45 protein-coding genes, 1 tRNA gene and 4 pseudogenes (1 of these 50 running past the window's edge) are annotated in these 57,671 nt (G+C 68.3%); 28 read left to right on the forward strand and 22 right to left on the reverse strand.

The features are described from left to right. On the forward strand, positions 1–260 hold a 260-nt coding region (locus GA0070216_RS00005), incomplete at its 5' end, for a transposase (RefSeq protein WP_141722980.1). A 184-nt stretch (positions 261–444) separates the two neighbouring features. Here the strand turns inward: GA0070216_RS00005 and GA0070216_RS33540 are convergent. The 3 genes from GA0070216_RS33540 to GA0070216_RS00015 form a co-directional block, all read right to left on the reverse strand. Further along, on the reverse strand, positions 445–1,554 hold the full coding sequence (locus GA0070216_RS33540) for a hypothetical protein (RefSeq protein WP_141722981.1): 1,110 nt from the start codon (positions 1,552–1,554) through the stop codon (positions 445–447). Between the two features lie 236 nt (positions 1,555–1,790). Then, complete coding sequence (locus tag GA0070216_RS36520; RefSeq protein ID WP_425413117.1) at positions 1,791–2,453, reverse strand: endonuclease domain-containing protein; 663 nt, start codon at positions 2,451–2,453, stop codon at positions 1,791–1,793. 781 nt (positions 2,454–3,234) lie between these two features. Further along, on the reverse strand, positions 3,235–4,023 hold the full coding sequence (locus GA0070216_RS00015) for an AbiTii domain-containing protein (protein ID WP_091237188.1): 789 nt from the start codon (positions 4,021–4,023) through the stop codon (positions 3,235–3,237). A 406-nt stretch (positions 4,024–4,429) separates the two neighbouring features. Here GA0070216_RS00015 and GA0070216_RS00020 point away from each other — a divergent pair, with 406 nt between their 5' ends. The 12 genes from GA0070216_RS00020 (at position 4,430) to GA0070216_RS00075 (ending at position 17,153) form a co-directional block, all read left to right on the forward strand. Beyond that, a complete protein-coding gene (locus tag GA0070216_RS00020; RefSeq protein ID WP_091237189.1) occupies positions 4,430–4,726 on the forward strand; it encodes a pilin in 297 nt (98 codons plus the stop codon). Between the two features lie 26 nt (positions 4,727–4,752). Next, the gene (locus tag GA0070216_RS00025; RefSeq protein ID WP_245722223.1) at positions 4,753–5,643 is read left to right on the forward strand and encodes a hypothetical protein; all 891 of its coding nucleotides are present in this window, start codon (positions 4,753–4,755) and stop codon (positions 5,641–5,643) included. Positions 5,644–5,788: 145 nt separating this feature from the next. Then, positions 5,789–7,492, forward strand: coding sequence for a VirB4 family type IV secretion system protein (locus GA0070216_RS00030; protein ID WP_091237191.1), 1,704 nt, complete (start codon positions 5,789–5,791; stop codon positions 7,490–7,492). After that, positions 7,489–9,960, forward strand: a complete 2,472-nt coding sequence (locus GA0070216_RS00035) for a type IV secretory system conjugative DNA transfer family protein (RefSeq protein WP_091237192.1) — start codon at positions 7,489–7,491, stop codon at positions 9,958–9,960. Before GA0070216_RS00030 ends, GA0070216_RS00035 begins: the two co-directional genes overlap by 4 nt. A gap of 204 nt (positions 9,961–10,164) precedes the next feature. Next, positions 10,165–11,022 (forward strand): replication-relaxation family protein, encoded by an 858-nt coding sequence (locus tag GA0070216_RS00040; RefSeq protein ID WP_091237193.1) that lies wholly within the window; start codon positions 10,165–10,167, stop codon positions 11,020–11,022. 305 nt (positions 11,023–11,327) lie between these two features. Then, positions 11,328–12,026, forward strand: a complete 699-nt coding sequence (locus tag GA0070216_RS00045) for a hypothetical protein (RefSeq protein ID WP_091237194.1) — start codon at positions 11,328–11,330, stop codon at positions 12,024–12,026. Positions 12,027–12,120: 94 nt separating this feature from the next. Further along, positions 12,121–12,822 (forward strand): hypothetical protein, encoded by a 702-nt coding sequence (locus tag GA0070216_RS00050; protein ID WP_091237195.1) that lies wholly within the window; start codon positions 12,121–12,123, stop codon positions 12,820–12,822. Between the two features lie 8 nt (positions 12,823–12,830). Beyond that, positions 12,831–13,427, forward strand: coding sequence for a hypothetical protein (locus GA0070216_RS00055; protein WP_091237196.1), 597 nt, complete (start codon positions 12,831–12,833; stop codon positions 13,425–13,427). A gap of 176 nt (positions 13,428–13,603) precedes the next feature. Then, entirely contained in the window at positions 13,604–14,881 is a 1,278-nt protein-coding gene (locus GA0070216_RS00060) for a helix-turn-helix domain-containing protein (protein ID WP_141722982.1), read from the forward strand. A 62-nt stretch (positions 14,882–14,943) separates the two neighbouring features. After that, on the forward strand, positions 14,944–15,402 hold the full coding sequence (locus GA0070216_RS00065) for a hypothetical protein (protein WP_091237198.1): 459 nt from the start codon (positions 14,944–14,946) through the stop codon (positions 15,400–15,402). A 252-nt stretch (positions 15,403–15,654) separates the two neighbouring features. Continuing rightward, positions 15,655–16,644 (forward strand): DUF932 domain-containing protein, encoded by a 990-nt coding sequence (locus GA0070216_RS00070; RefSeq protein ID WP_091237199.1) that lies wholly within the window; start codon positions 15,655–15,657, stop codon positions 16,642–16,644. A gap of 110 nt (positions 16,645–16,754) precedes the next feature. Beyond that, on the forward strand, positions 16,755–17,153 hold the full coding sequence (locus GA0070216_RS00075; protein WP_091238702.1) for a hypothetical protein: 399 nt from the start codon (positions 16,755–16,757) through the stop codon (positions 17,151–17,153). Between the two features lie 302 nt (positions 17,154–17,455). Here the strand turns inward: GA0070216_RS00075 and GA0070216_RS00080 are convergent, their stop codons facing one another. Then, positions 17,456–17,659: a hypothetical protein gene (locus GA0070216_RS00080; protein WP_091237200.1), complete on the reverse strand. Its 204-nt coding sequence runs from the start codon at positions 17,657–17,659 to the stop codon at positions 17,456–17,458. Positions 17,660–17,984: 325 nt separating this feature from the next. Between GA0070216_RS00080 and GA0070216_RS00085 the strand changes: the two genes are divergently transcribed. From GA0070216_RS00085 to GA0070216_RS33550, 3 genes and pseudogenes are all read left to right on the forward strand, one after another. Then, complete coding sequence (locus GA0070216_RS00085) at positions 17,985–19,004, forward strand: C40 family peptidase (protein ID WP_091237201.1); 1,020 nt, start codon at positions 17,985–17,987, stop codon at positions 19,002–19,004. Between the two features lie 123 nt (positions 19,005–19,127). Next, a pseudogene (locus GA0070216_RS00090) lies at positions 19,128–19,577 on the forward strand (transposase family protein). A gap of 98 nt (positions 19,578–19,675) precedes the next feature. Next, positions 19,676–20,563 (forward strand): hypothetical protein, encoded by an 888-nt coding sequence (locus tag GA0070216_RS33550; protein ID WP_141722983.1) that lies wholly within the window; start codon positions 19,676–19,678, stop codon positions 20,561–20,563. Between the two features lie 84 nt (positions 20,564–20,647). Here the strand turns inward: GA0070216_RS33550 and GA0070216_RS35170 are convergent. Continuing rightward, a pseudogene (locus tag GA0070216_RS35170) lies at positions 20,648–21,383 on the reverse strand (transposase family protein); the annotation flags it as partial. A gap of 226 nt (positions 21,384–21,609) precedes the next feature. Beyond that, on the reverse strand, positions 21,610–21,861 hold the full coding sequence (locus tag GA0070216_RS34280) for a hypothetical protein (protein WP_091237204.1): 252 nt from the start codon (positions 21,859–21,861) through the stop codon (positions 21,610–21,612). 1,009 nt (positions 21,862–22,870) lie between these two features. Here GA0070216_RS34280 and GA0070216_RS00115 point away from each other — a divergent pair. The 5 genes and pseudogenes from GA0070216_RS00115 to GA0070216_RS00135 all read left to right on the forward strand — a co-directional run bounded on the left by GA0070216_RS00115 (position 22,871) and on the right by GA0070216_RS00135 (position 33,368). Beyond that, positions 22,871–29,746 (forward strand): laminin G domain-containing protein, encoded by a 6,876-nt coding sequence (locus GA0070216_RS00115; RefSeq protein ID WP_141722985.1) that lies wholly within the window; start codon positions 22,871–22,873, stop codon positions 29,744–29,746. A 348-nt stretch (positions 29,747–30,094) separates the two neighbouring features. Then, on the forward strand, positions 30,095–30,502 hold the full coding sequence (locus GA0070216_RS33560) for a hypothetical protein (RefSeq protein ID WP_141722986.1): 408 nt from the start codon (positions 30,095–30,097) through the stop codon (positions 30,500–30,502). 210 nt (positions 30,503–30,712) lie between these two features. Beyond that, entirely contained in the window at positions 30,713–32,092 is a 1,380-nt protein-coding gene (locus GA0070216_RS00125) for a calcium-binding protein (protein WP_176738773.1), read from the forward strand. Between the two features lie 143 nt (positions 32,093–32,235). Then, a pseudogene (locus GA0070216_RS00130) lies at positions 32,236–32,412 on the forward strand (transposase); the annotation flags it as partial. Positions 32,413–32,687: 275 nt separating this feature from the next. After that, positions 32,688–33,368, forward strand: coding sequence for a hypothetical protein (locus tag GA0070216_RS00135; protein WP_141722987.1), 681 nt, complete (start codon positions 32,688–32,690; stop codon positions 33,366–33,368). On the opposite strand, the gene GA0070216_RS00140 is transcribed toward GA0070216_RS00135, so the two are convergent. The 14 genes from GA0070216_RS00140 to GA0070216_RS00205 all read right to left on the reverse strand — a co-directional run bounded on the left by GA0070216_RS00140 (position 33,260) and on the right by GA0070216_RS00205 (position 45,352). Beyond that, positions 33,260–34,123, reverse strand: a complete 864-nt coding sequence (locus tag GA0070216_RS00140; protein ID WP_091237209.1) for a hypothetical protein — start codon at positions 34,121–34,123, stop codon at positions 33,260–33,262. The genes GA0070216_RS00135 and GA0070216_RS00140 overlap by 109 nt on opposite strands. Positions 34,124–34,330: 207 nt before the next feature. Next, positions 34,331–34,501, reverse strand: coding sequence for a hypothetical protein (locus GA0070216_RS35175; protein ID WP_245722224.1), 171 nt, complete (start codon positions 34,499–34,501; stop codon positions 34,331–34,333). 160 nt (positions 34,502–34,661) lie between these two features. Continuing rightward, complete coding sequence (locus GA0070216_RS00150; RefSeq protein WP_091237210.1) at positions 34,662–36,044, reverse strand: hypothetical protein; 1,383 nt, start codon at positions 36,042–36,044, stop codon at positions 34,662–34,664. A 40-nt stretch (positions 36,045–36,084) separates the two neighbouring features. Further along, positions 36,085–36,798 (reverse strand): prepilin peptidase, encoded by a 714-nt coding sequence (locus GA0070216_RS00155; RefSeq protein ID WP_091237211.1) that lies wholly within the window; start codon positions 36,796–36,798, stop codon positions 36,085–36,087. Next, on the reverse strand, positions 36,795–39,506 hold the full coding sequence (locus GA0070216_RS00160) for an AfsR/SARP family transcriptional regulator (RefSeq protein WP_091237212.1): 2,712 nt from the start codon (positions 39,504–39,506) through the stop codon (positions 36,795–36,797). The genes GA0070216_RS00155 and GA0070216_RS00160 overlap by 4 nt, the downstream gene beginning before the upstream one ends. 15 nt (positions 39,507–39,521) lie before the next feature. Continuing rightward, positions 39,522–39,959, reverse strand: a complete 438-nt coding sequence (locus GA0070216_RS00165; RefSeq protein ID WP_091237213.1) for a pilus assembly protein TadG-related protein — start codon at positions 39,957–39,959, stop codon at positions 39,522–39,524. Then, entirely contained in the window at positions 39,956–40,408 is a 453-nt protein-coding gene (locus tag GA0070216_RS00170; protein ID WP_091237214.1) for a hypothetical protein, read from the reverse strand. Before GA0070216_RS00170 ends, GA0070216_RS00165 begins: the two co-directional genes overlap by 4 nt. A gap of 63 nt (positions 40,409–40,471) precedes the next feature. After that, positions 40,472–40,858, reverse strand: coding sequence for a TadE family protein (locus tag GA0070216_RS00175; protein ID WP_091237215.1), 387 nt, complete (start codon positions 40,856–40,858; stop codon positions 40,472–40,474). After that, positions 40,855–41,052, reverse strand: a complete 198-nt coding sequence (locus tag GA0070216_RS00180) for a hypothetical protein (RefSeq protein ID WP_091237216.1) — start codon at positions 41,050–41,052, stop codon at positions 40,855–40,857. The genes GA0070216_RS00175 and GA0070216_RS00180 overlap by 4 nt, the downstream gene beginning before the upstream one ends. Positions 41,053–41,103: 51 nt before the next feature. Continuing rightward, entirely contained in the window at positions 41,104–42,012 is a 909-nt protein-coding gene (locus GA0070216_RS00185; protein WP_091237217.1) for a type II secretion system F family protein, read from the reverse strand. Next, positions 42,009–42,833, reverse strand: a complete 825-nt coding sequence (locus GA0070216_RS00190) for a type II secretion system F family protein (protein WP_141722988.1) — start codon at positions 42,831–42,833, stop codon at positions 42,009–42,011. Before GA0070216_RS00190 ends, GA0070216_RS00185 begins: the two co-directional genes overlap by 4 nt. Before the next feature lie 2 nt (positions 42,834–42,835). Continuing rightward, a complete protein-coding gene (locus GA0070216_RS00195; RefSeq protein WP_091237219.1) occupies positions 42,836–44,164 on the reverse strand; it encodes a TadA family conjugal transfer-associated ATPase in 1,329 nt (442 codons plus the stop codon). Beyond that, the gene (locus GA0070216_RS00200; RefSeq protein ID WP_091237220.1) at positions 44,161–44,859 is read right to left on the reverse strand and encodes a MinD/ParA family ATP-binding protein; all 699 of its coding nucleotides are present in this window, start codon (positions 44,857–44,859) and stop codon (positions 44,161–44,163) included. Before GA0070216_RS00200 ends, GA0070216_RS00195 begins: the two co-directional genes overlap by 4 nt. A gap of 1 nt (position 44,860) precedes the next feature. Continuing rightward, positions 44,861–45,352 carry an SAF domain-containing protein gene (locus GA0070216_RS00205; RefSeq protein ID WP_245722225.1) on the reverse strand — a complete coding sequence of 164 codons (492 nt, stop codon included), beginning with the start codon at positions 45,350–45,352 and terminating at the stop codon, positions 44,861–44,863. Positions 45,353–45,970: 618 nt separating this feature from the next. Here GA0070216_RS00205 and GA0070216_RS36330 point away from each other — a divergent pair. The 3 genes from GA0070216_RS36330 (at position 45,971) to GA0070216_RS35180 (ending at position 47,747) form a co-directional block, all read left to right on the forward strand. Then, complete coding sequence (locus GA0070216_RS36330; protein ID WP_342670702.1) at positions 45,971–46,213, forward strand: hypothetical protein; 243 nt, start codon at positions 45,971–45,973, stop codon at positions 46,211–46,213. A 95-nt stretch (positions 46,214–46,308) separates the two neighbouring features. Next, positions 46,309–46,893, forward strand: a complete 585-nt coding sequence (locus GA0070216_RS00215) for a hypothetical protein (protein ID WP_091238707.1) — start codon at positions 46,309–46,311, stop codon at positions 46,891–46,893. Next, a complete protein-coding gene (locus tag GA0070216_RS35180) occupies positions 46,881–47,747 on the forward strand; it encodes a hypothetical protein (RefSeq protein WP_245722226.1) in 867 nt (288 codons plus the stop codon). The genes GA0070216_RS00215 and GA0070216_RS35180 overlap by 13 nt, the downstream gene beginning before the upstream one ends. 29 nt (positions 47,748–47,776) lie before the next feature. Here the strand turns inward: GA0070216_RS35180 and GA0070216_RS33565 are convergent, their stop codons facing one another. After that, positions 47,777–48,964: a hypothetical protein gene (locus GA0070216_RS33565; RefSeq protein ID WP_141722989.1), complete on the reverse strand. Its 1,188-nt coding sequence runs from the start codon at positions 48,962–48,964 to the stop codon at positions 47,777–47,779. Positions 48,965–50,437: 1,473 nt separating this feature from the next. Here GA0070216_RS33565 and GA0070216_RS00225 point away from each other — a divergent pair. After that, positions 50,438–52,147: a recombinase family protein gene (locus GA0070216_RS00225; protein ID WP_091237223.1), complete on the forward strand. Its 1,710-nt coding sequence runs from the start codon at positions 50,438–50,440 to the stop codon at positions 52,145–52,147. Here the strand turns inward: GA0070216_RS00225 and GA0070216_RS00230 are convergent. Further along, positions 52,129–52,212 (reverse strand) — tRNA-Leu (locus tag GA0070216_RS00230). The genes GA0070216_RS00225 and GA0070216_RS00230 overlap by 19 nt on opposite strands. Before the next feature lie 219 nt (positions 52,213–52,431). Between GA0070216_RS00230 and GA0070216_RS35990 the strand changes: the two are divergent. The 3 genes and pseudogenes from GA0070216_RS35990 to GA0070216_RS00245 all read left to right on the forward strand — a co-directional run. Continuing rightward, positions 52,432–52,653: pseudogene (locus GA0070216_RS35990) on the forward strand (tetratricopeptide repeat protein); the annotation flags it as partial. Between the two features lie 2,238 nt (positions 52,654–54,891). Next, entirely contained in the window at positions 54,892–55,398 is a 507-nt protein-coding gene (locus GA0070216_RS34285; protein ID WP_091237225.1) for a fibronectin type III domain-containing protein, read from the forward strand. 186 nt (positions 55,399–55,584) lie between these two features. Continuing rightward, positions 55,585–57,671, forward strand: the 5' portion of a protein-coding gene (locus GA0070216_RS00245) for a fibronectin type III domain-containing protein (protein WP_091237226.1). It continues 538 nt past the right edge of the window; the window shows 2,087 of its 2,625 coding nt (coding positions 1–2,087); the start codon lies at positions 55,585–55,587; the stop codon falls past the right edge of the window.

Raw genomic sequence — 57,671 nt, forward strand, 5'->3', positions numbered from 1 at the left:
TCGGCGTCGACGTCGAGATCGTCACCAAAGACCCACAGATCAAGGGCTTCAGCGTCGTCAAACGCCGATGGGTCGTCGAACGCACCATCGGCTGGCTCATGCACCACCGCCGACTCGTCCGCGACTACGAAACCCGACCCCACAACTCCGCCAGCATGATCACCCTCGCCATGATCGACAACCTCGCCAAACGCCTCACCACCGAAACCACCCCAACCTGGCGAGAACCCCCACAACCACAACACACACAAAATACGTGAATCAGACGTCCTCTGAGAGGTCTGCCGCTCCGGCTCCGTCGGCCCCCTGCTGACCCAGCGACCTCCACCTTCCGCTCACGCTGAGTTACTCGGCAAGGTGAGGCCGGCGCCCGGATCGCGGCAGATGAGGGCGGTTCAACTCAATTCCGAGCAGTATGTTCAGGTGTTCAAGTTCCTGCTTTAATTAGTCGTTCGCCGCAGCATTAGTGTTGCCCTCAGCGCCTTCTTCGCTCAATCTGCGATTAGCACTCTCTTCGCGAAGCCACTTCATCCGCTGCTTTTTCATATAGAGAGCAGACAACTCTTCTCTGTCGCCTTTCAGTCTAGCTGCGATCTCCTCGGATGAATCCGGATAGTTCCGCAAGAACTCCAAGTGTACGTCGAAATAGCTGTTCGGCTTGAAGATGGCATAAACGCCTTCCGGCACGACTCGACTCAACGGTGTTCCCGCAGTGCGGATCTTCACTCCACACTCAGGTTCATCGAAATCTGCCGGGAAGAAAGAGAGGTAGGCCTCGCAGGATTCTCTCTCTTCTTCTCCTCTTCTGATTATCTCAACCCAGTCGTCCACCTGCTTTCTCGCGATAACCTGGAAGAGTGCAGATTGGCCCGAGTAGAGGATCCTCTCGCCGTGAATAGTTGTAGCCGGTTCTTTGACTTCGTCTCCCGTGAAGGGATGGGTGCCGGCGTAGAACTGCACGCTCTGCGAAATCACGCGAGCCGGCTCGTTCCCAAAGTTGAACAGCAGCCCATGCGAAACGAAGAAGGCGTCCCAAGCCCAGTGCGGGGTTGAGTCTACCGAACCCTCGGTCGACCAGTGATCGAGCTTCACTGATCCAGTCATCGAGATGGAGGGTAGAGGGGTTGGCAATGCGTAGCTGTTCTCCGCCAATCCAGCATAATCATTCTTCCTAAAAATCACTGCCGAGATGCGAGGCAATGAGGCGTCGATCCTCGCTTTTGCGCCTTCCAATGCTGAGATTTCCGATGCTTGAATGGCCGTGGACACCTCTGAACTCGCCGAATGCGCCTGCTCTGAGGCTGCGACGGCTTGACGTTCCGCAGCTTCAGCCTGACTCGCGGCATGGCGTGCTTGGACCTCAGCAGCTCTGGCGCTTCTTTCGCTAGCCCTCATGCTTCGGCGAGATATTAGGGCTGCCCATACGGAGATAAGCACGGCAAGGCCAGCGAGGGTAATCGGCAGGTTTTCTTCATCAACGAGGTTCTGTAGCGTTCGCAGGGCATTTTGCATTTCGCCGGGAAGGGTGATGGCCAGCATGGCTCCCAACTGCATCTTCCAACCCTAGGGGAAATGACAGGTTGACGTCCAGAGCCGAGTAGAGAGCAAGGGCGAGCCGCATCCTGACCTTGCGCCCTCGACGTAATCTCATCGGCACGTCCGGACGCCTCGCCCGGCATCCGGGGCTACAGCTCCTCGGTCGGCACCGCCTGCGTCTGCCGACTGTTCGATCAGGATCAGCAATGCCGCGAGCAGGTGCCTGCCGGAGCCCGGCGGTCGAGACGCAGGGTTCAGCGGGAAATCTCGGATCGGTCATACGGCTCGGCTCGCGCGGCCAAAACGTACGCTCTGGCCGCGGCGAGCGTTTCGGGATTGTCGTCGAAGAGGCCCAATGCGCTGTTGCAGCGTTTACACAAGAGCCCCCGGATGCATTGCCCACAAGTCTTCTGCCCCGAGCAGCAGCCGTGGTCGTGGTCGACTGCCAGCCTCTCTCCGTCCGGTGGCGGGTTTCCACAGATGCGACAGACCCCGTTCTGCTCGTCGACCATGCGGAGGTACTGCCGATAGGTGAATCCGAACTTCGAGCGCATGTGCTTGTCCAAGGTGCAGTCAGAGCATATTGATGCGAGCCCATCGAGGTACTTTACGTCTTGGCCAAATGAGCCGACTGGGAACCAATCGCGACAGGCTCGGCACTGTTTGCGGCCGCTATCATCGCGAGCCGTCGAGGGCCGAGGCTTCTGAAACTTGAGCAACGGGCGCAGCACCGCTCCAGCCCGCTTCTGGCGAGCATGGCTACTGCAAAATCCCAAGTCCCGTACCTTATATTCGCAGCCGGGGAAAGGGCACGGCGGCGCGGCAGCTCGGCGGCAATCCTTCGAGCAAAAGTATGAACTACTGAACTTCGGAATCGGATTGACTTTGCAGTGCTTGCATGTAGGGGCCTCAGGCATGACCTGAGGTAGAGCTAGTTGCGCCTGATACCGCTCCCTGGCCTTGATCAATCGACGACGCAGCTTGTAGTGGGTGTTGCACCAAACAACCTTCCACTCTCCGGTACAAACATTCCGGTCGCATGGCGGAGGATCGTCTTCAGTTGGTGGACGCCTGTTGATGTTGACGGATCCGTAAGTGGTCCAACGCCAGTAGTGGGTATGACAGAAGCCCAGCGATTTCTTGGGCCGGACGCAATCTGGCACGAGGCAGCGAAGTTGGCTGATGTCGACTCCTCGGCATGGGTTAGAAGGCTAGGACCAGGGCGTGGGACGCCGCCGGTTTCCGCGCTCGCCACGATACGAGTCGGGTGCGACATTTTGCCTTTGACGAGCTGGCGGCGAGGTTAACCCGATCACCTAGACCCCTGCGGTGACGGCCGCATCGCCCAAGAGACATTCACGCATGATGCCGCCAGCATTGACCGTTCGACTTAGGTGCCACATCAACGGAGAGTGGCAGGCAGACTTGACTCAACTCAGCTCTGGCTTGCGTGATTAATAGTTGGCACCCGTCCGAACGCACTCACATCGGCAGATCCGGATGCCGCTGGGTCGCCCGTACCGTCACATCGCGTAGATGGTGAGCTTCGAACGCGGGCCGCCGCCTCGACTGCCAGCCGCCTGCGCACACTTGCCGATGCCGATGGCTGCTATGTACGTGCTGGCGTACCGGGCTATGCACTGGGACTCGTACCCCGACACCGGAGATCCCGAACCTGGCTGGCCGGCTTGCGTCGGGCTAACCGCGCCACTGCCGGTAGGTAAAGTATGCGGAGACGATCGCCACCACGACCCCGGCCACAGTCCAAATGGTGGCAGCCTTCGAACCCCCAGGTTCCTTCCCGTCTGTGGGCGTAGCCATGACGGTGGCGTTGCTGCCGTCTCTTGCCTGGGCGGTGTTGATGTTGACGACATTGCGTGTGCCGCCATGCAGAACGACATGGACCGCCTCCGTGGCGGCCTCGTGCGACGGCATTGCCGTCCCGGCAGGCTGGGCTGCCCGCATCTCGCTGGCCAGGCGGACGAGCGTCGTGCGGATCTGGTCGAGGGTTCCTGCGATCTGGCCGATGCTTACACCCCAGTAGATGCGCTCGATCCCCCCGCCCTGCTGGCTGTTCATGAAGGTCACCAGATCAGCCGCACCAGGTGGTTGAAGGCGGACGACGGTTTCCCCGTTGCGCGCTGCGTTGCTCAGCACCGCTTCGCCGACCCCACGGGCCAGACGCACCTCATTGGTGATGTGCTCTCGGGCGAAATCCGGTAGGTCCCAGCTGCTGATCTGCTGCCCGGTGATCTGGTGGGTGAAGGTCCGGCCGTCAGCGAGGATCGGTGCGTGCACAATCCGGTACTCCGGAATCTTGGTGTCGTCGCGATAGCCGTTGAGTTCATCGCTGGCCCAGTCACGCAGTTCCGCGCTGCGGGTGGCACCGCCGAGCGCGACACACTTGCGAAGGAGCGAGGCGAGCGATACGGCGTCGTTCAGTGCGCCGCGCTCGATCTGAGCGAGGAGGTCGGGGTCTTTGGCCACCGCCTCATTGTGCGCTGCACCTGCGACAGACCTCCGGCGGCCCCGCCGGTCGCTCGGCCGTGGGTGGACACGCAGCCTGGCGGAGGTGCCGCCTCTGGACGGTGGCAGAGCGGGCATCCACTACGCGGCACAGGGCCCGCTGACCGGTCTTGTCAGACCGTGACAGATGCGAGACGAGTTCATCTGGTCTGACAGTCGAGATCTGGGCGGTGCATGTCATCCACGACATGCCCGCCCGGTGGGGACCACTCACGGGCGAGGCCCCCTGGGTCCGGCACGGCTGGCGCGGCGTACTGACACCGCGATCCCTTCGCACCACGCAAGGGAGGAGCGCCCCCACCGGACTACCGAGAGCCTTCGCCCGGTCCCCGCCGCGGCGGCCCCACATTCCTGTGGAGTGCCGCAAATGCACACGACTCTCTCCTACCTGGCCGACCTTGCCGCTGCCGCGCCGCAGCCGCTGGCGGCTCCGAAAACCCTTCCCGAGGTTATCGACGGCATCCGCCTTTGGATCATGGGCATCATCGCGGCCGTCGCCACGATGTTCCTCGTGATCGGTGGCCTGCGCTACATGGCGGCCGGAGGCGATCCGGCCCAGGTCGAGCAGGCCAAGGGCAACTTCAAGTCCGCGCTGATCGGCTACGCCCTCGCCGTGCTGGCCCCGGTCGTGCTGACCGTCCTGCAGGGCATCCTGGGCGGCTGAGGACACCCATCATGGTCAACTGGCTGATGAATGGGCTGGTTGAGTGGCTCGCCGAGCGGTTGTTGGAACTGCTCGGCGGGCTGCTGACCTACCTGACCTCGTCAATGTTCTTGTCACCGGACGTCACCGTTCTACCGCAGGTGCAGGCGATCGCAGACAAGGGTGCCTTGGTCGTCAACTCCTGCTTCGTCCTGGCGATCATCGCCGTGGGCATCGCCACGATGGTCGGCGGCTCGGTCGAGATGCGCTACGGCATCAAGGAGCTGGTACCCCGGCTGATCGTCGGGCTGGTTGCGAGCAACTTCGCCGTCCCGCTGTGCGCGGCGCTCATCGAGGTTGCCAACGCGCTGACGGTCTCCATGGTCGGCACGGCCGCGCCGACGACGGAGGCGGTCAGCATGGCGCGTACTCACGTCGCCGCTGCGCTGTCCGACCCGGCCAATGCCCTGGTCGCCCTGATCGTCGGCCTGCTCATCGTCGGGCTGACGTTCACCCTCGTCACCGGTTGGATCGTGCGCATTGGGGTCCTGGTGATCCTGGCCGGGATCGCCCCGGTCGCGCTGGCCTGCTACGCCACGCCGTGGACCCAGGGGACCGCGCAGCTGTGGTGGCGGACCCTGCTGGGCTGCCTCGGCGTGGCCACCTTGCAGGCCGTCGCGTTCTCGACCGGTGTCCAGCTGCTGATCGACCCGAACGCCAGTCTGCTGGTCCTGCTGGGCCTGCCCGGCTCGGACATCCCGAACCTGCTGCTCGTCGCGGTGCTGCTCTGGGTCACAATCAAGATTCCGGGAATGATGAGCCGGTTCGTGACCCGCAAGGGTGGGGCGAACATGGGCGGGGTTCTGCTGCGGGCGGTGCTGATCCAGACCGTCACCCGCAAGCTGCCGTTCGGCCGCGCGGTGCGAGGTGGGCGATGACCCACGACGACACCACACCCCGGGCTGTGGTACCGGCCAACGTCAACGAGCCCGACCGCATCGCGTTCGGGCTCACGTTCCGGCAGCTGGGCATCGTCGGCGGCGTGGGCCTCGGCGGGTTCGGCCTGTTGCGGCCGGTGAGGGGATGCCCTCACCGGCCGCTTTGTCGGTCACGCCGTGGCACGTGCAGGTCGGTGACGGCTACGCCGCGACCTACGCCGTGTGCGGGTATCCGGCCGAGGTCGGGCCTGCGTGGTTGGACCCACTGTTGTCCTATCCCGGCCGCGTGGATGTCGCCGTGCACATCGACCCCGTCGCGCCGCAGATGGCCGCGCCGATGCTCAAGCGCCAGCGAGCCCGGCTGGAGTCGTCGCGGCGGCTGGACTCCGATCAGGGCAAGCTCGGTGACCCGATGGTGGATGCGGCGGCGGCCGACGCCGCCGACCTCGCCGAGCGGGTCGCCCGCGGCGCGGCAAAGCTGTTCGACACCGGCATCTACGTCACCCTTCACGCCCGCGACCTTGATGAGTTGCGAACCCTCACCGCAGGCGTGAAGTCCGCCGCCGCCTCGGTGCTCCTGGATCTGCAGCCCGCGACGTTTCGCCACCAGCAAGGCTGGATCTCGACCCTGCCGATCGGGGTGGACCCGCTGCGGATGCGCCGCATCCTCGACACCACGGCGTTGGCCGCCGCGTTCCCACTCGCCTCGGCCGACCTCGCCGCCCCCGCACCCGGTGTCATCGCCCCGCCCGAGGGCGTGCTCTACGGCGTGAACACCACCTCCAACGGGGTGCTGATCTGGAACCGGTGGGCGCAGGACAACCACAACAGCGTGGTCCTGGCTCGCAGTGGCGCGGGCAAGAGCTACTTCGTCAAGCTTGAAGTGCTGCGCAACCTGTACCAGGGCACGGCGGTGTCGGTCATCGACCCCGAGGACGAGTACGCGCCTCTGGCCGAGCACGTCGGCGGGACCGTCGTGCAGCTCGGTGTGCCCGGCGTGCGGGTCAACCCGCTCGACCTGCCCACCGATAACCGGGCCGACACCCTGACCCGGCGGGGTCTGTACCTGCACACGCTGATCGCGGTCATGCTCGGCGCACCGCCGCCACCCACCGAACGTGCTGCTCTCGACCGGGCGATCACCGCCACCTACGCGGCGGCGGGTATCAACGGCGACCCGGCCACCTGGACCCTGCCCGCGCCCCTGCTACGTGACCTGGCCGAAACCCTGGCCGCTGACGACGACCCGGCCGCAGAGCAGCTCGCCGCCCGGCTCGCTCCATGGGCGTCCGGGAACTTCAGCTCCCTGTTCGACGGCCCGACCACGACCACCCCGCGCGGGCACCTGGTGGTCTGGAGCTTGCGGCACCTGCCCGACGAGCTGCGTACGGTCGGCACGCTGCTGGCGCTGGACTCGATCTGGTCGGGCATCGATACTCCGAACACCGGCGCCCGCCGGCGGCGGCAGCTCGTCGTCGTCGACGAAGCGTGGCTACTCATGCGCGATGGCGAAGGCGCGAGGTTTTTGTTCCGGATGGCCAAGGCCGCCCGGAAGCGTTCGGCCGGGCTGTGCGTCATCACCCAGGACGCCGCCGACGTGCTGTCCACCGACCTCGGCCTCGCAGTGGTGTCCAACGCGGCCACACAGGTGCTGATGCGCCAGAGCACCCAGTCCATCGACGCGGTGTCCGAGGCGTTCAGCCTCACCGCTGGGGAGTCGCGGCTGCTGCTGTCGGCACCCAGGGGCGAGGGCCTGCTCGTCGCGGGCCGCTCACGGATTCCCTTCCGCAGCGTTGGGTCGGCGGCCGAGCACCGGATCGCCGTCACGGGGATCGGTGAGGCCGAATGAACACCCTACCGACCTGGCCCGGCGAGGTTTGGCAGTGGATCGTCGCGCGGCCGTGGCTGGGCTTCCTCGGAGCCGCCGCGATCGTCGGCTACGTCTTCGGCCACGATCAGGTGCTCGCCTGGCGGCACAAGCGGTATGCGACCGGCGCGCGCTGGCTGACCATCGCCGCACCGCCGGAGGTCACGCCGGAATCGGCGGCGGCATTCTGGACGACGCTCGTCGGGGTCCTGACGCCCTCGGTGTGGCGGCGGCGGGTGTACGGCATCCCGCATGTGGGCTGGGAGTACACCTGGACCGGCCGAGCCCTGACGATCAGGGTGTGGGTGCCGGGCACAGTGCCACCCGGCGCGGTCGAGGCCGCCGTCCGCGCGGCCTGGCCCGCCTCGACGTTGACGACCGAGGACGCCGCCGCGCCGATCCCGGCCAGCGTGGGCGAGCAGGTCGGTGGGGCGCATTGGCCGCAGTCGACCGACGTGCTGCCACTGCGCACCGAGCACGACGCCGACCCGCTGCGGGCGCTGCTGTCGGCCGGGGCCGAGGTTCGTCACCGCGAGCACGCGTGCGTGCAGATCCTCGCCCGGCCCGCCACGGCCCGCCGCGTGCGGGCGGCCAGACGGGCGGCTGCGACCAGCGGCACCCATCCCCACGGGCGGCCCGATATGGCCGCTCGTGCCGTCTCCGGGATGGCGCGGCTGGCCATCGAACCGCTGCTGTGGATGCTGGATGTGTTCACGCCCGGCCCGTCCCGTTCACGAACCCCCACCCACGCGGGGGCGACTGGGCGAACGGCCGAACGTGATCCGGTGGCCACCGCCGACGCCCGCACGATCGTGGAGAAGGCCGTGCGGGTGCCGCACTACGAGATCGCGGTCCGGTTCGCCGTCGCGGCCGACCTGGACAAGTCGCAGCCGGACAAGGAGCGGGTCAAACAGATCCGCGAACGCCTTGTCGGCTTGGGCCACACCATCGCCTCGGCCGCCGCGGCGTACACCGGCCCGAATCGGCTGCGGCGGATGAAGATGCCCGCTCCGGTGGCCACGGTCGCGGGGCGCAGGCTTCGGCGCGGGTTCCTCGCGTCGGTGCCGGAGCTTGCGGCGATGGCGGCGCTGCCGCAAGACCTGGCCGTGCCGGGCCTGGACCGGGCTCGGGCCAAGGCGGTGCCGGCGCCGGTGGCGGTGCCCTCCGGCGGACGGGGCGTGAAGGTGCTGGGCCGCTCGCAGATCGGCCACCACTCGGTGGGCCTGACCGTTACCGACGCCCGCCAGCACATCCACGTTGTCGGCAAGACCGGTGTCGGCAAGTCCACGCTGCTGCTGAACATGATCCTGGGCGACATCCGGGCCGGTCGCGGGACGGTGGTCATCGACCCGCGCGGGGACCTGATCACCGACATCCTCGACCGGCTCCCCGCCTCGTACGCCAAGAAGATCGTCATCATCGACCCCGACCAGGAGAACCCCGGCTGCTTCAACCCCCTGGATGACCGGGGCGATCCACATCTGGCTGTGGATAACCTTGTGGGTATTTTCGCGAAGATCTTCCAGGGGCAGTGGGGGCCCCGTATGGACGACACGATGCGGGTCGCCTGCCTGACGCTGATGCGGCACGCGAAGCCGACGCTGAGCCTGGTGCCTTCGTTGTTGCAGGACAAGGAGTTCCGGGCCAGGTTCACCCATGGCCTGGACGATCCGGATGGGCTCGGCGGGTTCTGGGTCTGGTACGACGGCATCAACGAGTCGTTCCGTGGCCAGGTCATCGCGCCGGTCCTGGCGCGGTTGCGGGCGTTCCTGTTGCGGGACTTCGTGAAGTCGGTGATCGGCAACGCCCGATCGTCGTTCGACATGGGCAAGGTGCTCGACGGCGAGGTGCTGCTATGCCGGCTGCCCAAGGGCATCCTCGGTGAGGAGACGGCCCGCATCCTGGGGTCGCTGATCGTCGCCCGGGTCTGGCAGGCCGCCATCGCGCGGGCCAGCATCCCCGAAGCCGAGCGCAAAGACGCCAATCTATACATTGACGAGTGTCAGAACTTCCTGACCCTGCCAGGCAGCGTCGGGGACATGCTGGCCGAGGCGCGTGGCTTCCGACTCGGATTGGTGCTGGCCCACCAGGACCTGGCGCAACTACCCAAGGATGTCGGGGCGGCGATCTCGGCCAACGCCCGGTCGAAGCTGTTCTTCAACGTCGACCCGGCCGACGCCCGCGAGCTGTCCCGGCACACCAAGCCGGAGCTGGACGAGCACGACCTCGCCCACCTCGACGTCTACACCGCCGCCGCCCGTCTGCTGGTCGGCAACCGGGAACTGCCCGCGTTCACGTTCGTCACCAACCCGCCGGTTGAGCTGGTAGGCGAGGCGACCGCGATCCGTCAGAAGGTCGCCGCCGCGCACAGCCGCGACACGGACGATCCGCCGATGGAGCGGTTGGCCCGGACGGCGATGAAGCGGCGAATGGCCGCCCGCGAGCGCTGATCAAGGCCGCTCGTTTCGGGTCTCGGCCGGATACGGCATCGGGGGCTCGCTTGGGGGTGTCTGCGACACGAGACCCCATGCGAGCCCTCTTCGCCTGACCTGTCAGGTGCCTGAACTGCCCAAACCTGGCCAGCCGTCGACCCGACAGCAAGATCAACCTATCCAGACTCCCTACCGGGACTCTCTCTCCAGGGGTATCCACCTATGCCACCAACTCTCTCTGATGGCCTGCTGGCCATCTATCCCCACATCACCAGCCGTGACCGTCAGCTTCTCCAGCTCCTCGACGACCACCAGGTCCTCACCACCGACCAGCTCCACCGGCTGTTCTTCCTCGCCCGGCGTACCTGCCAGATCCGCCTCAACGAGCTACGAGCCCTGGGCCTGCTCGATCGGTTCCGGTTCGCCCGCGACGGCGGAGGCAGCCAGCCGTGGCACTGGACCCTCGGCCACAACGGGCACCGGTTCCAGGCCGCCGCTCACAACCGGACCGAGCCCACCGCCCGCGCGAGCCGCCAGACCATGCAGCGGTTGTCGGCCAACCCGAATCTCACACACCAGGTCATCGCCAACGAGTTCTTCGTGCGGCTGTCCGCGTACGCCCGTCGCCATCCCGAGGCGCAGCTGACCCGGTGGTGGTCGGAAGCAACGGCTGCCAGGCAGTTCCGCCGAACCATCACACCCGACGGCCACGGCCTGTGGAGCGTCACCGGCGCCACGGTCGGCTTCTACCTGGAGGCGGACACCGGCAGCGAATCGCTGACGAAGGTCAGGGGCAAGCTCGACAAGTACGCCGAGTTGATCCGCCGCGCCAGCGTGCGGTATCCGGTGCTGTTCTGGCTCGGTAGCCAGCAGCGCGAGGAGCACCTACACCGGCTTCTGCGCGGCCGGCGCGGTGAAGTCCCGGTCGCGACCGCGACCCACGATGCCGATCCGGCGGGCGCGGTGTGGCTTCCGGCTGGCACCACCGGTCGCGTCCGGCTGGCCGATCTACCCAGCGACCACGGCGAGCCGAGGGCCGAGAACCCGAACTTTGACGATGACGGCGTCTTCCTGGTCTGACTGACTCTGTCAGCCCGACCGTCAGACCTGTCAGCGCAGGTCAACGGCATGGAGGCGTTTCCTGACAAGGGTTGTGGTGTCAGGTCGCATGGCTACGGTGCAGCTTCTTCCATTTCTTTTGCTCGCACCGCCGCCCGTCTGTCCTCCCGGACCTGCCTCGCGCCAGCGCGATCACCCATAGCCCACCTTCCCGGTCGGCTCGTGATCCACGCTCGCGCCTTCCATGGCAGCCTCCCCGGCCCAGACGTCGCGATCCGGTGGCATCCACTCACCGCCTGTCCGCCCCTCGAAGGGAGCACCCCGCCATGCCCGCCACCCGCACGATCATCGTCACCTTCCCCTCCGGCTCCGACGCCAACTGGTTCACCGCCTCGGAGGTCATCGACCACCACCTCAACACCGCCGGCACCCCGGTCCGCCGCTTCGCGGTGCGTCACCGCCGCATGATCGGCTGGATCACCCGGTGGTTCGACACCAACCTGCTCGACGCAGTACGCCGTTTCGGCTCGGTCACCCGTGCCGCGGGCGGACGGATCAGCCGTCTCAACCTGCCCGCCACGGCGACGATTGCCAACAACGAGGCCACCGCTCGCTGGCGAATCTGGCGCCAGCACATCGCCACCACCACCCCCATCGCCCGCACCTGGGAGGACTTCCAGGCCCAGCACCGGGCCGACCCGAAGAAGATCAGCCTTGATGAGGCTCGCCGCCGTTTCGAGCAGCAGCCCCGTGTGCTGGCCATGATCGCCATGTCCGCGCACCCCACCGCCGCCCACATCTTCGATCCCTACGAGCTGGACGCCTACCAGGCAGGAGAGGCCACCTACGCCGCTCTGCACTGGAAGACCGCCCTGGTCGGTGAAGCACTGATCACCGCCGAAGGGCAGCTGTTGGAACCCACCAGCCCTTCGCTCGCCGACCGGCTGCGCTACCTCCAGCGCGCGACCAGCTACCTGCACGGCATGCGCCCCAGCCAGCGCCTCTGCGCCGTCGCTATCGACTAGCAACACCCCCGACATCCCTCAGGACCGGTCGCAGCCCAGCTGCGACCGGTCCTTCGCCATGCCCTCATCCAGCCACCTCGACCAGGAGACACCCATGTTCCTGACCGACCCCGCCCTCCGGCGCATCGCCGCCGTCACCAACGAGGTTCTGCCCGAACACCTGTGGCGCTACGACACCGCCACCGAGGACGCCCTGGGCGACCTCGCCCGCATCCTGCACCGGACCGCACTCGGGTTCAATACCACCACCGCCTTCCTCGACCAGGCGGTGCAGCAGATGACCGCTCGCCCGGAACTCCTTCTGGCCGGCTACGACCGCTCCTTGCCCAACATGCTCGCCGCCATGGAGCGCCACGGCATCCTCGCCGACCTGCTCATCGACGCCTACCGTGCCTGGCGCAGGCACCGCCCGATCGAGCGTCACGGCGACGAGCACTACCTGCTGATGCAGCACGGCGACCCGTCGCGGGGTGTGGGAGTGCTGCGCGCTCACGGGCCGAGCACCTGGATGGTGCTCCCCGACGCAGAAGCCGCGTTGGCGTTCGAGGCACCGTATGCCGGGCGCATCGTCGGCCAGGTCACCCAGAACGAAGACGGCTGGACGCCCATCGCCTACACCGATCCGGCGCACCTCACCGAGCAGCCCAGCATGATCTACCGACTGCCGGTCTGCGACAACATCGCCTCGGCCTGCCGGTCGCTGCTGCGCTGGTGGCAGCTGCGGCACTCGGCCCTCTGGAACAGCCGTAGGCCTGACCAGCTCACCGAGCACGAACTCGCCCGACTCGCCATCTAGGAGTCGCCATGCTCAACCTTGACGCGGTGGGCCGCTGGATCATCCGGCGAACCGGCCGCACCCTCGACCAGCACGCCACCGACCCCGTCCCGGCTGCCGCGCACCTGCCCCAGGCAGCCAGCGACATGCGCCGCGCCCGGACCGAGCTGCTGCTCACCGTCGACCGGCTGCGAACCGCCCTCATTAACGAGGACGACCTGACCGGCACCGTCGCCGCCGTCGCGGGGTCGCTGGCGGACATCGAACAGCTCGGCCGCGACTACCGGCACGCCCGAAACTGGGCCGATACCCTGATCACCGACCCGGCCCGCACCGAGTACGCCGCCGCGAACACCGGCGGGTCGCTCCACCGGCGTTACGTCAACCCCGGTGACACGGTGCTCGTCGTCCTGCCGCACACCGACTCCTGCCGCAAGCAGCGGCTCGCCGGTCGGCGTACCCGCGTGCGCATCAGCCAATCCGACGCCGAGCTGGACCCCACGGTCGGCCCCGGACAGCTGCGCCTACCGCACGCCGACGCCGGTATCTACCAAGATCCGGCCGAGGGCGGCACGCTCTACGTCCTGGAATCCGCGGCCGACAAGGCCGCCGCCTCCGGCGGCTGAACCCCGGGCGGCGTTCAGCCGCCCCGAGGCCACCGGGCCGCATCCACAGCACACACCTCACGGCAGGGCACAGCTCCACGCGCCTGCCGCGATGACTGCTGCCCGCGACCCGGCGCACGACAGCCCAACACAACACCGTGCCGGGCTTCAACCCGCTAGTTCCCTGGGAGGGAACCATGCAGCACAACCTGTCCCTGACCCCTGCCATGCAGGAGGTCCTCGACTCCCTGCGCGAACTCGGCCAGGGCAACGTCAACGAACTGGCCGAAAAGTCGGGCCGTGCCGTCAGCACAGTCCACAAGGCACTGAAGACGTTCAGCGACGCCGGCCTGATCAGCGAGGTCGACACCGGCGCGGACGCGGCCGAGGGCACCCCCGCCCGGTGGACCCTCGCCGAGGACGTGGCGCTGGACGACGCCGACCTCACCACCGACGACCTCAGCGGCGCCGACGTGGCCGGCGGTGAGGAGCAGACCGACTTCGACGCCGACTTGATCGACGAGGACCCGGAGGGCAACGACGCCAACGACGACCCGCAGCCTGGCTACGAGCCGGACGACTACGACGACATCGCCGCCGCCGAGGACAACGCCGACGCCGACGAGGACGAGGACGAGGACGAGGAGGACGCCGCCGACGAGGCCCCGGCCGCTGAGGACGCGGACAGCGACGAGAGCGAGGACGAGCGCAGCACGGTCGTGGTCGTCCGGCCGAGCCGCCCCGGCGACCGCAAGGTCATGACGATCAAGGCGGTCATCTCCGAACACGGCGACGACGGCGCGACCACGATGGAGATTGTGGCCGAGAGCGGTATCGGGGACGCGACCGTCGCGCGCCTGCTGACCGCGATGGAGCAGGCCGACGCCGCCCGCCGCCTTCCCGGCACCCCCCGGCGCTGGATCGCCGGGCCCACGAAGGCCAGCGAGGTCGACCCGAACCCGGAGCCGCTCCGCTGCCCGCTGTGCTTCCAGGTGATCAAGGGCCTGTCCGAGTCGCCGGAGGCGGTCGCCCAGGTGCAGCCCCTCATCCGCCAGGACGGGACGCTGCACGTCGTGACCGAGGACGGCACGGTCCACACCGTGACGCTGCCCAAGCGGGTGCCGACCCGGACGCCGGGCTTCGCGACGGTCGGGACGCGCCGCACCGACGCCACGATCAACGCCGACGGCAGCCAGCCGTTCGGCAGAGGCGAGTTGGAGCGGCTGACGTTCGACACGCTCAAGGCCAACCCGGGCCGGACGATGACGCCGCAGGAGATCGCAACTTCGATCAGCAGCCAGCTCGGTGGCCGGGCGGTCAGCTCCGGGGCGGTGCGCAACAACTGCGGCAAGCTCGGTGCCGCCGGCCGCATCGTCATGGTCTCCGAGGTGCCGTGGGCCTTCCAGTTCCCGGCGCCCGCCGAGGTCGACGGCGACGCGGACCAGGCCGACGACGCCACGGACGAGCAGTCCTGATGGCAGTGCCGGGGTCGGGCGATTGCCCGACCCCGGCCGCGCCGACAGGGAGGAGCAAACACGTGTACGACGGAACGGAGTTCTACACCCTTTGGGGCGATACCTGGCCGACAGACGTCACCGACGCCAGCAATCACGAGCACGAGCACAGCCCCGTGCTCATGGCACCGGTAGCAAACCTGTTGGGTGAGCCCTGGTACCTGGAGTCGGGGTCACCGGGTGGCGACTACGTGATCTGGCTGGACATCAAGCACGGTAAGTACGCCGACGGGCAGGTGGGCGTCAGCCCGCACCCTGCCGAGGACGGACTAGTGCGGTGGGTCATCGGGCTGGTGCACAACTCGAAACACCCAGTCAGTAACGACCACGAGCTACTTATCAGCGAGACGCCAGATGCGGTGGTAGCTCGGGTCCGGGAGTTCCTGGCCGAACACGGCATCGAGGTGCAGAACAGGATCGGCACCGTCGACGGTCCCGACTGCGACGTCAACGCCTCCGCCAACGCGGACCCCGACCGGTAGCCCGACGTCGACTGACCGCCGAGGGCATAAGCGCCCACCTCGACGGCCGCCACATCGGCGTCGGCACCATCGCCGCCATTCGCCTGCATGAGGCCGCCCTCGGCAGCCTGGCCCATGCCGGTCTTCGGCCCCGATGACGTTCGCGCTCTCCGCGCGGTACGGCATCGGGGCCGGACGGGAGTACCCCCCACATTCCTTCGTGGCTGAGCCATGGCGGCTCGGCCCCGGCAGCATTCTCGGAAGGAAACCCCTATGCCACACGAGCTTGAGACCTTCGCCAACGGGCAGACGGCCTTTGCCAGCGCCCGCGTCTCGGCCTGGCACCAGCTGGGCACCGTCACGCAGAACACGATGAAGGCCGAGGAGATCATGTCCGCCGCCCTGCTGGGCGACTGGGGCGTACGCACGATCCCCGTATATGGCGTCGACATCGTGGAAGGCGTCGAGATCCCGATCCCCGCCGACGACAAGCGTATGACGGTACGCCGCAACCCGGTCACCGGTGACACCGAGTACCTGGGCATCGTCGGCACCGACTACACGGTGGTACAGAACGAGCAGTGCGCCGACATGCTCGACCAACTTGTAGACCAGGTCGGAGGCAGCCACTTCGAGACCGCGGGCAGCCTGCGCGGAGGCAAGAGCGTGTTCGTCACGATGAAGCTGCCCACGGCGATGGAGATCGCCGGTGTCGACCGGATGGACCTCTACCTCATCGGGACGACCTCTCACGACGGCAGCGCCGCGCTGCGTGTGGACGCCAGTCCGATCCGCGTGGTGTGCGCCAACACCCAGCGCGCGGCCTTCCGGCACGCCGTGGGCCACTACACGTTCCGGCACACGAGCAACGTCAACCAGCAGATCGCCCAGGCTCGCGAGGCGCTGGGGCTGATGTGGAAGTACATGGAGACGTTCGAGGCCGCCGCCGAGCGGATGCTTCAGACCGCGATGACCATGCCTCAATTCGAGGCGATCGTCGCGCAGGTGTGGCCGGTCAAGGACAACGCCCCGGAGAAGACCCGCAACAACGCCAAAGAGCGGATGGGCACGCTGAAGTACCTGATCACCGAGGCCGACACCCAGCGGGCCATCGCGGGCAGCCGGTGGGCCGGATACCAGGCCATCACCGAGTACCTCGATCACTACCAGCAGGCCAAGGACGCCACCGTCCGCGCCAACCGGGTGCTGACCGGCAAGACCGGCGACCTGAAGCTGACCGCCTTCGACCTGCTGAAGGTCTGACCACCATCCCATCCCAGCCGGGGCGGCGGTCACCTTCGACTGCCGCCCCGGCCCGCCGGAACGGACCAACAACCCATGACCCACGCCGTCGGATGCCACCGGAGTGGCCGATGACCCCGCACATTCGTCATCCCCGCGACGTACGCCAAGCCGTCTGCGGCGTACCCGCCGCCGACGTAACACGGTGGTACAACGAGGACCCGCCGCGTTCTGACTACAGCTGCGAGGACTGCCTGACACTGCTGCCCGACGCGGCCCGACCCGACGACTACAACCACCCGCCCAGCGACGCCACGCTCATCGACTCGCTGCGGTGCATCGTCGCGGAACGGCAGCACGCCAAGATCGACGGAGTGCTGGTGGACCTGTGGTCGGCCAGCGTCACCGTCACCATCTGGGACCGGCTCAAGGACGAGCACCGGCAGCGGCTGTTGACCCTGCCGTCGCACGAACTGATCCTGCGGTGCGTGGCGATCTACAGCCGGGTCACTGGGAAGGCGGGCGGCTGAGGACGAGCCCCCGGTCCATCGATCTCCCGTCGTGGGCCGCCGCGTTCGGATTGACCCACCTTGACGACCCGCACCTGCTGCGGGCGTTGGCCCACGTATTGCGACAGCACAGCGACTGACCTCAACACCAACCCAGCCGTTCAAGGTGGGCCGCCCATGTGGGCGGCCCACGGCCTTTTCGTGTTTCACGACTCATCAGAGAAAGGCTATGTAGGCGATCGTCGCGTCGCTGCCACCTCGCTGGGCGGCCTTGCTGACGCCCTCGGGCGATCCCTGGTAGGGGCTGGGGCCGCCCGAAGGGGTCACGCATCGCTTCGCATCAGGTATTTGAGGGCCCCGAAGATGAGGGGGGCCGAGCCGGCGAACGCAGCAGCCCCGGCGATCAGAGCCTTGCCGGCGTTGAGGTCCATCGACCAAACGATCCAACTTGCGGTTGTCGCGACCTGGCTCGATCCGAGGGCGACCACAGCAAGGACCAGCAGGCGAATCGGGATCTGACTACCCATGGAGGACCTTCCTTTGGGTATGACGATCCGTCAGTGGATCGACACTCCGTTCGGGAACCCTCGGCTGCGAAGCCTTCCAGGCGGCAGTAAGACAAGTCAAGTTCCCGCACGATCCCTTGCCCCGTCGCAGATTCGGGGGCCGGTACCCACCTGCCTCGGCCACCCGCTGGCCGACGCCGCTGACCTGATCACCGGGTCCCTCCGCGAAACCCACGCCGGACTGCTGCCGCTGATCTACCGCGTGTAGCCCGTCCCGCACCTCGTCCCTGCCGGCCGCGCATCCGCGCGAAGACCCGGCCTTTTTGCTTCAACGGAAGGCATCGTCATGACCAAAGCCGCTATCGGCATCGTCACCCTCGTCCTCATCGGCTGCTTCGGCCTGCCGATGCTGCTGCTGTCCTCCGTCATGGGCGGCGGACCCGGCGCTTGCGCCATCGCCGCGCCCGCCCTGCGCCCCTCCGGGCAGCCGCCCGGCCTCGGCACCTGGGACACCGAACAACTCGAAATCGCCGCAACCATCATCGATGTCGGCGTCGCCAAGGGTGTACCCCGCTGGGGATGGGCGGTCGGGATCGCCACCGCCTTGCAGGAGTCCGGCCTGCGCAACCTGCCCTTCCTCGGCGACGCGAACGACCACGACTCGATCGGGGTGTTCCAGCAGCGACCAAGCCAGGGTTGGGGCACCGTCGAGCAGCTAGCTGAACCCGCGTACCAGGCCGCGAAGTTCTTCGACAAGCTGCTTACCGTCCCCGGCTGGGAGACGATGCCGCTCACGAAGGCCGCCCAGACGGTCCAGGTGTCGGCGTTCCCTGACGCGTACGCAAAGTGGGCCGACGAGGCACTCAGCCTGATCGAGCAGCTGACCAGCACCCTGACCGACTGTGCCACCGACGCACTCGCCGCACTACCGGACGGGTTCACCCTGCCGGTCAACACCCCACCCGCCGTCATGACCGCCATCTTCTGGGCGGTCGGGCAGTTGGGCACCTCGTACCACTTCGGCGGCAGCTGCACCGACCCGCGCTCCGGCGACCCCGACAAGCAGTGCGATTGTTCATCCCTGATGCAGTCGGCGTACCGGGCCGCCGGAGTGACTATCCCGCGCGTCACCACCGACCAGGTCAACGTGGGAAAGAGAATCACCGACCCGGCCATGCTGCTGCCCGGCGACCTTATCCTCATCCCCGGCAGCGAAGGCACCATGTCCAACCCGCGGCACGTTGGCATGTACCTCGGCCAAGGGCTGATCATCCAGGCCCCGAAGACCGGCGACGTCGTGAAGATCACCCGCTTGAACAGCTGGCTCGATCAGATCGCCTCCATCCGCCGGATCGTCACCCAATGAGCCTTTTCCAGGCTGATCTTGCAGGTCGGGGCGGGTGTGGCGAGCCCGAAGGCCGATGAAGACGAGGCTCCAGGTAAGACAGCAGTCGACCAAGATCCGATGCCCCAACCGGGAGCCTCACCTGTGCTGTCTTACCCCTCCACGATCTCGCTGTCCAGCCGAACTCTGAATCACCTCGCCGCCCTCATCCGTCAGCACCGTGGCCAGCATCGATCCCGGTGGCGACGTCTCGATCCGGGCCGACAGGCGACCTCACCGCCGCCCGCATTCACGGCATCACCGACGCGCTGACCAGCGCAGACGTGATGACCTTCGTCGACAAGGGCTACCAGGGCGCTCGCGGCAGCGTGCGCACACCCTTCAAGCGGCGACGCTTCCGACCGAAGCTGTCACGCCGACAGAAGGCGGTCAACCGGACGCACGCACGCATCCGTGCTCGTGGCGAACGCGCCATCGCCACGCTCAAGACCTGGAAGATCCTGGCCAAGCTGCGCTGCTGCCCACGCCGCGCCACCGCCATCGTGCAGGCCATCCTCGTCCTGCACCACGTCGAAGCCACGCCACGCAGGATGAACATGGTTCATTCATGCTGATCATTGTTGCTTACTGTGATACTCATACCACCCTGCGTGCTTCATGCTGTCAGGGAACGCGGAGACTAGGAGTCTGTCATGCTCGTCCCGACCATGCGGCGATCGGCGGCCCGAGCCGCCGTGATCCTGCTGACCACGGCAGCGGCCACAGCCGTAATCGCCGGCCCGGCCTCGGCCCACCCGGCCCTGACCATCTCCGCCAGCCCCACCACCGTCACCGCCGGATCGACCGTCACCCTGACGATCACCGGAACCTCGAACGGCAACTACACCAACGCCCGCATCGAGGTCTCCGCCGGCTCCGGCACCGCCGGCACCACCGGCACGCTCACCTCGTTCACCTCCAGCCCCACCTGCGGCGCGGGCATCCCGTCCACACCCACCTGCTCAGAGATCACCAACAAGTACAAGCTCTACCCGATCAATCTCACCAACAACCAGGCGTTCTCCTACACCATCACCTTCACAGTCGACTCCGCCACAACGGCGGGCACGTTCAAGGGCAACGCCCAGTTCTACACCTCCAGCAACAGCACCATTGGCCTGACCACCGGCCCCACCATCACCGTCAACCCCGCCACGTCCGACCTGATCCTCACCAAAGGACCGGTCAACCGCACCGGCAACCAGCTCAATTTCAACTGGACCAGCGCCAACGTGGGACCGGTCGACAGCACCAACCCGAACGCCTTCTCAGGCAGCGCCGCACCAGCCGGCTTCGCCAGCCAGGTCGGCAGCGCCTGCGGTTTCATCCCCGGACAGTCCTTCTCCTGCGACCTGAACTTCGTCATTCCCGCAGGCGCGACCAACGAGCCAGGAAACGCCTTCTTCGACGTCAACCTTCTCGCGCTCGGCACCTACACGGTGTCCATCAGCCTGATCCCGGCCAACGAAGCCAACCCCGCCGACAACACCATCAGCTGGAACTGCACCGTGCTGACCGGTCTCATCATCACCTGCACCTGATCCCCGAATCCAACCCGCCATGGTTGCCCACGTAACCGAAGCGGCCACGTGGGCAACCATGGCCGGACCATAAGCTATCTTCCATCCTGCGTAGCGGTCCGCTTCGACGTGATGCACGACCAGGATGGCCTGCACGACCGCGGTGGCTTGGCGGGGACAGCAGCGCAACTTGGTCAGGATTCTCCAGGTCTTGAGCATGGCGATGGCCCGTTCGCCGCGAGCGCGGATCCCCGCCTGGACCCGGTTGATGACACCTCCTGCCGGCGTGGCAGCTTCGGTCGGAAGCGTCACCGCTCGAATGGCGTGCACACGCTGCCCCGGGCGCCCTGGTAACCCTTGTCCGTGAAGGTCAAAACGTCCACGCTGGTCAGTTCGTCGATGATGCTGTGGGTGCGGGCGGCAGTGAGGTCGTGGGTCGAGCCGGGCAATGCCGGTGAGTCCCAGCCGAGTCGGCCGACCCGCATCGGCGATGACCTGCACGTTGACGCCGCGCCGCTGGTGCTTGCCGGAGTAGTACGGCTTCTGGTCCGCGACGCGGTCGATCGGAACCAGGGTGCCGTCCAGAATCGCGTACGCCAGGCGTCGAATGCGCCGCATCGCCGTGGTGAGGCCATGGCTACCGAAGCGAGAAGCGTGATCGCTTCCTGCACGTAGCGCCAGGCGGTGGCCACACCGACCTCGAACCCGGGCGGCAAGCCGGGCGTAGGTGTCGCAGTTAGCAGATGCCCCAGGGCGAGCAGCCCTGCCGGCCCGGGTCAGGACGTCGCCACCGGGATCGCCGCTGGTTTAGGTGCGTTCAGATGCGTTCGGCGAGGTAGTTGTCTTACCTGGAGCCTCGCCCTCATCGACCTCCGGGCTCGCCACACCCGCCCCGACCTGCAGGATAAGCTTGGAAAAGGCTCAATAATCGGAGAAGCGGTGGTGCACCCGCGTTGGGCGCGCCACCGCTCGGCGGTTACGTGGCCTTATCGTTCGGCGCGGGCCGGTCCGAGTGGCCTGCCACCACCAGCTCAACAATCCAGAGCCCGGTCGCGCAACGGTCGGCGTCATTGGTGTGCCACCACCGTCGCGTAGGACATCACGATCCATCGGGCAACCCCGGCGAGCAGGAGACGCCCCGCCAGGGCGGCGAAGGTCGAGAAAAGGGCCCCCGGTACCCCCTTCAGGTGCTCGAAATCCGTTGTGGACCATCGACGGCGGGACACGGCATAGATCTGCTTGAGCTGGGGATTTGATCTCCGCCGGGTGGCTGCCGCCCTGCTCGCGGCGTTCTCGTCCGGCGTGACCGACTCCACCACCGTCGGCGCATCTCATCGACCAGAACATCAGCAACGACTCCGCATCGACAGTCTGCACCATCCTCCTCGACGCACCTCTCAGCTGCACGTAACCCACCTACCCGACCCTGCGGGCACGGTCCCCTTCGTGACTGCCCCGGCAGCACGAGGGCACCGTGCCCACTCGGCGGCAGGACCAGGCCGCGCACCCGACGAAGTCGGCTCCGCGACTACACCCCGCCTCGCCATTTCCGACATCAGGGCTTTATAGCTGACGCCGCTTGACGCGTGGCGTGTATGAGCAAACCGTGATGCACAAAACGCGTGTCCGAACATTGAGAATGCTGCTCCGGGGCAGTGGGATCAGGGCCCGCTCGAGGAAGCACGCGGCGAGCGACGCCTGATAAACACGTGTCGGGGCGTCAATGCCCAGAAACCCGAGCCTGCCGACCCTTCGTTTGGCAATACCGTTCGGTGTCAAATCAACGACACCAACCAGTCCGCCAGAGTATTTCCATTGACGCCCACGTTGACCAGAAGGGCAGGTCAGTCGGGGTTTCCAGGGTCTTCGTCGACGGGCAATGATCATTGCTTTGGGCACCACCGCGTCAATTGTTACATCCGGGATCATGGTGCGACCTGCGTGATCGCATGTGCAGAGGTGCGAGTGCGACCGTTTTATGAAGCCGCTAGAGGAGACTCAACGGTGGACCCACATGAATTCAGCACCTATGCTTCCGGAGTGCCCTCCGGGCGAGCAGGGGCGGCGGCTCGTGCGATTTCCGGAAATCAATTCCAATGTCCGAATCGCTGTGTCTTCACGGGTTTCGGCGCGGTAACACGGATTCGCTGTAGGCCGTTTTACCGGAAGGTCCGTTTCAGTGTGAACCCGGACCTTCAGCAGTTTTACTCCGTCCATGAGCGTGGTTCGTCGACTTGGGGGTAGAGAGTGCCGAACAAGAACCTGGTCAGGGTGTACAGCGACAGGAACTACGTTTTCACGACGACGGTGCGGCATCAGGGTGCGACGGTGGCGTTCGCGATGGACGACTCCGGGCGCATCTACTACAACGTGTTGAACCTCGATCTGGGTAACCGTGAGCGGGGCGAGATCGACAGTTCGTACTGGAACGACAATCCGCCGTTGCTCACGTTTCCGAGCGAGATCACCGAGGTCGGCTTCGGTGGCGGCGAGACGGTCGGCGTGCCGGCGGTGAAGCTGGGTGGGCGGGCCGAGGTGGCTGTCGGCACGCAGGTGCAGCCTGACCTGGACCCGTTCCTGTCCACGACGGCCCGGCTGGGTGTTCAGGCACCGTTGCAGGTCGTCTCGGACGGCAGGTACCTGTTGCTGTTTCGCCAGTCGGTCGACGAGTCGCACCCGGACGCGTTGTTCCGGCTGACCAGTGGTGGCGCCTCGGGGGACGGGAGCCGAACGGACTACGCCCAGGCTGTCGGGGCCAAGGTGCCGGTGGTGTCCCGTACCGTGCTCTGTGATCGGTTCGTGCAGGTCGGGGCGACGGTCAAGCCGGTGCTCGAGGTGCGTTACCGGCGTAGCCGCAGTGCGACCTCGCCCGCGTCCAGCGGTGACACCCTGGGCACCCGGGATCTGGACGGTAACCCGTTCTACGAGCCCACCCGACAGTTGTCGTTCGTCCGCAACGTCACCGACGGCAAGTTCACGGTCATGCTGCTGCCGACCCAGGTCGACGGGGTATCGCGGTGGCAACTGTTCGCGGTGAACTCGGTGACCGGTCGTATCGACGCGTTCAACGTCGAGCGTGCCGACGACGGGCTGTTCAACCTGGCGGGCACCCAGTTCTACACCAGCCCGGACCCGAGGTACGCCGCGTCGGTGCTCGAGCGCGAGCCCGGGTCGGACCCGTTCACCAAGAGGCCGCTGGTGCCGGTCCCGCTGTCGACCGATCGGGCGGGGACCGCGCTGCGCCTCGACGGCCAGGACGATCACGTCGACCTGGGTATCACGCTGGGCCCTCGGTTGCGGGATGCCTACACCGTAGAAGCGTGGATCAACCCGGCCGTCGCCGGTGGGGTCATCGCGGCCGCCGGGGACGGGGCGCAGGCGGGATCGTTCACGCTACGCATGAATGCCGCCCGGGGACTGGTGTTGACCCATCCCGGCACCGGCAACACGCTCACCTCGCCCGATGCACTGCTGCCGATCGGCCGCTACACCCATGTCGCGGCGGTTTTCGGTGGCGGCACTCCCGCCAAGGGCCGGCTGTACGTCGACGGTGTCGAGGTGGCCAGCGCCACGATGTCGTTCACCTCCGCCTCGTCCTCCGCCGGGGTGGCGACGTACATCGGGGCCCGACGGTCGGGGACCAGCGCGGCCGACTTCTTCCGTGGTGACATCGACGAGGTACGCATCTGGAGTCAGACGCGGACCGCCGCCGACCTGGCCCGGGACTTCCGTCGTCGTCTCGCCGGGGTCGAGCCGGGCCTGCTCGCCTACTACCGCTTCGACGACGGCGCGGGGGCCAGCATCGCGGATCACACCGACAACGGGTTCGACGGCGCCGTCCGAGGTGCTGCGGCGTGGGTGACCTCGGGTGCGCCTGTCGGAGACAGCCCGGGACTGTCCCGGGAGACGTTCAGTTTCGCGGGCCGGTCCCTCGCGGCCGGGGTGGCCGCGGTGCTGTACTTCCAGCAGGAGGAGACCGTCGCCGGTTACGCCGGCCAGCCCAGCCCGACGAAACGGCAGGCGCGGATCCTGCTGGCATGCCCCACGGTCGACGACGCTGCCCCGACCGGCGATCCTCTGCTCGCCACCCTCGATCTCGCGCTGGCCGTCGATGGTCGGCTCGCGCGGCTGCCCCGGTCGGTCGCGCTGTCCACCATCGGACGCCCGGACCCGACCAGGGACATGGACGTGCTCAGCGTGGCCCAGGACGCGGTCACGGCCACCCAGGCGAAGCTGATCATGGACCAGAGTGTCCTCGACCAGGCGGACCAGGCCGTGCGGCAGTATCTCCCGGGGTACCAGTACTGGAGCAACAGGTACGGCAGCTTCGTCAACTCCAACTACTGCTACGACGAAGGGCACTGGATCTCGCCGCTCGACCGGACGCCTCGGGCGAACGAGTTACTGGGGGCGTTGAACTCGGCGGCGTCGCCCTACAACGCGGCCGTGCGGTCCGCGGAGGACGCGAGGGCACAGCTCGCCCGGGACCAGGTGCTGCTGGTGGACCGGCAGGCCGTGCTGTCCGCGCTCAGCGGAGGGCTACAGGGCAGCGACGACGTGACGCTGGCGATGCCGACGGTCGCCGTCGACACCACCGGACTGAGCGTCTTCGGCGCCGTGCTGGCCTTCGCGTGGAGCCAGCACACACCGGTGCTGCTCGACAGCGCGACCGGCGAGGTGGTGCTCTACTTCCGCGGTGTCGACGGGCAGTTCTTCTCCGTCTACTACGACGTCACCGCCTCCCGAGCGGCCAAGCAGATCACGCTTCCCGCCGGCCGGCTGCAACTGACCAGTCGGGACACCGGGGTCGACCTGCCCGAGCTGGGCTTCACCGTCTCGGCCGGCCCGGATGCCACCCGGTGCACGGTGGTGGTGACCCGGACGGCGAACACCACGACCCAGACCGAGACGTTCAACGCGGTGCCTCGGCGTGCCGACCAGTTCGCGGCCGTCCTCAACGGCACCCCGAGCGGGGATCTGCTCGGCACGGTGGCCTCGGTGCAGGCCAGCACCGTGACCCTGGCCGCGCCGCTGGCCACGGCACTGGCCGCGGGCGTGCGGGTCAGCGTGCTCGGGGCGCTCTACCAGCTGCGGGACGCCGCGCCCGCCGCTGCCTCCACCCTCACCCTGACCACGACCCCGGCCACGGTGGCGGCGGGCACGCAGGTACGCGCGGTCCTCTACGACTACGCCTCGGCCACCGCCAGCCGCCCCGGGGCACGCCTGGACCAGGGCTCGCTCATCGTGGCGGTCGACGCCGGTACGGCCACCGACGCCGTACCCAACGGCACGGCCGCCGACGTGGTGGCCGGTCGGGGTAACCGCTGGCGGGGCCACGCCCCCGGGCGGGCGTTCGCCTTCGACGGCGCCAAGCGTCTCTCCCTCCCGGCCGCCCAACGTCCCCGGGCGACGATGGTCGGCGACCTGACTCTGGAGGCCTGGGCCAGCCCGGGCTTCGCCGGCCCGCAGAGCCGCGTCGTGCACGCCAACCTGCCCGGTGCCGCCAGCATCCGCTACACCCTCGGTGTGTCCGGTACGCCCTACCTGTCGGCGCTCGAATGCAACGGAAGCAACGATTACCTCGACTGCGGCACCGGAATCAACCTGACCGGCACGTCCTTCACCGTGGAGTTCTGGGCCAAGCGCCTGGCAAACGGCCGGGACGACTTCATCGTCGGCCTCGGCACCACCGGCGCGACCGACCAGTACCTGCACATCGGGTTCCGCTCCAACAACCTCTTTTCGATGGACTTCTTCAGCGACGGCGTGAACGCTCCTTCCTCTTCCAGTGATCTGAACTGGCACCACTGGGCGTGCGTGTACGACCGGGAGGGCACCAACCGCAACCAGATCATCTACCGGGACGGAGTGGAGGTCGCCCGGCGCACCGCCAACGCGCACTTCACCGGCACCGGCAAACTCCTGCTCGGCCGAATCGCAAACTCCGCCTGGGACTACAAGGCGTACGCCCAGTTCGACGAGGTTCGGATCTGGGGTCGTGCCCGTTCGGCCGATGAGGTGAGGGCGGACAAGGACCGCCGGCTGACCGGGCGGGAGGCAGGGCTGCTCGGGTACTGGAACTTCCCCGGCCGGCGGACCACGGACCTGACCGGGCGGGGCAACAACGCGACGATCGCCGGGAACCCCAAGGTCGTCGGCTCCAATTTCCCCGGATACAGGATCCTCGCCGGGGTGGGCGACCAACTCGTCCGCAGCCGGGACGCCTACCCGGCCGGCCAGTGGGGCCACCTCGCGGCGGTGTTCGACCAGGACTGGGCGCTGCGCTTCGACGGCACCGCCTGGCTGGACGCCGGTCGCGCCGACGCCCTCAACGTGGTCAACGATCTGACGATCGAGGTCTCGCTGCGGCTCGACGCGCTGGGCAACACCCAGGGGCTGGCCTGCAAGGGCGGGCTGGCCGACGGCGCTGGCGGGACCGTGCCGTACCTGTTCTACGTGCAGCCCGACGGGGCGCTGGCCTTCACCTACGAGAACAGGGCGAGCGTCCAGCCGGGCGTCGCCGTCTCCACGACCAGACTCCAGGCAGGCGTGTTCACCCGGGTCGCGGTCACCCGCAAACCCAACCCGAACGACTGGAACACGACGGACATCCGGTTCTACGTCAACGGCGTCGCGGCGGGCACCACCACGCTCACCGGTCCGGCGCCGACGGGCAACGACGGGGCCCTGGAGATCGGCCGCTACCGCAGCGGTCAGACCGGCTACGGGCTGCGCGGTGTGCTCAGCGAGGTACGGCTGTGGAACGTGGCCCGGGAGGCGGCGAAGATCGGCGTGGCGGTCACCGAGAGCACCCCGGGCCTCGTCGCCCAGTGGGCGTTCCCGGAGGACTCTGGGAACACCACCGCCGACATTACCGGCAGCTACACCGGCAGACTGCACAGCGTGAGCTGGGTCAAGACCCCCGACCCGGGCGGCAACCGGTTCCGGCTCTACCAGAACGGTGAGGCGACCCCCGCCGACCCGGTCGCGGCCACGGACACCGCCGTGACCGCCGGCTACGGGCCCGAGCAGTTCACCATCGGCGGCTGCACGAACACCGACGACAGCCTGCGCGACGCCTTCGCCGGCACCCTCGACGAGATCCGGGTGTGGCAGACGGCGCGGACCGGCGAACAGATCCTCGACAACGCCTTCACCCGCCTGCGCGGGGAGTCCGAGGACCTGGTCTGCTACTACCCGTTCGACGCCACCTCCACTGTCGCCGGCGCCCCGGTCCTCGACGCCGGCCCGCGTGGGAACAACCTGGGCACCACCGCCGGTAGAGAGCCCGCCATCGTGCTCTCCACGGCACCCGTCTCCACCGACACCGCCGAGGTCCGCTCGGCGCTGACCGGCATCCGCACCACCTTCCACGAGATGATCGGCGCCGCCCCGGCCGTCGCCGAGTACGCCGACGCCCAACGGGTCCCCTACCGTGGTGTGCAGGGCGTGATGAAACGCTGCTACACCTACCAGCAGGACGGCCGCTGGCACCTGATCACCGGATACAAGGTCGGCAACCTGGTCAGCCAGTGGGTCGGCCAGGCCCAGTTCGACCCGCAGCTCGTCGGCTACATCGAGGGAGCGCCGCCGGTTCCCTCCGAGAACCTGGTCAAGCGTCCGGGCACCGACGACTACGTCGACGCCGCCACGGTCTCGTTCGTCCAGGCCGAGGAGGTCACCAACACGCTGTCGTCCAGCCGGGAGACCAGCATGGACGTCTCGGCGAAGATGAAGTTCTCCTGGGAGGTCTCGTCAGAGAAAATGATGATCCTCGCCCCCCTGGGTGTGGGCGAGGCCGTACCGGCCTTCAAACTCGCCAAGGAGGGCAACCTGGAGTTCGGCCTCGACTTCTCCAACGGCTGGACCAGTGACGCGGAGGTCTCCGAGGGCCACAACACCACCCGTACCAGCACCGTCGCCCTCAGCGGGGCGTGGGAGATCCCGGACCGCCCGCTCAACCCCGCCGTCGGCCAGCGGTGGATCCCGGCCAACACCGGATACGCCCTGGTCCAGTCCGACACCGCGGACATCTTCGCGCTGCGCCTGGAACACACCGGGGCGCTCGTCGCCTACCGGATGATGCCCAATCCCGACATCCCCCGCGACTGGAACATCATCGAGTTCCAGATCAATCCGCTCTACACCAAGCAGGGCACCCTCGACGGGCTCGTCGGCTACGGGCTGTCCGGCCCGTTCGCCGACCCCACCCACTACCCCACGGCGGGCGACGGCGCCGAGTACAGCTACTTCAAGCCCCGCGAGGCCTACGCCCTCAAACGCCGCGTCGAGCGCCAGGCCCAGCAACTCCAGAGCTACTACGACTCGGTGTCCACCGAGACCCACGCCCCGGACCGGACCGCCGAGAAGATCAAGGAGATAACCAGCAGGTCCTCGGCCCGGCGCAACCTGGCCAACACCTACATCTGGACCGCCGGCGGCGGCTTCTTCGCCGAATCCACCGAGACCACCGACGCGGTCACCGAGACCACCGGCGGGTCCTACTCGATCAAGGGCACCGTCGGCGGGGGCGGCATGTTCGAACTCAAGGGCGGCATGGGTGGCGCGAAGATCGGCTTCGAGGCCAGCATCGCGGCCGGCAGCAGCGTCACCCGCACCAGGGCGAAGACGGCCACGAAGACCTTCGGGCTCGACATCGAGTGCACCGGCGGCCGGGACCTGCAGCGCTACACCAACGGCGAGACCCCGGTCTACGACTCCGTGACCAAACAGCCCGTCACCGCCCCCGGCAGGGTCGACGCCTACCGGTTCATGACCTTCTACCTCGACGTCACCAAGGACAACTTCGAGGACTTCTTTGGCAAGGTCGTCGATCCGATCTGGCTCGCCACCTCCCCCCAGGCCGCCGCCCTACGTCAGGCCAACCAGGCTGAGCAGAAACCACCCTGCTGGCGCGTTTTCCACCGGGTCACGTTCGTCAGCCGCCTGCTCGACCCCGCCGCCTCCTCCTCCACCGCCCCGGCGTCCCTGGCCAAGGCCCTGCAACGCGAGGGCTTCAGCAGCATCTACAACCTGATCCAGACCCTCGAACCCGACATCAAGAACGACCCCGCGAACCTTACGAACCTCACCAGCCTGACCGCCGCCACCACCACCGTGCTCACCCAGAAGCTGTACCGGCTCACCCCGTACACCCAAGAGATCATCGTGCACGTCGCCCGCTACCTCGGCATCGACCGGTAACCCCACAACCCCCGGACCGAGGCGACCAACCCGTAAACACCCGAAGCTCCACGGCCCCGGCGCAGCCACCCACTGCGCCGGGGCCGCACCGCTTTCATCGGCGAACCGCCTTTCTGGACTGCTACCAACCAGAATCCGCCGTCAGCACCGCCGATGAGACCGCCACCAGAGCCACACGCAACAGAGAGTCGAGCACGGAACGCTGATTATTCGAGATCCATCGCCCCGGAACGTGCCAGCAGATAAGGCCAGACGTCACCCACAGGTGGTGTCGCCAACCTGTCAGATCAAACAACAACAACTCAACCTCATTGACCGCACACTGTGGGTGGCTACCAGACTGACGCCGTGGGCAGCCTTAGCCCGGCGGGATTCGACTCGGCTGCCTCGTTGAAAGACGTCTCCCAGATGCTGTGCACGGTCGCGTCTGCCTCGACGAGGGCGTTCACCTCAGCGGGCACATCCTTGTCGACGATCTCGCGCGCGAGCAGCTCGGGGTTGAAGAACTCGAGCTTCGCCGAGCTGACCTGCTGGTGCCCGGTTTCCCGGAGCTGCCTGACGAACATCGCGGTCGCCTTTTCGGGCTCGACCTGGACCACTCCGGGTCGAGCCGGTTGCCTGCCCGGCGAGTACGAAGACGAATGCGAAGCCGACGACGACCAGGTCATCAAGCAGTGGACCACCGTCGTGCTCGGCCCGGACGAACTGACCTGGATCATTGCCGCGAGGACGAGCCCGGGCGACGTCGTCGTCTGACAAAGCCCTTCACGAGAAGGTCGGCTGGCTCGAAAACCGCCCGGGCGAAGTGACGGCCCAGATATGTCACGACAGACATCTGATAGAAGGTTGTGAACTAGCAATGACACTGAAACGCTGAGTGAGTTCTGGCCAGGACATCTAATTCCAGCGCGCATGATCGCGAACCCGCAGCGTGCGCTTCTCTCCTGCCCAGATTTGGGGTTCTGCGTGTCCCAGCATCTCCTGCGACGGCTGCTCACCGTAGCCACCGTCGCCGCCACGTTCGGCTTCATGACCGCCACCCCCGCCCTGGCGGCGGCGCCGGCCAACGACGACTTCACCAACGCCGAGGCCCACACGGCGGCCTTCACCGACAACGTCAATATTGACGACGCCACCACGGAAACCGACGAGCCGACCGAAAACTGTGGCGTCGTCGGCAAGACAGTCTGGTACTCACTGACCCTCACCACGTCTTCCGCCGTCACCATCGACACCTACGGCTCGGGTCTCGACACTGTCCTGGGCGTCTATCAAGGCAATGACCTGCCCTATTTGTCGCTACTCGGCTGCAACGACGACTACGACTTCGGCCTGTCACAGGTGACCTTCAACGCGGTGGCCTCCCGCACCTACTGGATCCAGGCCGGCGGCAGCGACAACGGCTACGGCCCCGAGGGCGGCGACCTCCAGGTCAACGTCGCTGTCGTTGCACTGTCGGCGGACCTGTCGGTCTCGGTGTCGGACTCCGCCGACCCGGTCGGGATCGGCGACATCTACGAATACACCATCACGGTGACCAACAACGGCCCCGACCCCGCGTTCGGCCTCGCCGTTCCCATCACCCTGTCCGGCGCGGCCAGGACGCTCCTGACCGCAGCGGGAGGCTGCTCCTACAGTCCGCCCGTCGCCTACTGCAGCAGGTCCACGCTGGCCAGCGGTACTTCCTACAACTTCAACCTCGGCATCAGAGCGGACGCGGTCGGCACGGTCACCGCCACCGCCGTCACGTCGACCAACTCGGTCGACCCGACCAGCGGCAACAACACCGACGCTGAAACCACCACCGTCGGCAACCCCCTGGGCTGCACCATCATCGGCACCGCCGGCAACGACACCCTCAACGGCACCGGCAGCGCGGACGTCATCTGCGGCCTCGGCGGCAACGACACCATCAACGGCGGCAACGGCAACGACACCATCTACGGTGGAGCCGGAGCCGACACCGTCGACGGCGGCAACAACGACGACACCCTCTACGGCGGAGCCGGCGACGACATCATGGGCGGCGGAAACGGCGCCGACTACCTCTACGGCGAAGCCGGCAACGACACCAACTACGGCGAAACCCTCCTCGGATCCCTGCTCTACCTCTTCGACAACGGCAACGACCACATCTACGGCGGACCCGGCAACGACGACCTCGACGGCCAGAACGGCAACGACACCATCACCGACACCGACACCGACGACACCGACACCATGAGTGGCGGCAACGGCAACGACACCATCAACGTCCAAGACGGAGCCGGCGACGACACCGCCAACGGCAACCTCGGCACCGACACCTGCACCACCGACACCGGCGACACCACCAGTAGCTGCTAGGCCCTGTGTCGAAGTCGTTGCCAGGGCTTGAGCTTGTTTGGTGATCTCTGCGTGTTGGAGGTCGAGACGCAGCGAGGTCTCCGGTAGATGGTTCAGCGACCAAGCAGAACCGGAAACCGGAGACCTCGTGGACCACCCTGGCGGTGACGAGGCGGTTCGACCTGACCGAGGTGCAGTGGGCGGCGTTGCAGCCGTTGCTACCTGCGCCGAAGCGGCCGGGTCGACCGTCGTCGTGGAGTAGGCGAACATTGATCGACGGGATCCGGTGGCGGATCCGAGTAGGTGCCCCGTGGCGGGATGGCGCTGTCGCCCGAGGACCAGCGGGGTCTCATACCGTTGTTCTGGTCGAACATCTCGCCGTACGGGCAGGTGAAGCTGAACATGGCGCAGCGGCTCAGCCTGTCGCGCCGACACCACCGCGACCGCAGCCGAGCCGCAAGGGTGAGACGAGGACCGCGTGGACCCGGCCGACGCTGTGACCCACACCGAGGACTTCGCCGCCGGGGCGCCGCGCCGCTGTCGGCCGACCTGGACTCAGCCGCCGACGCCGTCGCGGCCGCCACCTGGGACCAGGCCGCGAATCGCGGCCGGCCGGGTGCGCGACGCCGGCCAGCACCTGCACACCGCCGTGGTGCGCGACGTGCTCGGCGCTGACGTGAACTGGTGGCGGCTGGGAGACCTGCTCGGCCTGCATCCGCAGGCCGCCTACGAGCAGTACGGCCAGCACCGCGAAGGACTGCGCACCCCGGCCGAGCAGCACCCAGAGCTGGCGGTGCTCGTCACGGCCGGCTTGGCCGCCGAGCACACCTGGGGCGACGAGTACGGCATAGACATCGAGGACTTGGGCGCCGAGCATAGCCTGTTCGCCGACCCGACCGTCGCCGCGGCGAGCCAGGCCGCGCAGCTGCTCGGCAACGACGTGTGGATCGCCGTCCGGCTGCCCGGCGCGTACGAAGGCGAGGGCGAGGGCGACGACGACCAGGCCATCAAGCAGTGGACCACCGTCGTGCTCGGCCCGGACGAGCTGACCTGGCTGGCCGAGGCCCTCCAGCTCAACGCTGTCGACGAGGCCGATGACGATCAGTACCCGCTGCTGCCGTGGACCGGCCGGTGTGGGTCCGGACACCGACCGGTGTCCGGGCCCACCCGTTCATCTATGCCGTCGGGTCAGGTGCAGTTGACGATGAGGGCGGTGACGGCGGTGCAGTTCCAGACGACGGTGTTGTTGGCGGTGTTGCTGTCGTTGGCCGGCAGCAGGGTGGCGGTGACGGTGTAGTTGCCGAGGACGAACAGGGAAAGGCTGTATCTGAAGACGAGGAGCCCGCTGTCGTTGGCTGCGATCGAGAAGTTGAGGTCGCAGGAGGCGCTCTCCCCAGCACCGCTTACGCAGTCGTTGTCTTGCTCGGAGGCAAAACCGGAAGGCGACGGGCCAGTGGAATAGGTCAGCGGGGTGGTGGTGGCGGCGGGGCCGTTGTTGACGTAGGTGAAGGAGAAGGTCAGGATCTCGAGGTCGAAGGAGACGCTGTCCTTGGTGATGGCGAGGTCGGCGGTGGCGGGTGTGACGGTGATCAGTGGTCCGGTGGTGGGCCCGTCGGTGGTGGTGTCGGACTTGTAGAACTGGGCCTTCGACGTGAACGTTCCGGCGGTGGTCGCACTGTCGACGGTGAAGGTGACGGTGTAGGAGAACGCCTGGCTGTTGGTCAGGGTGATGTTGCCGATCTTGTACCGGTTGGTGATCTCGGTGCAGGTCGGAGTGCCGGGGGTGCCGCCGCACGATGGGCTGCTGGTGAACGAGGTGAGGCTGCCGGTGGTGCCGCCTTTGCTGGGGGTGGAGGAGAAGACCTCGATGCGGGCGCCGGTGTAGTTGCCATTAGAGGTGCCGGAGATGGTCAGAGTGACCGTGCTCCCGGCCGTGACGGTGGCGGGGCTGGCGGAGAGGTTGAGGACTGGGTGAGCCGAGGCGGGCACGGCGACGGTGAGGACGCCGCCGATCGCGAGGGCGAGTGAGGCGGCGAGTGTTCTGACGCGCATGGCGATCTACCTCGATGCATGGAGGGATGCGAACATCGAAGTGAACCTTGTGTGATCACTCGACCACAAAAGGCAATGAGTGACTGAAGGTGACTGATCGGCTACTTTCGTCCGAGCTTCGAGTAGGACTCTGGACGGTCCAGGTGCTGTTCGAGGGTCAGCCAGTACGAGGCTGGGGGCATTGGCCCAGCTACAGATCTTGAATGGTTAGGTTGGGTCGGGTTCGAGGGTCAGGCCGGTGTGGGCGAGGAAGCTGTCGAGCAGGTCGGTGCGGTACTGGATGCGCTTGAGTCGGTTCTTGTCGATCGCCTTCAGCGGCGCTGGTGGACCACGACGATAGACCAGCGCCGCTGGGATGGGCCGCAGGAGAACGATCATCGCGTAGAGCCTTGTCTGGTCCAAGTGCGCCCATGGCGTCCGAGGCTTTCCGGGCGACCTCGGTGGCGATCCTGCATCTGGCCACAGACAGAACGAGACGGCGACGGCTATGACTAATTTGGTGGCGCGGCGTCATTCAGCGTTAGTTGCGGTGGCCACGTCATTCGCGGTCGCCGGCATGAGCGAAAGGTCTGCGGAGTTCGTCGGGCAGTTCGGATTCCCACTCGCGCCGTTTGCGCCGTCCGAGGCCGGTCGCGGGAGGGACCCTGGCGGCCCGGGAGAGTTCCGCACCGGTGGGGATGCGACCCTTGCCGACCTCGGTGTCCCAGAAGCGTCGCATTGCGTCGACGGCGGACAGGTCGGACTCGCTGTCCGTGTCGTCGTCTTCGTCTAGAAGATCTTCGGTTATGGGGGGAGACTCGGGCTGCCACACCGGACGCTGCGGTCGGCCGGCACCAACTGGGTTCACCCGGTCGGCGCTGGCGTCGTCGTCGCCGTCTTGCGGTGCGATTTCCTGCTCCTGGCTGCGCTCGACCCGGCCCTCAGCTCCGGCGGAGGAGTTGGACGCGAGGTCGTGGCCGTTGACCGACTGTGACACCACCTCGGCGACGGGGATTGTCGGAGTCATCGCGTAAAGGGCGTCGGCAACGGCGTGCGGCTCCGACGTGTCGGTGGATCGCCATGCGTTGAGGTGCGCGACGGCCTCGGGCGTGGTGGCGGTCACGAAGCCGTAGAGGGTCGCCATATACATCTGGATGGCTTCCCGCTCGTCGGCGGCGCCGGGGAAGTCGGCCAGGCCGGTATGCTCGGCAGCCTGCATCGCCTGGCGGATCACCTTGTTGTGGGCGCGGCGTAGCCGCCACGCCGACGCCTTCTTCTTGCTTTGCAGCAGGTGCAGATTGAGCCGGGCTCGGCCGAGGCGGGCACGCCGGCGGGCGCGGTCGACCTCGGTGACGTCGCGGCCTTGGGCTTCGGCGAGCCGGAGCCAGACGAACACCCGCTCCAGGGTGATGGTCCAATTGATCCGGGTGGCGGTGCGGCCCAGTCGGGCGCTGCGCTCGGCGGCCAGGGCGCGTTCCCACATCCAGGCGGCGACCAATGGCGCGGCCAGTCGCAGACAGACTTCGCTGAAGGAGTCGGCGTCGAGCGCGGACAGGCTCGCGGTCAGGAGGGCGAAGACCCATACGGCGGCGCCGTCGACGCCGGTGGAGCCCTTCTCCGGTTCGCGCAGCAGCCGGGCACGGGCGAGCAGGGCGCTGGCGAACAGGGCGATCTCGATGAACCAGAAGAAGGCGTAGCGCAGCGGGGACTCGCCCAGAATGTCGGTGAAGACCTTCCACATGCCCGACGAACTCACGGCCGTCGCGAGTGCCGCCGCGATGACGGTCAGGATGTTGGCCATGAGCAGGGTGGCGCGGTGCGCGGCCATCTTGCGCATCCGGTTCGCGATCAGCAGTAGCATCCCGACTGCGCTCAGGGCAGCGAGGCTGGTAACGAGGGTCTGGTTGTCCTGGTAGAGCGCGGTGAGGTCGTTGAGGTTCACGACCGGGTTCCTTCCGTTCGGTTCGAGGCGCAGTTCACGGTCACACCACGACGGCAGCGGCGGCGGCGACCAGGAACGGGCCGAGCGGCAGGTACGCCCCCGCCGCCAGACGACCCGTACGGCGAAGAATGACCGCAGCGAGGGCGGCGGCACCCAGGCCGAGAAGCGTCCCGGCGTAGACGGCCGACCAGCTGTGCCAGCCGAGCACAGCGGCGACGGGCACAGCGACAGCGACGTCCCCCCAGCCGAGCTGTCCGTGTGAGACGACCGCCAGCACGGCGAAGAAGACGGCCAGGACCAGCCCGGCCCCAACAGCGCGCCACCAGGCACGCGGGTCGCCACTGACGGCCAGCAGGGCGAGGAACCCGGCCGTCGTGACTGCGGTGATCCGGTGCGGCAGACGCATCACGGCCAGATCGACGAAGAACAGCACCACCATCCCGGCGGCCCACCACGCCAACGCGGCCAGCGCCCAGCCGGTACGACCAGATGCCACGAGCCCGGCGATCAGGGCCATCGCAGCGGCTTCGACAGCGTACGGCGCAGCGCCAACGCGTCGCTCGCATCCGGCACAGCGGCCGGACGGGCCGATGGCGTCGGGCCACAGCGGTTGCCCGCACGGGCAGGTGGTGCGCCACGGCTGGTCGTCGGCCACGCTGTGTACGGCGACGGCGTAGCGCAGCAGCGGTACGACGGCCAGCGCGGGCAGCATCGCCCGTGCGCCAGCGCGGATCGGGACGACGGTGGAGATCACTTATCGTCCAGGCTGGTGCGGAGCTGGGTGGCCAAGGTGATGGTGTCTTCCTGCGGTTCGGCGTCGAGGTCGGCCAGAGCCTTGGTGAGTGCGCGCAGCAGGGTTCGGATGCCGTCAGCGTCGCCGAGGGCGTGGCGGGCGTGCATTGCTCGCACGTACAGGGCCTCGTTGTAGCGGTCCAGGCCGATGGCCTTGTCAAGCAGGTCGGACGCCTCCTCGGGGTGGTGGGTGTCGAGCATGTGGTCGGCGAGCAGTAGGTGGGCTTCGGTGCCCCAGCGGCGGATTGTTTCCCGATGCGGGGGCAGCCATTCGTAGTCCTGGTCCTCTGCCAGGGGTGCGGTGTAGAGGTCGCAGGCTGCGGTCAGCAGCTCGCGGCGGTTAGGGCCGGAAGCGATGGTCGCTTTGCGCATTAGGTCGCGCAGCGTCCACACGTCGACATCGACGGTGGCCGGGTCGAGCCGGTAACGCCCGGCGGACTTGATGACGTAGCCGTTCTTGGCGTCCGCGGTGCCGGCACGGCCGAGGACGTGGCGCAGGTTCGAGGCGTTCGTGTGCACGCGCTGGTCAGCCTGGCTGATGCGGGCGTCGGGTTCGAGGTATTCGCCGATTTCGCGGGTCGCGGCGCCATCCGGGTGGACGGCGAGGTACACCGCCAACTCCAAGGCTTTGGCCCGCAGGGGGCGACCTTCGGCGGTGATGTCCTCGATGCGCGGCGGGCCGATCAGCCGCAGCTTCGCCCGCGCCGAACCGGCAGGCCCGGCGGCGGGCACGGGGGCCGGGACCTCGGTCGTCTCGGCGGGCGTGGCGCTGGTGCGGCTGGCGTGCAGGGGCTCGACAGTTATCGGGACGGCCTCGGAGGCGATGGCGGGCGGCTCGCCGGTCTGAGCCTCACGCAGCGTGGTCAGAATCTGGATCGCGGTGGCGGGGCCGAGCACCGGCAGGCGCGGCGGTACCGGCTCGACGGCTGTGCCGGACACGAGCTTGGTGTGCCCGTCTGTGGCCACCTCGACGGTGGCACCGTGGGCCCATTCGCCCAGCAGCAGCGCGGACACGTGCAGCCCTTCGCCGAGAGCGAGGGCGACTTTGGCGCGCATACGGGCGCCTGCGGGCGGGGTCTCGGTGATGAGCATGACCGGAGGCAGTGCTTCCTCGTCGGGTGCCTGCTGACGCAGCTCGCCTAGATCGCTCAGGGCGTGCTCATCGAGGATGCGGCTGCGGTGCAACAGCCGGGACTCGATCACGGTCAACGCTTCGTCCATGCTGTCGGCCACATGCAGACGCGGCCACGGGCCGAGGGTCACCACCTCGGAGCCGAGCAGTGTGGCCAGGGTCGCGGCGTCGATGACGACCTCGCCGCGTGCGTCGGGCTGGTCTGGGCTGCCCGAGGCCAGCACGGCGACGAGGGCGGCGCGGGCGGCTGCGGTCGCCCCGTCGCCGATGATCCCGGTGCCGCCCGCTGGCAGCCGTGCGAGGTCGGGCACCAGCGTGGGCACTTCAGCGCTGTCGGTGCCGGTGTCGGCGTGGGCCAGCTCGGGATGACGGGCGACTGCGCGACGGAGCTTGACCACTGACGGGGGCAGCTCGGTCGGCGGGTCGTCGTCAGGTTGGCCGGTGTAGCGGCGGCGGCGCTGTAGCCACACCAGGGCGGCGGCGGTGCTGATCGCGATGGCCAAGGCCCACGGCATCCAGTTCGACTCCAGCTGGACCCCGTGTTCGTCGGTGGTTACCGCTGGGCTCGGGGTGTCGCTGGCTGCCGGCGCTGCCGAGGGCGACTCGGACGGGGCCGGGCTGGAAGACGGGGACGGGTTCGGGGACGGCGAGGCGGGCGCGGACGTCGCTGCCGGAGGAGATGCCGGGACGGTCAAGGGCGCGGTGACCGGGCTGTCCACGGCGGTGCTCGGCGACACGGAGGGGCTGGGCGTGACAGCCGGGCTGCTCGGCGCGGCGGACGGCACGGTCGTTGGTGGCGTGATCACCGGCGGGGGCGGCTGTGCGGGCGGCTGGGCCGGGGTGGTTCCGGCGGGTGGGCGGGCGTCGACAGGCAGCCGGAGGTCCCACCCGGGGTAGATGATATTGCAGTCGCGCAGCGTCCCCCCGGCACGGGGGAAGTGGCGGTGCTTGTTGAGCTGGCAAATCTCCGGCCACCGCTCGGCGTCGCCAAGCCACGCCTGGGAAATCTTGGATAGGTAGTCGCCCCGCTTGACGACATACACGTATCGCTCGGTGCCGACGTGCACGATCGTCGGGCCTTCGGCCGCCCGGATGAGCACCGGCGCGGCCTGGGCGGCGGCGATCGGCGCGTCGGCGGTGACTCGAGCGGGCTGCGGCCCAGCGGTCGCGGCGGTGGCTGCCAGGACGCTGCCCAGCAGCATGGAGCTGATCAGGACCGACGCGGCGGCGCGCATCGGGTTGCGGTGCCGGCGTTGGTGCAGGTCTTTGACGCCCCGGGTGGTCTCGCGCAGCTCCGCGACGACGGCTTGCGCGAACAGCGCCCACACCAGCCAGATCGCGACCGCGAGCAGGTTGACCACCATGCGATCGGTGACGCCGCCGTCGAAAAACGCGACAAGACCGTCCTGATCGGGCACGGCGCGGGGCAGGGGCCAACCCACGGCGAGGGCCAGCCACGCCGGGATTCCGGCGATGGCCGCAAGTAGGACGCTGCCTGCGCTGGCGCGGACGGTCCAGCGGCCCAGCCATGACAGCATCGCGCTACCTCCTTCTCAATTGGGGACGATGGCGTCGGCGGTCACGGTGGAATGAACAGCGATGCTGCCGATCCCGGCGAGGCCGAGCAGCTGCGTCGGCCGGGAGGTGGTCACGCTGACGGTGACCGTGGTCGCGGTGACGGTGACGGTGCCGGGCAGCCCGGCGCGGGCGATCCAGCTCGCGGCGGCGGTGCGTGCCTTGGCCGGGTCCAGCCGGACCACGCCCGTGGTGCGCAGGGCGGCCACGTCGAGTTCGCGGGCTCCGGCGCGGGCTGCTGCGTTGGCCACCGACCGGGCGTTGACCTTGGTCGACACGGCGAGGCCGGCGTCCAGGACCAGACCGCCGAGCAGGAGCGCGGCGACCAGCCACACGACGGTGAACGCGGTCACCGCGCCCCGGTCGGCTCGTTGGGCAGAGCGGCGGGCTCGCCGCCTGGCGCTGCTGGTGTTCATGTCCCCGCCCGGTAGATATCGATCGGTTCGGTGGCCGATGCGTTGGCGGTCTTGGTCGCGCCGACGCCTGGTAGGCCGGGGTCGTCCATCCGCATGACGCAGGCCACCCGGACCGTGACCGATCCGCCTCGCCGGAACTGGCCGGTGTCGGTAGTCGCTGTGCAGTTGAACCTGCTGCCCGACGCCATGGCGTTGGCCGCTCTGGTGGCGGCGGTACGGGCGGTGGCCGGAGTCGGTGCGTCGGCGGCGGCGCGGGCCGCCGCCGATGCCACGGCGTGCGCGTCGATGGCCACCGAGGCGGCCCGGCCGCAGAAGACCACGAACATTGCCATGACGATGAGGAACGGCACGACGAAGACGACCATCTCGCTGGTGACCGAGCCGCGGTCGCCGGCCACGCGAAGGCGGCGGCCGACACCGCGCAGGCTGCCGTACACGGCGCTCGACATGGGACGTACCTCCTCCGGTTGCGCTGTAAGAACCTTCAGGAATCCCGGTCCGGCGTGACCCCTCTAGGGCACGCGCTCGACGGGTGCGGTGACGGTGACGTCGACCGGGAATGTCAGGCCCGGGATCACCGAGGGGGCTCGGCCGGTGATCGTGATGGTCGCGCTGGTAGTGCTGCGGCTCACGGTGACCGACGTGCCCGACAGCGCGCCGCCGGACAGGTCACGTAGCAGCGCTTCGGTGTCGGTCTTCCCGGCGGCGGCGTTGCTGCCAAAGGCGCGTGCGGTCTGCACGCCTTCGTTGGCGGCGGCCTGGGCCATGTGACTGGCGTGCTGCCACAAGGCGAACTGCACGGCGGCCATCAGCAGCAGTCCGAGCAGAGGGGTGGCCAGCACCAGTTCAACGCTGGCCGCCCCTCTGTCCCGTCGGCGCCGGGGCGCCGAACGAGTCACAGCGTGACGCCCCGGATCTTTGCCAGCACCTTCGGGCCTAGGATCGCCAGCGCCGCCAGGGCGAGCGCGACGAGAAAAGCGGTCACAGCGATGGCCTCGGTGGAGTAGCCGCCGTCGGGGGTACGCCGACGCGACCGGTCACGAACCTCCAAAGCGGCGACGGTGACGTAGGCGGCCAGCTGATTGATCATCATCTCGTTCCTCCCGTGGGGTTTAGCCGGTCCAGCCCTTCTGAACCGGTCGAGCTAGAACGCGCCCAAAATCGTGGCGAACGCGGGGAACATCAAAAAGATCATGAATCCGCCGAGCAGCAGGACCAGGGGCAGCACCATGCGCTCGGTGGCCGAGGCGGCGGCGGCTTCGGCTTCGGCGAGCTGGTGGGTCATCAGCGCCGCCGACCGGGCTGACAGGGTGGCCTTGATCCGGGCTCCCTCGCTGCCCGCCATCGACAGCGCCGCCGACAGCTCTGCCAACGCGGTCATGCCCGTGGTTTCGCCGAGTTCGCCGAGGGTTTGCCACGGCGGGCGCCGCCGCAGGTGCGCGGCTTCGACGGCCTGACGCAATGCCTGCTGCGCCCAGCCTTCGGCGTCGTCGGTGGCGTCGCGCAGGGCTTGTTCGACCCCTGCGCCGCCGGCCAGAGAGATGACGACGAGGTCGAGCATCGCCGAGACGGCGTTGCGCAGCTCGGCCCGCCGCTTGACCGCCTCGGAGGCGAGGGCCAGGTCTGGGACGAACATGCCCAGCGCGGCGAGGATCAGCGACGCCCATACCGGCAGCTGCCAGCCGATCGGCGTGCCGCCGAGGGTTACCAGGGCGGCGAACGCGGGCGGAATCAACAGGCCCAGCAGTGCCATGGCTGCCTGCTCGGCCAGGTGCCGGGCCGGTTCCCGGCCGCAGATGCCCAGATCGGCGCGAACGCTGGCACGGGGCAGGCCGAGGCGGACCAGCAGCGGCACGAACGGGCGCCCGACCGAGGCCAGCCGCCCGGCCTCGTCCGGTGCGATGACCGGCCGCACCATGATCGTCCTACCGGTCGTGGGTGGGTGCAGCACGGCGAACGCCTGTGCGAGGGTGAGCCGAGGTGGGAACGCGTACGCGGCCAGCATCGCCAGCCCGAGGCCAGTACCCAGACCGAGCACAACAGCGGTGATCATCGGCTCGCTCCTTCGGCGACCCCGACCTTGGCCAGGCGGGCGATGCCGAGGAAGCCAGTGGCGAACACGACGCCGACCGCGACGAGGACCAGTTGACCGGCAAAACTGCTGTAGGGCTGGAGGAAGGCCGGGTTGAGCACCACGAGGCCGACCGCCATCGCGATCGTGAACCCGGTGATGACCCGCGCGTTCGTTTTGATCTTCGCGTGACCCGGGGCGATCTTCAGCCGGAGGGTGGCACGGGCACGAGCACGGCTGGCCAGCTCGGTCAGCAACTCGGCCAGCTGCCGGGACTGGCGGGTCGACGCCTGGATCAGCGCCCGGACCACCAGACGGCCGGTCGGGTCGTCGAGCCGCTCGCGCAGCTCGCCGAGCGCGACCGGGAGCCGCTGACCCAGCCGGATCGAGGCGGCGAGTTCGGCGATCTCGTCCTTGATAGCGGCCGGCGCGTACGGAGCCGTCACGAGGATGGCCTGTTCCAGACCGGCGGCTGCGGCCAGGTTGTCGCGCAGCATCTCCGCCCACATCGCGATGGCCTCCGTACGGGCCAGGGCTCGCGCGGCGGTCTTGTCGGTGCCCAGAGCAATGGGCAGGGCGTAGGCGGCGATCCCGGCCAGGATCGCTCCGACCGGCCACCGGGTCAGCAGTCCTACCAACGCCGCGACGACCAGCGCTACAGCGGCCCTGATCACCTGCTCACGGGTGAGCCGAAATCTGGCCGGACGAGGCCGGTCGGCGACGGCGCGACGGCGCAGACCGGCGAGCATGGCCAGTAGGCCGAGGCCGACGCCCGCGCCGAGCAGTGCAGCGAGTGCAGCCACCACTACCACCCGACCCGGTCGATGATGTGTGGGTCGAGCCCGGCGGCTTCCAGCCGGTCCAAGGTGTCGGTGCGCAGCGGCGTGTTCGGCACGGCCCGCTGGCCGGGGCCGGGCTTCCACACCTCGTTGGAGATCACGTCGCGGCCGTCGAACCCCACCACCTCCCGGACGCTCGACACGACGCGGGTCTTGTCCGGGGACCAGTTGAGCTGGACGACCAGGTTCAATGATTCGGCGATCAGCATGGCGCTGGCTTCGAACGTCAGCCGTTCCGGGGCCTGGACGGCGTACATCATCAGCCGGGTGAACGCCTGGACGCTGGAGCTGGCGTGCACGGTGGCGAAGGACCCGTCGTTGCCCTGGCTCATGGCTTTGAGGAGGTCGATCACTTCGTCGCCGCGGGCCTCACCGACGATGACTCGGTCGGGGTCCATCCGCAGCGCGGTGCGAACGAGGGCAGACATCGACACTGCTCCGACCCCTTCGAGGTTCGGGCGGCGGGCCTGCAACGCGGTGACGTTCGGATGGGCGATGGAATCATGGAGTTCCAGCTCGAAGCTGTCCTCGATCGTGATCAGCCGCTCCTGCGGCGGGATCGCACGAGCGGCTGCCCTGGCGAGAGTGGTTTTGCCGGTGTTAGTGCCGCCCGAGAAGATCACGTTCAACTTGGCGCGCATCGCGGCCTGGATCACCCGGCACAGCGGCTCATCGAGGGTGCCCTTGGCCACCAGGTCATCGAGATCGGCGTTGATCATCGTGGGGCGGCGGATCGACAGCGCCGGGCGGCGTGACACCGACATGACGGCGCACAGCCGGGACCCGTCTCGCATCCGCATATCCAGGACTGGGCTGGTCCGGTCGAAGGTGCGTTCCTCACCGCGGCCGGAGAAGTCGTCGCCGAACGCCACCTCGGTGGCCAGCGCCCGGATCATCTCGATCAGCGCCTCGTCGGTTTCGGCGATCGGCGGGCCGACCTCTGCTTTGCCGCCGGTGAACTTGATGAACACCTCGTCGCAGCCGTTGGCGTGCACGTTTTCGATGTCGGGGTTGTCGAGCAGTTGCTGCAGGCCACCCGCGCCGATGATGTGGTCGATGACCGCGCGGGCCACCCGTGCCTCGACGCTGGCCGACAGCGGTGCCCGCCCTGCGTCCAACGCCTGTCGGGCGTGGGTGTCGAGCGCTTCGCCGGTGTACTGCTCGGCCAGCCTGCGCCGTTCGGCGGCGGGCAGCGGGCCGCCCCCGGCGTGCCCGGCCAGAGCCTGGGCGACCTGGGCGCGTAGGTCGGCGACGAGTTCGGTCTCGGGTAGGACGCTGGTCGACGGCATAGTCATCGGTGGTCACCTCCTGCGGGATGGGCTTGTGTGGCGAGGGACAGTGCCAGCGCTCGCGCGGTGGCGGGCAGGTCCACGCGGGTCCATGCTTGGCGGGCGCGGCGGGTACCGGCGATGACCTCGGCGCTGCGGCGGTCCCACGGCAACTGCGCGACCAGCGGCATGGGCAGCCCATCGAGGTCGTCACGCGCGTAGGCGAGCGGACCGACCGTGACCAGTTGCGCCCGCTCAACCGGTATCTCCGCCAGGGCCACCCGCAGAAGCGACAGCACATCGCCGCCGGCCACGACAAGCACCGCGTCCGCCAACTCCAGCAACGGCAAGGCAGGTGAGCCGGGCTCCAGACGGCCGACGTCCACAAGGGTGGGGCGTTCCTTGGCCCACCGGGCGGGCTCGGTGTCGGCCAGCAGCCCGATCGCCGCGCTGGCTTGCGGGCGGCCGGCGGCAGCGAGCACCGCGTCGACGCCGAACGGCAGCCGAGTGGTGTGCTCGGACAGGTCGACCTGACCTGTACGGCAGGCGTTGGCCAGGGACGCCAGGCCGGGATTGTCCGGGAGCCGGTGCCAGCCGCCGAGGTCGCCACCCGCCGGGTCGGCCTCGATCAGCAGCGCGGACTCGCCAGGCCATACCGCCGCCAACGTGGCGGCGACAGTGGTTGCCCCGCCTGACTTCACGGATGCGACAGCGACCAACATGTCAGCCCGCGACCACGACGAGGGACAGCTCCGAACCCGCCCCGGCCAGCTTCGTTGCGTCGTCACGGGCCAGCAGGAGCGAGACGACGGTGGTGCCCGAGCCATCCACGCCCGGCACGACCTCAACCACCGTGGCCGGTACCGACACCGGCGCCGCAGGAAGACCCGCAGCTTCCGGGCTGCCTTCCTTGGCGACCGTCACCGCCAGCACGTGACTTCCGGGGGCGATGCCCGCCGGGACACGGCCCGGCTTTAGAGCCGTGGCGACCACGGCCTGTCCGGCATCGGGCCAGCTGGCCGGGCCAAGCTGCGACTCCGACAGCAGCGTGCCCGCAACCAGCGGAACCGCAGGGCTACGGCCGATCACCTGCTGCGCCAGTCCCGCACGCACCAGCGGCACGCTCGGGTCGGGCACCACCCCGACGATCCGTAGATCGTCGGCGCTGATGGGTTGCCCGGCCGCTACGGGCCGGGCGACCGCAAGCACCTGCACACGGGCGTCACCACCCAGCTGGACAACAGCGAAGATGCCCGCACACAACAAGACCAGTAAGAATCCACCCACAAATAGCGACCAGCGTCGCTTCGGCTGCGCCGTCCCATTTATGGTCGGCCGTGCCGGTGTAGCCCTACGCGTCTCGACTGCCGCAGTCATGGTTTATCGCCCCCGTGAAAAGTCCGAATCTTTGTCGTACCCGAGCGCGGAGAGTTGTCGCCACGGACAAGTGAGTACGTAGGGCCTCTACGTACAATCTGTACGTTCGTCGCGCCCGTGCGCCACGAGCTAGTACGACGCAAGTTCGCAGGTCAGGACATGTCCGGACTCGTCATAGCCCGTAGAGTCGATGGCCAGTCGGCCGAACGGAGCGATTGCCTTGCCCTCCAAGGCATGACCGGCGATATGATTTGCCGCTCTTGATCGACGAATGTCACGGTGGCAACTCGCTCGAAACTTGCACATGGGGGGATAGAGATTGACATCGATGCCCTAGTCCGGATTGCCGACCTGTTCCGCTTCCGCTGGGACCCAGCGGTCCTCGCGGTCTTGGCCGAACAGCCGAGCAGGTACCGGGCGCTTCACGCACGGCTTGAGACACACATCGGTGAGCACGTGGACGACAACGCATTGACGCGTAGCCTCCACAGGGCCACCCGCTCCGGCCTCGTCCGGGCGGACAGCAAAAGTTCTGGCAGCCGCGTCATCAACACCTACGCCCTGACCGACCTGGGCCGGGACTCCCTGGCGACCTACGAGGCCATCGCCGCGGTCTACGCGCACGTTCACCTTCCCGAAGACGCGTGCGACGGCAGCTGCTCGATCCACACGCGGCAGCGGGCGGAACGCGCGGCGTAAGGCACTGACAGCGTGTACGTACACAACTGTCGGTAGCGCGCCGCCAAGCCCTGAGGTAGGAACGAAGCTCGGGGCCTCTCGCGTTGGAGGGCAACATGAAACGCACAACCATTCTGATAGGACTGTGCTCGGCAGCGGCACTCACGGTGCTGCTTGCCGGGTGCACACACGACGACAATCCACCGACCACGCTTCCCGCTTCGGCGGTGCCGACATCCGCGGCGGCGAGCCCCTCGGCCGCGGCGGCCGCGGCGGCCGAGACCGCCGACCAGGCCAAGCAGCACGTGATCGACGCATATGTCGGCATGCAGACCGCCTTCGAGAAGGCCAGCGCAGCCAGTGACCCGGCACACCCGGATCTGCCCAGGTACGCCACCGGAGCCGCCCTGACCAAGCTGGTCGCGGGCTTGCAGGCCAGCAAGGAACAGGGGCTTCTCGGCCGCGGGCAGACCATCTTTCACCCACAGGTCGCCTCGCTGGCGCCACCGACGGCGCCGACAAAGGCATCCGTGCAGGACTGCATGGACAGCAGCAAGACCGAACGCTTCAAGGCCGACGGCAGCCCATACAAGGACTCCCCGGGCGGCCTGCGAGCCGTCCTCGCCGACGTCGAGCGAATCAACGGGGAGTGGAAGGTCACCTCGGTAACCATCAGGGGGGTGGGGTCATGCAAGCTCTAGCGCCGCGCCTGCTGGCGACCATCGCCGCAGCTCTGGCGATGATGGTCGCGGTCGCGGCTCCAGCACAGGCAGACCAATGGGGTGGCGTCGACTGCCAGGCGACGCCAGCCGATTCTCGATGCACAGTCACGGTCACCTACACCGGTGCTGGCGGGGGTAGCACCGGTGGCGGCGGCGGCAATGTCGTCTGCAAGATCGGCGCCGAGGTCGTCGAGTGCCAGAACGGCTTCGGGTGGCTGGGCAGCGACAGCTGCTACTACGGCAAGGACGCAGGAGGATTCCTGCCCGCCAACCAGTGGATCAAGTCGTGCATCGACCCGGCGACCGGCGATATGACGGGCTGGGGCGTCGTCACACTGTTCCAACCTCCTGCAGCCCTCGGCGTCATCACTCAGCAAGCCATGGACAACCTCGCCATACCGCGGCCGGTCATCGCGGCCAGCCCGGCGCTCACCACGCAGCAGTTCGTCCACGTTCCTGTCTGGTGGTGGGTGCAGCCCGGCTGGTGGCAAACGCAGACCGCGAGTGCCTCGGCCGGCGGCCTCACCATCACCGCCAGGGCGGTCCCACGGAAGATCACCTGGTACGCGGGTGATGGCAGGAACACCGTCTGCACCGGTCCCGGCACCCGATGGACCGCCTCGACCAGCCCCACAGCACCGTCACCGACCTGCGGTCACACCTACAGCACGACGTCGGCTGACAGCCCTGGCGGCAAGTTCACGGTCCGAGCCGTAGCCACGTGGGACGTTAGCTGGAGCGGCGGCGGCTTCTCCGGTACCGAACCCAACATCACCACCACGACGAGTGCCAACGTCACCGTCACTGAGTTGCGAGCGGTTATCACGAGCTAGGTCCGTACCGCTCCCAGGCAGATGTAGTCTTACCGCTTTCGCTTACTGCGCTTCTCCTTCCCCTTCGCGGAACGCTTCGCCTTCGAGGTCCACTTCTTCCTAGGCCGAGTGGGTGAGCCAACAATTCTGGAACCAGACCAGAGCTCTTGAATCGCCTCCAGTTCACCCGGCTCGAATTCCACCATGCCCGAAACTCGCACCATAGTCGTATCCCAAGGCCTCAAGCCATCGGAGCGAGGAGTTAACAGGACACCCACCGAAGCTAACTCCTCCGTGGTGCCGGTAGATTCTCCAAACTCATGATGCCGCATCATCACAAAAGCCGAGAAGCCGTGCCGAACACTCTCATCAAGTTTGTTGCTCGCCATGAATATAAGCTGTGGCTTCCCCGGGGGAAAGCGGAAGGTCCGCATCCGCCACATGACATGACCTTCCGGAGCTTTAGCAACCTCGTCAAGCATGACAAGGAGCGCGCGAGCCAGTTCGGTTCGCTGCTGCACCGGCAATTGGTCAATCTCAGCAAGAACCCCGACGCGGTCAGCTTCAGCCGCGTTGCCAGGGAGAGGACTAGTGGCGATGTCCTCCAAAATAATCCTCAATAAGGAGTGCGAATGAATGTCCTCCGCTCCCGCAGGCGCCTTCGGTAACAGCGGAGCGGAATATCGCTTGCCCTTACCAACAACCTCCGGTGCCAGATCTTCAGGCGTAGCGTCCTCATCTGCCTGAGCAAGCTCATAATAGCGTACGGGTTCGCGGCCGAGCGCAACCGGGCTCTGGTCGGCTACTCGTGAGATGTAATCAACGACCGCATGTGTCGATCGCAACTGAGTGAACAGGAACTCCCAGTCACGGCGAGTAAGAGCAACGGCAGGAAGGTCAGGGAATGGGTTGCAAACGACCACATCATCGGGACATACCGGGTGGTCAATGACGACTACCGACAGCCACTTGTACCGGGTTCCATCGATGTCTACCTCCCTGCCCCGCAGGTTCACGAGTGTGGCCGGCGCGCCACGTAGAGAACGCACAGTTCCGCGCGCTTGCTTGAAAGCCTTTAAACCATTCTTCTGAATCCAATTGGCTTCTTTGACAAGCTCCCCTTCGGGGAGGCTCCGGCTCTTAACCTGCACAACAACAGCACGCGCTCCCGCCAACAGGATTCCGTCGCCCAGCTCTCGGCCGCCTGATCCCAACTGTCGGATCACTGGGCGGTACACGAAATCAGGCAAGCCCCATCGCGCGGCGGCCGAACGGGTTGCGTCTTCTGCCGCGTCCCCTCGGGGAATTCCTTCCACTAAGGGGCTAGCGTTCGGAACATGCCTTACCGCTATACCATTTGGCGTTTCGACAATTAGAGTCAGAGGAGGAGTTTCAATGTTTGACGACATCTTCTACCTTGGACCGAGGGGTTCGTAGTGCAAGAGCAGGTCAAGCCAACCACTTAGGCCAGCCCTTGTCGAGCGAGATGGCCTACTACCGAAGACGATGGCGAGCCCACACTGCTCTGAAGCCCCGGATAGGGCCCACCTGCGGCTAGGCCGGGTCCGAGGCTGAGCAAGGTCGTCGGCGTGCCGGTGCTCTCGAGGATCGCGGCGGCTGCGGTAGCGGCCGAGGATCCGCCAGCACTCGAAGTGTCCAACGGCGTGCTTGACCCGGACGCGCTGTGAGTGCCGTTTGCGGGACGCCCTGTGGGCGGTGATGACGCTCGGCGGCAGGGAGGGCTGGCGTTTGCGCTGCTCGGGCCTGGGGGTGTGATCACGCCGCCGGTGTCCCCTGGCAGCCGCCATCGGCGACGACCTGCATGCCCATGGGGCGTCCAGGAGAAGGTCGACCAATCCAGCGGCTGGCCTGGGTGACAACAATGCACCGAGCCCGGACGTGTCTCGCCGTTGAATAGCAGCTAACCGGTGGATCGCAGACAATCAGAGCTTTGAGTGGTGTTGAGTCAGAGGCCTTGCTGGACACGAACTGGCCTCAACCTGCTCGACCCGCGATCGGCCGACGGACACGGACGGTGGCGTCCGTCAACGCCTGCGGGTGGCGCCTCAGGCAGACCACCACATAGGCGAAGGGTCCGGAGCCGGACCCCCGCGCGCCACGCAGCCCTGCCCGGCTAGCGGCGGCCGGAGACGGTCATGCTACTACCCGCCACCGCGGACCTACCTCGTTGACCAAGCCCTCAATCACAGAGCGAGACAAGCCCCAACCACTGATTCCTCGTGATCCGAGCACCCACCGTGACGCAACAACGATCTACAATACTCAAGGATTCGCGACCACGCAGGAGGTCAATTAGACAGGGCCCTGCCGAGATCCCCCGTTCTCGGCAGGGCCTTGCCTTATCGACAACATAACGATCCACCACACAAGCCGATCGAGCGCCTGCTCGGTCGGCTTATTCGTGCCGCATCGAAGGCGAAAAGGAGGTTCCCCATGACTCGATCACTGGGCGCGAGAGCGCCGCCAGCACCGGCAGGAAACAGATTGAATAGTGAACCCGAACACTGCGAACCGACCAATGAGAACTACAATACAAACGGACAGAAACACAATCCTGAGACCCTATGCGTCATCCTGCCCGACGTGCCACCCACGTTTGACCCACCGGCCGCCACGGCACTGCTACGCCTGCTACTCGACGTCCGAGACAGGCGCAGAACCTTGAAAAACATCCGACAGATGGAGTCTGAATGAGCACACATCACCTTCTCGGAAGCTCGTGCTACGCGCATTGCTTCGCCTTCTACGGCAGGGTTTCGACAGAAGACAATCAAGATCCCGAGTCTTCGTACAACTGGCAATCAACGCTTGCCGACAATCTCATCAGACCTGCTGGCGGGCAGATAGTCGATAGCTTCTTCGATGTCGGCGACAGCCGTTCCATCCCGTGGCCACGCCGAGCCGAAGCAGGTCGGCTACTCGCAGCCCTGCGAGACCCCAACCGAGGCTTTGACAATGTGGTTATCGGAGAGCCTCATCGCGCCTTCTACGGTAACCAGTACGGCCTTACCATCCCGGTCTTCGCTCATTTCGGCGTGAGACTGTGGGTGCCCGAGGTGGGCGGCCCGATCGACCCGGACAACGAGGCCCATGACCTGGTCATGTCGGTCTTCGGTGGCATGAGCAAGGGCGAGCGCACGCGCGTGAAGGTACGTGTGCGCAGTGCCATGGCAACGCAGGTGCAGATGCAGGGCCGCTACCTCGGTGGGCGCCCACCGTACGGCTACGCCCTGAAAGACCTTGGTCCCCACCCGAATCCGCAGAAGGCTGCCGACGGTAAACGTCTGCACGGACTGACGCCCGATCCTCAGACCGCCCCCGTTGTGCAGCGCATCTTTCGCGACTTCCTCAACGGCAACGGCATCTTCGCCATTGCAGAAGCCCTGTCCGGTGAAGGGATCCTCTCCCCGTCAGCCTATGACCGTGCTCGCAACCCACATCGCGACGGTCAAGCCTGGGCCAAGAGCGCGGTCCGCGTGATCCTCACGAACGCGCGCTACACCGGCCGCGAGGTCTGGAACAAGCAGCGAACCGACGAAGTGCTCGTGGACGTAGACGATGTCGCTCTCGGGCACATGCCCGTGATGCGTTGGAATCCACGGGAAAAATGGATCATCTCACAGGAGGTCGTGCACGAGCCGCTTGTGACCGAGGAGGTCTTCAGCGCCGCTCGCGACCTTCTCGGATCGAGGGCGCACAAACCGGCGGCGCACAAACCACACCGCACGAGACACCCTTACGTCTTCAAGAGCATCCTCTATCACTCCACGTGCGACCGGCGGATGCAGGGACAGCACTCCCATGGCGTCGCCTACTACAGGTGCCGATACCCCGCCGAATACGCGCTTGCCAACCGCGTCGACCACCCGAAAAACGCGATCATGCGGGAAGATCTTGTCATCGGTCATATCGATGATTGGATCGCCTCAGCGTTCGATCCGTCAAACCGCGACCAGACCATCGAACTGCTTGTTCAACAACTCGACACACCCGAGCAAGCGGCACTCCCCAAGCAGCGGCCAGGACGCAGCCTCGGCGCCGAGTTCGACAAGAAGATCGCTCGGTACAAGCAAGCCCTCGACGAAGGGGCCAGCCCAGCCGTGGTGGCCACCTGGATCGCCGAGGCGGAACAGCAGCGGGACCAGGCGCTCGCGGCGCACTCACCAGCTTCCAAAGCCAAGCCCGTCGAGGCGATGACCGCTGATCAGATCGCCTCGCTGGTCGCCGAGTTGGGCGATATCGCCGGAGCCCTCGCCGAAGCTGAGCCTGAGCAGAAGCTCGCCCTGTACCGGGCTCTCCAGCTTCGGCTGACCTACAACGATGAAACACAAACGGTGCACGCCATAGTCGATCTTGGCGCACACCGTTGGGATTTGGTTCGTGTCCGAGGGGGGACTTGAACCCCCACGCCCTATACGGGCACTAGCACCTCAAGCTAGCGCGTCTGCCATTCCGCCACCCGGACTTGCCCGTTCAGCCTACCGTGTCGACTCCGGTGGCTTTCACCCCGGTCAGCCGCCTTGGTGGGCCGCACGGGGCATTACTGTACACGGCCTGTGTGGATCATGCACATCACCGCCCAGGCCGCCGCCGGGTACTGGATCATCGCAGGTCAGAGGCCCGTTCCGGATGGCTGCACCGGGCGGGTAGCGTCCGGACCCGGTCAGGCGGCAGCATTGCTTGCGTGTCCGCACCCTCACCCCTCGCCGCAGTCCAGCACCGGGCCCTCGCCCTACGTTCCGCCGGTGACCTGTCGGTGGCCCGCCAGCTGCTCGCCGACACGATCGCCTCGGCACGCCCGGCGTACGGCGAGGACCACCCGGAGATCATGGGCACCGCACACCTGCTCGCGAGGTTGCACCGGGAGGCCGACGAACCGGCTGCCGCCCGGCGGGTGCTGGAGGAGGCCTACGCCGCCGGCGAGCGGCGGTGGAATCCGGCCGACCCACTGATGCTGGCGCTGGCCTTCGACCTGGCCGGGGTCGCCGAAGAGTTGGGCAACCGGCACGAGGCCCGCCGCAACTACACCCGGGTCGCCACTGCGGGGCCTGCCGTGCTCGGCGAGCAGCATCCCGCCGTACGGGCCGCCCGTCAGTACCTGGGAATCGCCGCGAGCCCTCCTGCCCCTGGGGTCCCGCTTCCGGCGACGCCGACGCCGGGACCGGTCGCACCGCCGCCGGGACCGCCCGGGTGTGTCCCTCCGGTGGTTCCCCACCGGGGGCGTGCTCCCACCCCGGCGCCCCGGCCCGGTGCCGTGCCACCGGCTTCCCGCCCCACCTCCGCGCCACCCACCTCCGTGCCCGGTCCGCCGGCCCCTGGCGGCCCGCCCACCCCCTCCGACCAGCAGGTGCGCACGCCGCACCCGGGGCAGGCTCCCGCACCGGTAACCCCCGCACCGACGGCCGAGCCCCGGGTGCCACTACCCCGCCAGATGTACGGCGTGCAGGGCGCTCACCGGCCCGCCCCGCCCCGGTCCCATCCGACATCCGTACCGCAGCCCGAGGCACCGGCGTCCTCGCCGCCGCCCCCGGTCGCGGCGTCCCCCGTCGTGCCCCCCGGGCCGCCGCCGCCCCGACGACACTCGGCGCCACCGGCTCCGTCACCCACGCCGGTCTCGGGTGGTGCGCCGGCCACCTCACCCTGGGCGCCACCGCACCTCCGGACACCACCCGCCGCCCCACCGCCACCTGTCCTACCCCCACACGCCCCACCACCGGGCCAGCCGTTATCTGCGGCACCGCCGCCCCCCGCTGCGCCGCACCGCCAGCCGTCGCCGGTCCCACCGGGGCAGCCCGACCCGGCGGCGGCGTTCCCACCCGCACGGCACCCCGCCCAGCCGCCCACGGCACCCCCCGGCCCGCCCGCCCACCACGGCCAGCCGGTCGTGCTCCCCGCCGGGTCGCCGTCCAGCCCTGGCCGGCCGACCACGCTCCCCGCCGGCCCGCCCATCCGGCACGGCCAGCCGACCGTGCTCCCGCCCGCCCCACCCGGTGGGCACACCGACGTCGCCGGTCCGGGACGCCCTGCGGCCACGCCGGCCGCCCCGGCGGGGTCCTCCGTCGGGGCGGCCGGCACACCGTCGCGACCGACCGGCACACCGGAACAGATGGCCGAGTCCACCCGACTCCCCGCACCCCGCACCTCCCCGGAGGACGCCAGTGCGCCCGCCGCCAACCGTGGGCAGGGTGACCCCACCCCGGCAGGCATCGCCCCGCCGGGGCCGGTGACCGACCCGACCACCGCGCGCGCGGCGTCGAGCGGCACGCCGGACGCCCCGTCCGCACCGCCCCGTGCCGGGGCCCTGCCGGCACCGGGCTGGGACCGACCGACGGTGCAGGTTCAGCAGCTCGGGCCCTTGCTGGAGGAGCCGGAGCACGACCCCACCCGGGCCCCGGGAACCGTCGCACCGGACCACCAGCCCTCGCCCGGTGCACCGACCACCGTCGCGTCGGACCGCCAGGCCCCGCCCGGCACACCGACCACCGTCGGGTCGGCCACCGAACCCGCTCGGCCGCCGGCACCGACCGCACGCCCGGCGGTAGGAGCTCCGCCGGCAGCACCAGCTGCACCGGCACCGGCACCGGCAGCGCGCACGGCACCGCCACCGGAGGCGCCGGCCCCACCACCGGCACCGAGCCCGCCGGTCCCGGCACCGCACGCAGGGCCGGCACCGCACGCAGGGCCGGTATCGCCGCCACCGACACCATCGGCCGACGCGGCAGCGCCGACGCCGGTGGCCACCCCGGCACCGGTACCAGCACCGATGAGCGCTCCGCCGGAGCCGGCCGGTGCGCCGTCCGGGCCACCGGACCCGGCGTACCCGGTCGATGGTCCGTCCGTGGTGGCCCCGCCCGACCCGGCGGGGTCCCGACCGCCACGGCGTCCGCCGGACGATTTCCCGCCGCCGTTGGACACCGGCGCCTGGGGCGCGAGCGTCCCCGCGTGGCCCGCCGAAAACCGCGAGGGTCTCGGCGGCGGGTACCCCGCCGCCGACGCCCCGCCGACGCGGAGCGGAGCGGAACCGGACCCGTCACGCACCGTCCTGCCGGCACCGGAAGCGGGAGCAGGATCAGCGCCGGCACCGGGAGCAGGAGGACAGGGTTCCGGGTCGCTGCCGGGGCCGGACGGGGGGCCCACCGCAGACATGGGCGTACCGCCGTCGGTGCCGGGGACCGGATATCCCGAGCTGACGCCGTCGTACCCGGTGCGGGACGCGAAGCCGCGCGGACGGGGCCGGACGGTGGCCGTGGTGGCGGGGGTGGTGGTGCTGCTGGCCGCCGGAGGCACGATCGGGGCGGTGACCCTGGACCGGAACGCGGACGGGCCGACCCGGTCGACCGACACCGCGCCCCGGCAGACGGCGGGCCCCGCCCCCGGTGACCTGAAGTTGCGCGACGACGCCGCCACCATCACGGTCACCTGGTCCGATCCGAGCGACGGGTCGGTGCCGTTCATGGTCGCGGGTGGACGGACCGGGCGGGCGCTCGGGGTGATGGCCACCGTCGACCCCGGACAGACCAGTTTCACGGTCAACGGCCTGAACGCCGAGGTGGACTACTGCTTCACCGTGCTGGCGGTCTACTCGACGGACGCGTTCGCCACCTCCGGCCAGGTCTGCACCGACCGGGTCAGGCCGTCGCCGAGCGGCTGACCGGGGCCCCGCCCACCTGCGGCGCGACGCCGCGCAGCACCCGTCGAGCCGGGCACGCTGGGTGTCCGCAGTGGAACGGTACGGGTTTCCTCGTCCCGGAGTGGCCCATATGATGTCCCACGGTTCAGGGGAGGCGGCCGGACACCCGGCACGCCGCCCGGGCCACCGGACGGAGGGCAGCCCGCTGTGGCCAGCATCGACGACGCCGCGAGCGTCGACGCCGGCACGTCCCGCCGACGCTCCCGGTTACGCGGCGGGCTGGTCACGGTCGGTACGGTGGCCGCGTTGGTGGCGGCGTTGGGGCTCACCCTGCTCGGCCGGGGCGCCGCCGAGGATGCGTTGGCCAGCTTCGACGCCAGCAGTTGGTTGTGGAGCAGCGCCCGGGGCGAGCTGGCCCGGGTCAACGGGATCACCGCCCGGGTGGACACCCGCAAGGAGGTCCCCGGGGCCCGGCAGCATCCGGTGCAGGTCACCCAGACCGACCGGCTGCTGATCCTGCGCGACCTGGAGAGCGGTCAGGTCAGCGCGCTCGACCTGGCCACCCTCCAGATCACCGCGACCACCCCCACCACGCCGGGCCTCGGGGTCAACGTGGTGCTGCACGACGATGCCGCGTTCGTGGTGGACGCGGTGCGGGGGGTGGTACGCCAACTCGACCCCCGTTCGCTGGTGCCGGTGGGTGATCCGGTGCTCTTTCCGCCCGGCATCACGGCCGGTGCGTTCGACGGTCGGGGCCGGCTGTGGATCGCGGTGCCGACGGAGGGCACCGTCTCGGCGGTCACCGCCGCCGCGCTGCCGTCCGGGCCGGTGTCGGGGGCGGCCGATGGTCGGGGTCCGCAGCGGGTGGAGACCCATCCGGTGGCCGAGCCGCACCACGAGTTGACCCTGTCCACGCTGGACGACGGGGTGGCGGTGCTGGATCGGACCACCGGCACGTTGGTGACGGTCCGGGCCGGGCAGACCCGGCGTACCGTGCTCGGGGCCGCCGCGGGTGGCGCGTTGCCGGCGCGGACCAGCGGCCCGGTGGTGCCGGTGACGATCGGCGGCGACCGGCAGGTGCTCGCGGTCGGTGACGGCCGGGTGGTCACCCGGTTCGTCGTGCCGGGCAGCGGTGACCGGGTCGGGCCGGCCGTCGCCTGGGCCGGCCGGTTCTACTGCGCCGACGGGGTCACCGGCACGGTCTACGCCTTCGACGGCGGCGGGCGGTTGGTGGAGACCATCCGCCCCGGCCGGGCCGCCGGCCCGTGGGAGCTGGAGGTGCGGGAGAACCACCTGTTCATCAACGCCCCGGGGTCGGCCACCGCCCGGGTGGTCGACGACACGCACCGGGTGCGCACCGTCGACAAGTACGCCAACGACGTGCTGGGTGGGGACCCCCCGCCGGACCCGCCACCGCCGCCTCCGCCGCCGAAGCCCCGGGTGGGCAAGCCCGGTGCGCCCCGGCAGGTCACCGCCACCGCCGGTGACGCGCGGGCCCGGGTCGCCTGGCAACCGGCCGCCGCGAACGGCACGGCCGTCCTGCGGTACGTGGTGGAGGGCGCCGGTCAACGTCACGAGGTGGGGGCGAACCAGCGGGCCGTGGAGATCACCGAGCTGAACAACGGTGCGACGTACACGTTCTCGGTGCACGCGGTGAACGCGAAGGGCGACGGCCCGGCCCGGCGCAGCAACCCGGTGACCCCGACCTCGGCGGTGCCCGACCCGCCGACCGAGGTCACCGCGCTGGCCCGCGCCGACGGCACCGTGCTGGTGCGGTGGCCGGCCGCCGACGGGCAGGGCAACCGCATCGCCCGGTACGTGGTCACCGCGACCTCGGCCGGCGCGAACGCCCCGGTCGGCGAGTCGCGCCGCACGGAACTGGTGGTGCCGGCCGGCGAGTTGACGTACGGCACGCAGTACGCGTTCACGGTGACCTCGGTCAACGACCGGGGTGCCGCCTCGGCGGCCTCCCCGGTCAGTGCCACGGTGGTGCCGTTCGCCGCTCCGGGGCAGCCGGTGGACCTGCGGGCGGTCACGGTGGCCGACCGGCCGGGCACGATCGCGATGCAGTGGTCACCGGCGGCGGCGAACGGCCGACCGGTGAGCCGCTACCGGGTCGACGTGGGCGGGCGGACCAGCGAGGTGACCGACACCGCCACGACGGTCAGCGGGCTGGACGACGGGCAGAACGTGCTGGTCCGGGTGAAGGCGGTCAACGAGGCCGGCCCGGGGCCGGAGGCCTCGGTGACCGCGCGGACGGTGGCGGTGCCCCGGGTGACGGTGACCGGTTCGTC

It is taken from the genome of Micromonospora matsumotoense (assembly GCF_900091525.1).
Taxonomy (GTDB): domain Bacteria; phylum Actinomycetota; class Actinomycetes; order Mycobacteriales; family Micromonosporaceae; genus Micromonospora; species Micromonospora matsumotoensis.

Excerpts from the sequence above, each read along its gene's own strand:
- GA0070216_RS34285 (WP_091237225.1), top strand. The coding sequence starts at position 54,892 with ATGGGCGTACCGCCGTCGGTGCCGGGGACCGGATATCCCGAGCTGACG.
- GA0070216_RS00080 (WP_091237200.1), bottom strand. The coding sequence starts at position 17,659 with ATGGGTAGTCAGATCCCGATTCGCCTGCTGGTCCTTGCTGTGGTCGCC.
- GA0070216_RS00085 (WP_091237201.1), top strand. The coding sequence starts at position 17,985 with ATGACCAAAGCCGCTATCGGCATCGTCACCCTCGTCCTCATCGGCTGC.
- GA0070216_RS00055 (WP_091237196.1), top strand. The coding sequence starts at position 12,831 with ATGCTCAACCTTGACGCGGTGGGCCGCTGGATCATCCGGCGAACCGGC.
- GA0070216_RS00160 (WP_091237212.1), bottom strand. The coding sequence starts at position 39,506 with ATGCTGTCATGGCTGGGCCGCTGGACCGTCCGCGCCAGCGCAGGCAGC.
- GA0070216_RS00170 (WP_091237214.1), bottom strand. The coding sequence starts at position 40,408 with ATGTCGAGCGCCGTGTACGGCAGCCTGCGCGGTGTCGGCCGCCGCCTT.
- GA0070216_RS35175 (WP_245722224.1), bottom strand. The coding sequence starts at position 34,501 with ATGATCGTTCTCCTGCGGCCCATCCCAGCGGCGCTGGTCTATCGTCGT.
- GA0070216_RS35180 (WP_245722226.1), top strand. The coding sequence starts at position 46,881 with ATGCAAGCTCTAGCGCCGCGCCTGCTGGCGACCATCGCCGCAGCTCTG.
- GA0070216_RS00195 (WP_091237219.1), bottom strand. The coding sequence starts at position 44,164 with ATGACTATGCCGTCGACCAGCGTCCTACCCGAGACCGAACTCGTCGCC.
- GA0070216_RS00020 (WP_091237189.1), top strand. The coding sequence starts at position 4,430 with ATGCACACGACTCTCTCCTACCTGGCCGACCTTGCCGCTGCCGCGCCG.
- GA0070216_RS00040 (WP_091237193.1), top strand. The coding sequence starts at position 10,165 with ATGCCACCAACTCTCTCTGATGGCCTGCTGGCCATCTATCCCCACATC.
- GA0070216_RS00035 (WP_091237192.1), top strand. The coding sequence starts at position 7,489 with ATGAACACCCTACCGACCTGGCCCGGCGAGGTTTGGCAGTGGATCGTC.
- GA0070216_RS00215 (WP_091238707.1), top strand. The coding sequence starts at position 46,309 with ATGAAACGCACAACCATTCTGATAGGACTGTGCTCGGCAGCGGCACTC.
- GA0070216_RS00030 (WP_091237191.1), top strand. The coding sequence starts at position 5,789 with ATGCCCTCACCGGCCGCTTTGTCGGTCACGCCGTGGCACGTGCAGGTC.
- GA0070216_RS00070 (WP_091237199.1), top strand. The coding sequence starts at position 15,655 with ATGCCACACGAGCTTGAGACCTTCGCCAACGGGCAGACGGCCTTTGCC.
- GA0070216_RS33540 (WP_141722981.1), bottom strand. The coding sequence starts at position 1,554 with ATGCAGTTGGGAGCCATGCTGGCCATCACCCTTCCCGGCGAAATGCAA.
- GA0070216_RS00200 (WP_091237220.1), bottom strand. The coding sequence starts at position 44,859 with ATGTTGGTCGCTGTCGCATCCGTGAAGTCAGGCGGGGCAACCACTGTC.
- GA0070216_RS00185 (WP_091237217.1), bottom strand. The coding sequence starts at position 42,012 with ATGATCACCGCTGTTGTGCTCGGTCTGGGTACTGGCCTCGGGCTGGCG.
- GA0070216_RS00045 (WP_091237194.1), top strand. The coding sequence starts at position 11,328 with ATGCCCGCCACCCGCACGATCATCGTCACCTTCCCCTCCGGCTCCGAC.
- GA0070216_RS00165 (WP_091237213.1), bottom strand. The coding sequence starts at position 39,959 with ATGAACACCAGCAGCGCCAGGCGGCGAGCCCGCCGCTCTGCCCAACGA.
- GA0070216_RS33550 (WP_141722983.1), top strand. The coding sequence starts at position 19,676 with ATGCTCGTCCCGACCATGCGGCGATCGGCGGCCCGAGCCGCCGTGATC.
- GA0070216_RS36520 (WP_425413117.1), bottom strand. The coding sequence starts at position 2,453 with ATGCCTGAGGCCCCTACATGCAAGCACTGCAAAGTCAATCCGATTCCG.
- GA0070216_RS00050 (WP_091237195.1), top strand. The coding sequence starts at position 12,121 with ATGTTCCTGACCGACCCCGCCCTCCGGCGCATCGCCGCCGTCACCAAC.
- GA0070216_RS00225 (WP_091237223.1), top strand. The coding sequence starts at position 50,438 with ATGAGCACACATCACCTTCTCGGAAGCTCGTGCTACGCGCATTGCTTC.
- GA0070216_RS00025 (WP_245722223.1), top strand. The coding sequence starts at position 4,753 with ATGAATGGGCTGGTTGAGTGGCTCGCCGAGCGGTTGTTGGAACTGCTC.
- GA0070216_RS00075 (WP_091238702.1), top strand. The coding sequence starts at position 16,755 with ATGACCCCGCACATTCGTCATCCCCGCGACGTACGCCAAGCCGTCTGC.
- GA0070216_RS00140 (WP_091237209.1), bottom strand. The coding sequence starts at position 34,123 with ATGCGCGTCAGAACACTCGCCGCCTCACTCGCCCTCGCGATCGGCGGC.
- GA0070216_RS00180 (WP_091237216.1), bottom strand. The coding sequence starts at position 41,052 with ATGATGATCAATCAGCTGGCCGCCTACGTCACCGTCGCCGCTTTGGAG.
- GA0070216_RS00060 (WP_141722982.1), top strand. The coding sequence starts at position 13,604 with ATGCAGCACAACCTGTCCCTGACCCCTGCCATGCAGGAGGTCCTCGAC.